A 57,671-nucleotide genomic window follows, 5' to 3' on the forward strand; every position below is an offset into this window, starting at 1 on the left:
ATGAATATATCCATGCGGCTGCCACGTTTCGAGTTCGATGACAAAATCCTCGAACAGGGCGCCGAGATTTCCCGGCGGTTGAACCAGCTTCGGATGGAGAAGTTCCCGCCGAATGCGACTAAGACCCTGCGCACGTTCTCTATGGCGGAAGTCGCTCACTACCTCGGTGTCTCGCAAAACAATCTGAAGCGCCTTCACCTTGAAGGCAAGGGACCCTTGCCCGACCAAAGTCCGTCCGGCCGGCGCTCCTATACGGCCACACAGATGTTGGAGCTTCGCCATTTCCTGGATCAGCATGGCAGGACGGAGGTCAAGAAGTATGTCCCTCACCGCAAACCTGGCGACAAGCTCCAGGTGGTTGCGGTCGTCAACTTCAAGGGTGGCAGCGGCAAGACGACCACCGCAGCCCACCTCGCCCAGCATCTGGCGCTGACCGGCCACCGCGTCCTCGCTATCGATCTGGATCCGCAGGCGTCGCTGTCGGCACTGCACGGCTTCCAGCCCGAGCTCGATCGCAATCTGTCGCTCTATGAAGCGATCCGGTATGACGAGGAGCGCAGATCGATTGCGGACGTGATCATACCGACGAATTTCCCCGGCCTCGATATCATCCCCGCCAATCTCGAGCTGCAGGAATACGAGTACGACACGCCGCTGGCCATGCAGGACAAGACGTCGAATGCCGGCCGCCAGTTCTTCACGCGCATGGCCAAGGCGCTGTCGGAGGTCGACGACCGTTATGATGTTGTCGTGGTCGATTGCCCGCCCCAGCTTGGCTACCTGACGTTAACGGCGATGTCGGCGGCAACGTCGGTTCTGATCACCGTCCATCCGCAGATGCTCGACCTGATGTCGATGAGCCAGTTTCTTCTCATGCTCGGCGGAATATTGAAGACCATCAAGGCCGCCGGCGCCGCGATCGAGCTTGATTGGTTTCGCTACCTGATCACGCGCTACGAACCGACCGACATCCCGCAGGCGCAGATGGTCGGGTTCATGCAGTCCATGCTTGCCGGCCAGATTCTCGAAAACCCGATGTTGAAGTCGACGGCGATTTCCGATGCGGGTCTGACCAAGCAGACACTCTACGAGGTGGAGAAGTCGGCTTTTACACGTTCGACATACGATCGCGCGCTGGAGTCGCTCGACGCGGTGAACGCCGAAATCGTCACCCTCATCCATCGTGCTTGGGGACGGTCATGACGGCTGACTTTACGGCAGTAAAAACCGGCAATTATGTCTGTAAAAGCAGATCGCTGACCGCGATCGGAGACGAATAATGGCGCGCAGGGACATCTTCGGCAGTGTTTTAGGCCCGGCCCCGTCAGTGGCTGATGCCCAAGATGTGTCGGGCTATGCCGTTCGGGGTGCGTCGCGCTCGATCATGCAGTCGTTCGAGGAGCTCTCCAAGAGTTCGGTCGTCGATCTCGATCCGGCGATGGTGGACGCCTCGTTCGTCGCCGACCGGCTAGACGAGGACGATGAGGCGTATCAGGAGTTGTTCCAGGCAATTCGGGAGAGGGGCCAGGATTCTCCGATCCTGGTCAGGCCGCATCCGGAGGACTCAGGGCGCTTCCAGACTGTCTTTGGTCATCGCCGCGTCAAGGTTGCGCGTCAGCTGGGCAGGCCAGTGCGCGCTGTCGTCAAGAAGATGGGCGATGAGGACCATGTCATCGCGCAAGGCCAGGAGAATGCCGCCAGGGCCAATCTGTCCTTCATTGAAAAGACGCTGTTTGCCGACCGCATTCTCAAACGCGGTCACACGGCCGACACGGTGAAGTCGGCCTTGGCGCTCGATGACACGACCTTCTCGAAGATGCGCTCGGTGACCAGCAATGTTCCCGAACAGGTCATCGTGGCGGTTGGCGCCGCCAAGGCCGTCGGCCGGGACAGATGGTGGCAGCTGGCCAAGCTCATGGAGCATCCGGGCAACGCGGGTAGGGCGGCCGACTATGTAAAAAGCGCGGAGTTCTCTCAGCCAGACAGCGATGCACGATTTGCGGGTCTCTTCGCCTTTCTGAGTGCTTCGGAAGGGCGCCCGCCGGCGGCGGCCACGACAAAGGAAAAGGCCTGGTCTCCGCAGGACAGGTCCGTGCGAGCCAAGATCACCGACACTGGAAAAGTGTTCACGCTTGCCTTGAAGGCCAGGGAAGCCTCGCCATTCGGTGCGTTCATAGCCGAGAGGCTGGACGAGCTTTTCGTAGCATTCCGGCAATCGGAAATGTCGAAGAAAACGGGAGACTGAAACCGCAAAAGAAAAAGGCCCCCGAACGTCGCCGTCGCGGAAGCCCTTCTCGGTCTGTAGCAAGCTGAGAATCGCACTTCCCCGAATCACTGTCAAGAGTCGTGGCGCCGTTTCGGCGAGCAGGTTTCTTTTGCCTTCTTGAAAGGTGAGGGAAATGGAGAGTGGGTTTGCGACGACGCCCTTTGGGCGGCGGCCGATGACGCTTGCCTTGGTGAAAGCCAACGCGGCGTCACGGCAAATACCGGAAGGGGAAGTCGTTGAAAAATGGCAGGTCTACCGGTGGCTCTGCGAGGGCAAGTCGATCGTGGGCGTCGGCGATCGCGCCCTAGCCGTGCTGAGCGGGCTGTTGACGTTCTATCCGGACGATCAGATCAGCGAGGAAAACGGCTTGATGGTCTTCCCGTCGAACGCGCAGCTGTCGCTGCGGGCGCATGGCATGGCCGATTCCACGCTGCGCCGGAACCTGGCGGAGCTGGTGAGCTGCGGTCTCATCATCCGCCGAGACAGCGCCAACGGCAAACGATTTGCCCGCAAAGGGCAGGGCGGGGCGGTCGTGGAGGCCTTCGGGTTCTCTCTGGCTCCGCTGCTGACCAGGGCCGCGGAGTTTCAGCAGGCAGCCGACCAGGTTCGGGCGGACAATCGGGCGCTAAAACTGATGCGGGAACGCATCACGCTGCACCGCCGCGACATCCACAAGCTGGTCGAGGCCGCCGTCGAGGAGGATGTGCCCGGGGATTGGGGAACCATCTGGAGGCGCTTCCGGGCGATTGTGGACGCAATTCCGCGACGGGCAGGGCTGGCGGAGCTGGAGAGAATCGTAAGCGAACTGGTCGATGTGCACAATGTGGTGGACAAGCTGCTGGAAAGCTTCACGAATACCAAGAATTCTAGCGGCAATGAGTCCCAAAACGAGCGGCAGCAATCTGATTCAAACACAGACTCCACTTTTGTATTTGAACCGGCTTTCGAGAAAAGCAGGGCCGAGGCCGAGCCAAGGCAGGGAACCGATGAGAAGCTGAAAAGCTATCCGATAGGGCTGGTGCTAAAAGCGTGCCCCGAAATTTCAGACTATGCGGTGCACGGGATCGGGAACTGGCGCGATTTGATGATTACCGCGGCCCAGGTGAGAGGCTACCTTGGTATTTCGCCCTCGGCATACGAGGAGGCTTGCCATGAAATGGGCCAGGAGGTCGCCGCCATTGTGATTGCCTGCATCTTGCAACGGGCCCAGCATATCAACTCGGCTGGCGGTTATCTGCGGGTTTTGACCGAAAAGGCGAGGGCAGGGCAGTTTTCCGTCGGACCGATGCTGATGGCGGCACTAAAGGCGAATGGCTTGACGGCGAGAATGGCCGGATGAGAAATGTGGGCGCCGTGTGCTTGACGACCATGTTGGGCGGTAGTTTAGACGCGCCGACGATGATGGATACGCACAGAGCGTCCATCACAGCGGCCGACGGTTTTCCTCCCCGGAGAGGGGAGGGGCCGGGCCTTCGTCTTCGGTCGACTCCTTACCCGCGTAGGTTTTCGGGCTGCAGGAATCAGCGATCCTTTGATCTGCGGATTACCTTCCAAGATTTCGAAAGGATTATCGTTCATTTTGTTCATGCGACAGGCGCAGCGCTTTTTGCCTATTTCCGTTGCCAAAAGCGCCGGCATGGCTGATCCTGCGGGCGATGATTCTGCGACCAAAGCCCTCCATATCTCACCACGCTACACTCTCCGGGGCCTGCTCAGCGGTGTCCGTCGGCGCGGTGCCGATCTGGCTTCGCCGAGCAATTCCGGAATCGCAAAGCCTTGCAGGGAAAGATGTTGAAGACGTCGCACTCGCCGCGGGTGCCGCCATCGGCGCGCTCGATGCGATGATCCGCCGGCAGGAGCGGTCGGCCGGCACCTGGCGGCAACGCTTGGCGCTTTCGGCGGCCGCGGCAACGTCGAGGCAGGCAGGCCGCGTCGAGGATGAAAGCGCCCTGCGCGACGCGGTGCTGCTCACGCGACCGGGCGACAATGTCGGGCCAGCTGGCAGGATGCTATTGGCCTGGCGTCGGCTGGCCGCAATGCCCGTGGAGAGACTGCTGACCGAGGCGAGCATCGGCGCAGTGCTGGATGACCTTGGTCTGGCGCATAATGACAAGGGCGTCAGCGACCTGACTGACGAACTTCGGCAGATCGTCGCCGGTGAGGGGACGGTGGGAATGACGACTGGCGCCATCGTGCTCGCCGAACACCACGGCTTCGGGCGCGCCCTTGGGGCCTGGCTTGCCGACGCCCTGCTGGCTCAACAGCTAGGGTGGACACATGCAGTGCCGCTCTTGGGCACCGAGGCGGCTTTGGGCATCAATCCGCGCCCGCCGCGCCGCGCGAGTACCGTTGTTTCGGCAACAAGTATCGAGGGGGGCTCCGATCGGACGAAAAGCCTGCTCGCCGCTCAGGCGCGCGCTGCGCTGCGCGCTATTGATCTTTCCGCTGAACTCGAGCGCCGCGCGGAGCGGCTGCTTGCTGTCGCGCCGAAACTCAGAGCCAAGGCGGCGGACGCTGTTGTCGACAAGCTCCTGTCCGACGATGCGATCGTTGCCTCGGAAAAGATCGCCGGCATGAGCGACCGTGGGCTGCGCCGCCTTTTCGACCGTTTGGTCGAACTCGGTGCCGCGCGTGAGCTATCCGGCCGTCCCACCTTCCGCATATACGGGCTGTGAGGACGATGGCGGAAGCGATGGGCAGGCGAGGAAAGGGGCAGCCAGACGGTCGATCAGGCGAACGCCTGTTTGATCGTGAGCTGGATCATCTGCCGCCGGAGGTGCGCTGGCGCGAATGGATGCATCGGGTCGAAGCAACCATCTTCGCCGCCAGCGAACCGGTGGCACGCGAGACCTTGGCGCGTGTCGTCGGCAAGAGCTGCAGCATCGACCTCCTCATCGACGACATTCGCGAGGACCTGCGCGGCCGGCCCTATGACCTGGTCGCGGTCGCCGGGGGCTGGAAACACCTGACTCGGCCGGCCTATGCCGACGCCATCCGTGCGGCGGTTGGTGGCAGTGAGAAGGCGGTCGACCTGACGCAGCCCGAAGTGCTGGTGTTGATGTGCATCGCTTATTTCCAGCCAATCACGCGCGGAGAACTGTCTTCGTTCTTTGGGAAAGAAGTTTCGCGCGACCTCATCGGCCATCTGCGCGGGGCCGGCCTGATCGCTTCCGGTCCGCGTAGCCCGACGCCGGGCGCGCCCTACACGTATGTCACCACAAAAGAATTCCTGCTGGAGTTCGGGCTCGACACGCTGCGTGACCTTCCGGACTTCGAGGCGCTTGAGGATGCCGGGCTGCTGTCGAAGGAGAAGTTGCTGGCTGGGGATATTCTGGTCGGATTGACGAGCGGGGAGGACGACGACGGAGGGGACGAACCAGTGGCTGGCGTTGGTGAGGACCAAATGTCTTGAGCGGGCCGCTGCTGGGTTGCGCCTTTACCGACAGGTGGTATCGCGATCAGGACGACTGATCGTTTGGCAGCCGATGATCGGGGTCATGAACGGCGATGCTGTCGCCTTCAACAAGATTGGCAGGAAAGATATTGATGCCCCGCCGGGACGACGCAGCAACGGAAATGCACGTTCTGTGGTCTGGCTACAACGTATGTGCGAGCCGGTGGGCCACCACGCGGTCCAAGAGTTCAGCGAAGCGGTTATTATCCTGGGCCATCTTCCAGAAATTCACGAAACGGCAGACGAGCTGAACATTGCCGATCGAATAGTGGCCGTAGCTGTCAATCCGGTCCGGAGAAACGAGCATATCGCTATCGTAATCGTCCTGTCCATGCAGATGCATCTCAAGGCCGGTGATGGCGCATTTCCCCTTCTGCTCCTCGTAGAGTTTGGCAAGATGAGCCTTCATCTCGGCCTCGGAACAATGGAGTTCCTTGTTCTTCAAGGTTTTGAAGACCCTCTGGCCGTTCGAATTCGCAACCGCGCCCGTAATCGAGAGCATGAGGTTTGCGAGAGTTAGCTCATGCAGCGACACGCTCGATCCGAGGGTCTTCCCTGCGCCGAGGCGTTCTTCCCACTTTGGGCGCGAATGCCACGGAGTGAGGTCACCTCCGTCGATGAGGGCCTGTACATAGGCCTTCATATCCGCATTGGCGACGCTGAACATCGCTGCCATTGAGGAGATATAGTCCTTCGCCACGGGATGGATCGTCTTCCATGACAACGGCTTCATTTTCTTGTCATGGCGGGACCACTTGGTGACAGGCTTCGCGAGCATGACACTGTCGGGATCGGAGTGATCAAAGACCGGATTGGCACTCGTCGTTTGAGCCCAATAGAGACTATCGCTGTTCCGGTCTCTGTGGAGCCAGAGATCGCCTTCGCTGCGCGTCAGGTCGTTACCTCGATTGAACCAGAGCGTCGCCCGACCTTTGACGTCGGCCTCTGAGTCGTCTTTGGCGGCGTCAGCTTTCGTAACTTCTAGATAACGGTCGTAGTCCCCTGCGCGCCACGGGTCGAAATAGGTCTTACCAAATTCGAGGGCTACAAGGTTCTCGCTGAGGCACCGAGACCAAAGGCTGTTTTCGTTCCCCGTCATGATGACATAGATTTTGCCTGCCAAATCGCTCCCCCAAATGTACCAGTCTTCATGCCTTTTACCGACGGCGTGCTGAGGCTCGGCCGACCAATCAATGCAGACATCTCATGCAAATGTATCTGTTGCTCTTCAAGTCCGCCCTCGTGGGGGTCTGGGGCAGAACTCGGCCAATCAGTGAGATCACGGCAGCTGGTATTGAGCCTTAGCATTCGCCAGAAAAAAACCGAGAGGAGGCGGCAGATCGTCGATAACGGCGGCAAGCCCTCAATGCGTCGACCGTCGCTAAGCGTTGACGGCATGCACAGTCGCTCCAATCAGGCCGCCAGTGGCTGGGCTGTCGGCCCGACACCGATCACCGCACCTGTGGTCATTAGCACGATCAGACCGCGCTCGGCTCCGGTCATGTCGAGATAGGCCCGAACCTGCGCGCGGTAGTGGTCGAGTGTCTGGGGATCGGGCGCCACATCGCTCTTCCAATCGACGACGACGGCTGGACGGCCTTCAGATGTCAGAGTTAGGGCATCCGCGATTCCGGTCGTTGCCGTTTCCATCCTATCGTCCGCATGCGCGGCGTAGACGGGAAACTCGGCCAGGAGAGCCGGCCGCAAGGCCGCGATTTGGGGCAGAGCAAGGGTCTGGACGACACAGCCCGCCAGTTCCTCGGCAGACAGTCCCGTCGCCGGGTCGGTGACCGGAAACCGGCCGAGGGCACGGATGAGTATGGTGGCTCGGTCTGCAAGGGCTGCCTTTGCCTCATTGGTTTCCCTGGTCAGCACCTCTTCCATGAGCTTGTGCAGGATCAGTCCGCGTTCGCGGCTTCCTTGAACCAGAACAGCGGCTTGCAGTTCGGCAGGCTGGTCATCAGCCGATCCGATCCAGATACTGGCCTCTTCTTCCTGCAGTACCGCTCCGGCGGTGTTCTCATCCCGGCTGGGCGCAAGCCAGATCAGCCGCGCCTGCCGCTCGGTAATGGCTTCGGCTTCCGTGGCGAAGATTGCGCGAGTTTGGGTATTGGCCGCTCCGTTGGCTGCCGTCGCGACGTCTGCGGGTAGATGCGAGAGGTCCAGGCCGGGGAGTTCGGCCAGCGAAAGATCGACGAGACCGATCCAGGCGGACTTCGACGGCGTTGTGTCGAGCCGGGGCAGGACGAGAAGTTCGCGGGCGCGCGTGGCGGCCACGTACCAGAGGCGGACGCGCTCCCGATCCAGCTCGTCTTTCTCAGCCTGGCGCGCGGCTTCGTAGCCGTCCGGCGCGACGCCCAGGACCGGGCAATAGAAGGTGTCCGTCTGACGGTTGATGACCGCACTGTCGGGCGCCATGACGCCCGTCATCGTGTTGACCGGGATGACGATTGGCCACTCGAGGCCTTTGGCCGCGTGCATGGTGAAGAGCGCGACGGCTTCTTCCTGCGCATCTGGCCGACCCTCCACTGCGCGCGCCTCGTCGGTCCAGGCTGCGGTCATCGCCTCAGCGAAAGAGCGAAGGCCGCGAACGGAGTAGCTCGTCGACAGGCTCAAATAGAGATCAACATTGGCGAGCGCGCGTTCGGCCTGGCCGCGATGACGCGCGAGAAGGAGCGGCCGAACTCGCATCATGTCCACGGCCTGCGAGAGCAACTCGTGCGGCGTCGTGCTGTTGCTGCGGCGGTAGAGCGTCTGCAGCTTTTCGATGGTCTCTCGTGCCAGCGGGTGAACGATGGCGGCTGGATCGACGCCGAGGTCGAGACGGGGAATTCGGTCGGGCTGTTCTTCGGAACGCGGCAGCGCCCAGACAATGTCCAGGAGTTCCTCTTCGGTGAGGCCGACTAGCGGGCCGCGCAGCAGCGCGCCAAGCGCCAGCGTGTCGCGCCGGTCGGCGAGAAGGCGGGTCAGCGCGATCAGGTCCTGGATTTCCTGGCGGCGGAAGAGACCCTTGCCGGCTTGTGTCGCCACCGGAATGCCGCGACGTTCGAGCGCCTCTTCATAGCGCCACAGCTCTGCGCCGGTCGGGGCCAGCAAAGCGATATCGCCGGGCTGGCAAGGACGTTCCGTCCCGCTGCGCCTGTCGACAATGGGATGGGTATCAATCAGGCGCGCGCACAGATCGGCGATGGCATCGGCCTCGGCATCGCGCTGCCGCTCGGCGCTGGCCTTGCCGTTTTCGTCCGCCACGGCCACGTCGAGGGCCGCCACGCACAGGTCGCCGCGATCGTCGTGAAAAGGGTCGAGAGCGGTAAAACCGGGCTGGCCATCGGCCGAGAGCACCGCCTCGAAGCGTTCGTTGACGAAGGTGAGGATCGAAGCGCAGGAGCGGAAATTGGTGGAGATCGACAGAAGGCTGTCGGAGTCCTGGGAGCGAAAGGCATCCCGAGCCTGCACATAGGCGCCGACGTCGGCGCCGCGGAAGCGATAGATTGCTTGCTTGGGGTCGCCGACCAAAAACAGCGCACCCGGCCGGATCCGGAACCGTGTCCAGTCGTCAACGTCGTCGACCGGATCGCCGCACAGCCGCCAGAAGATCTCGGTCTGCAGGGGATCGGTGTCCTGGAACTCATCGACGAGGACACGCGCGAAGCGCTGTCCCAGCGCGCACCGGACATCGTTATGGTCGCGCAGCAGGTCGCGCGCCGCGAAGATCAGGTCATCAAAGTCGAGCTGGGCGCTCGCCCTTTTGTAGTCGCGGTAGCGCTGCAGGATCGGACGCGCGTCGTCGATCAGTGCCTCCAGAACCTGGCCGGCGGCGGCTTGAAGAAGCAAACCCCAAGCCTCGCAGCAAGCGTTGTAGCAGACCTCCGCTGCATCGTTCAGCCGATCTCCATCGGCCTTGGAGAGGCCAGCCTGCTTCGCCGCGGCAGCCCATTTGCCCTTCTTGCGATAGGAGGCGAAAGCGCCTGCCTTGGTGCAAAGATCCGGGTGCGGACGCAAGGTCAGAAGCTGGACCAGGCCGGAGGGCGTCGAGGGATCGGGACCGGCAGCCAACGCGGTCGCCATCTCGGCCAGCCGCTGGACGATCGCGAGCGTTTCCGGCTCGGTCGCCGCTGCCCTGCGCACGAAGGCCGCGAAATCCGCCGTCGCCTGCCGAAAGGCTGCCAGATGACCGTAAAGCGGCAAGACGGGTGGCGCTGCGAGGGAGCGGCAGCGGCGCAGGTTCTCAGCGATCTTGTGGACGAGCACCACGGTTTCACCGGGGCTGTGCAGCACCATTTCGGCTAGGATGCCGTCCCGATCGCCGGACAGACGCTCGCGCAGCCAGCCATCGACGATCTCAAGGAAGGTGAGATCGGCCTGGTTGCGGTCCATGACGCCGGCGCCAGGATCGATGTCGGCTTCGGCCGGATAGGGCTTTATCAGACGCTGGCAGAAGCCGTGAATGGTCGAGCAGGTGATTTCGTCGATCACGGCGGTCGCGGCGGCGAGATTGTCGCGCTGCGCCTGCGACAAGGCACCGGGCAGCGCCACGCGCAGCTCGGTCGAGATGTTGCCGACCGCAAGATCGGCAACAATTTCGCGCACCCGCGAAAGCAGCTCACTGGCTGCTAGCTCTGTAAAGGTGACGGCGGCGATGGCGTGTGGGGGAATGCCCTCCGCGAGCATCATGGCGATGCGTCCGGCCATGACGGCAGTTTTGCCCGAGCCTGCGCCAGCTTCGACCAGGATCGAGCGATCATGGAGACTGATCGCGTCGCGTCGCGCGTCGTCATCCTCAAGGGCCCTAGACACGCTGCTCATTATTCCGCCTCCCAGATTTGAGTGACCTGACCGAGCCGTTCGGTCGCGGCCGGCATCTTGCGTTTGCAATAGGTGGCGCTGGCATTCGCCGGCAGGGCAAAGGCGAGATCGTCGTAGTCGCCGCCGGTGTCGGGGCCTGGCAGCGCGGCACCGCCGGCGAGGCTGCTCCTCGCCGCGCGCAGATAGTCAGTGATCTCAGTGAGGACCGCGTCCGGATCTTCGAGCTGGAGGTTGATTGGCTCACGCGGGTAGAGCAGCGAGGCGCTGATCGTGACATCATCGCCCCGCAGCGCCTTCACCGCGAAGGCATAGAGGCAGCGCTGAAGCTCGCGGCCGCCGTTCAGCCGGATGTCGCCTCGCGGAGGACGGCCGGTCTTGTAGTCGCGGACCAGCGCGCGCTTTCCGTCGCCTGCGATGTCCAGCCTGTCAATATAGCCGGCGATATTGAAACCCGTGTCGGGAATCGTGACCGGCACATTGGGGTCCCACGGCGTCTGCGCGTCCGACTTGGGCTCGGCCCCGCCGAACGGCACCTCGCTATAGGAGCGGGCACCCGGAAGAAGCACATCGGCATAGGCAAGAGCCCGCTCCGCCGTCAGCCGGGCATCACACAGGGTGCGCCCCCAGATGACGGCCGGAGGGACCGCACGTTCGCTTTCCCAATCGGCGGCGACAAGCGCCGCGGCCCGGTCAACCGTCGCCGTGATCGCCGCGGTGTCGGCGGACACCAATCCACCGGCGCTCTCCAGATCGAGTAAGGCGCGATCGAGAACCATGTGAATCAGATCGCCGACGCCGAGCGCGTCAAGCACGAGCGGTTCGATGGTGCTTTCTGGCACGCGCCAGCCGAAGGCATAGACCCAGGCAAAGCTCAGTGGGTTGCGCAGCAGACGCCGGAGTGAGCTAGCCGATTGGGTGCGGGCCAAGATTGCGAGAATGAGCGGATGATCGGGCCGGATGAGGCCGTCATGCGGCGTGATCTCGGTGTGCCGCCAGTCGCGCCAGCAGCCTTGCGCGCTGAGCGCCTGCCGGTCGGCGCTAAACTCCTGCGGCCTGGCCATGAGGCGGTCGGTTTCGCTAAACGCATGGATCGGAACGGCGTTGCGACGGAGATAGATTTCCGGACCGTGCGCAGAGAGGAGGGGGCTGCGTCCCAGCAGCCGTCCGTCGCTGTCGCGACGGGCGCGCGAGAGGACGACTTCGCCGGTCGTCGTTGCCAGGATCGTCTCGAAGTCTCGGCGATCGGCCAGGCTCACCGGGAGCGGGTCGAGCTCGGTACTGGGGATGATATGGTCCGGGATCAGCCGGTCCTCGGCAATTCCGCGCGGCCAGTGCGAAGAGTTGAGGCCGATCAGCCGCACAAAGCGCCGCGGCGAGGCTGCTAGCGCGCTCGCAGGCATCCAGCCAACGGACACGCACGCCTCCAGCCCGTCATCCTGCTTCAGGGTTTCGAGGGTGGTGTAGATCGAGGCCGCCGGCCCGGCGAGGAGGCCCTTGCGCCAGATGGCGAGCGCGCGGCCCTTAAGAAAGGCTTCACCGATCTCCGGTGCTGCGTCGGACCCCTTGGCGAGCAGGTCGATGGCCGCGCGCAAGGCCGGGGCGTGATCCGCGTCGTCCGGCCAGTCCTCGGGCTTCAATCGCGCCAGCAGGCGGTCCCAGGCGTTGGGCGTCGACATCGGTGCATCGGCCGGCAGGATCCGCAGCCAGCCTTCGGGAAGTGACGCAAAAGGCGTGGAATCCCGACACAGGGCGGCGAGACGACGGATCCGGGACTGCGACAGGCCGCGAACGACGATGTCGGCTAGCGCGGCGGCGACCTGGCCATCGCGGGTGGTGACGGTCTTGACGCCTTGGACGAAGTGCAGGTCGATGTTGGCGTCCGCGCGCAGGCCGAGGAAGTGATCGTCGTAGTCGGCGGGCGAGGCCGTGGCGATCGCGATATCGGACGGCGCCGCGCGCCCGGAGGCGAGAAGCGACCGCGCCCAGCGCATGGCCTCGATGGCTTCGTGATAGGCCGTAGCCGCGCTGACGGTGCTGACTTCCGGAGTCTGCGACGGCGCGCGCAGCACCGCGACACCCGTGCCCTCCAACCAGGCCGGCGCCGGCCTCGGCCCGGCCGTCCATCGCACGGGAATGTGCGCGGTGAGCGCTTTCAGGAGCGGCCGCCAGCAGGGCGAGAGTTCGGTGAGGCCAGCGATCTCCATCGGGCCGAGAACGGCGGGCGCATGGGTGATACGGCTGGTAGCGCCGGCGACGATGTCGATGGGCCGCATCATGGCGGCTGGTAGCTGCGCCAGGACCGCCGACTCCAATCGAGCGATGGCGTCGAGTCGCGGATGCTCGACCGCGCGCGCTGCAAGGTCGATACCAGCGCGCCAGGCCTTGTGCAGGGTGTCCGCGGCTGCGTCTATCATCCCGGGCAGCGACTTGATGCTCTCCAGCTCGCCCATCGGCGTTGCCGGCAGGACCGTCTGGATCGCCGCGCGAAGGCTTTCATCATCAATTGGGCGGATGAAACCTCCAGCGAGCCGCACCGCCGCCTGCTCGAACGACATGACCTGCAGGCCATGACGGCGGTCGCGCGCCGCCGCCAGGCGGCCTTCCCGCATGGCGAGGCGGCCGTGAACGACGAGGGTGGATCGGCCCGAGATGGCCATGGTGGTTCCCTCCTTTCGAGGTCAGTTCTCATTCGGGCGCCGGCTCAGAGCCGGCGCTGCCGCGCTGGCGAGCGCGTGAATTTTGCGTCGCGGTATTTTGTGGCGGGCTACTTTGTAGGAATTCTGTCAAACCCGTTCACAGAGGCTCTCTCTAGCAGGTAAACAGTAGAATACCGGGAGAGATGCTTCTGATGGAATGTAATCCACAAGTTTATCGTTTGAAACGACTGGATATACGACGCCAAAGGCGCCGCCAGAAGCCTGGTGTCGCTTTGGGCGGAACGGGTCGAGCAGAAGGTTCGACCGTGGGCGACTGCCCGTAGAAACGAGCTTTGGCAGCGCGATCACGGCGACGCTCGGACTCCACCTGCTCGTCGCTCCACGGGCCGGCTTCGACCACCTTGCCGCGGTCGATCACATAATGTGACCGGCACTTCAACGTCCAGTTGCCGATCGACGGATGAAGTGAGATGGTCTCACCGTCGAACGTCATCTTCCAGTCCGTCGGCGTGAAGGGCGCCACCACCTCCTCGCCGCAACCGCAGCAACAGCTGTGGGCCGATGTCGCATATTCCATCGAGACATAAAGAATGCCTGCCCCAAGGCGCTCCGGGATGTGCTCTACGAAACGATGCTCTAGCCGCTTGTGCCGTATCACCCGAGGTCTCCGTTGATCAACATGTTGCCGTCGGTGGTGTAGGTGCAGTGATGCTCGCCCTCGAGATCACGGTAGAAGCCGCGGATCTTTTTCCACTTCACCACCGCGAGGACCGCATTCAAGGCATTCAAGTCCGCGACCTGAATGTTGGAGGCGTAGATGTCTTTGGCGCCACCGCCGACGAAGGAGATGCGCTGGCGCGCATGATCCCGCTTCTCCGGCGTGCTAGCGGTCACTCGCAGGATACCGCCGAGCGACCCCTCGTCGAGTTCGAGGCCCATGCCGACATCGACGAACGCAGCGCCGATCGCCTCGAGCTTCTCGACGATCAACCGCTTCGCTTCGCCGGCATCGAGCGACAGGAAGGCGAAGGTGACGCCGCCAAGAAGGTGCAGGTTGTCGGCCCCGAGCTCGACATCGTGCGCCACGATGTTGCGGTGCATCCGGCTGTAGATGCGCTTCAGATAGTCGACCTTCTTCGGCGCCTCGCGCAGCTCCTCCAGGGTCGGCGCGCCCGGCGCCCGAAAGGCGTTGTGGGTCAGGAACTCGTCGCTGTCGAAGAGTCGAATCTCGCGGACCGGCGTCTTGGCGACGAAGTCCAGGATGTAACCGCCGGTGCCGCCGCCGCCGATGATGGCGACCCGCTCGTTGACGAGCCGCTCGGTCAGGATGCCGATACCGACACGGTCGGAGGCGGTCTCGACATAGTTGAAGATGCTGTCCTCCTCCTCTTCCGGCTCGCGGAAGGTGCGGGGGGTCATGCCGGGCTTCAGCACCGCGGCCGGGCCCGCGATGATGTTCGCGTAGCTCGTCATCTTGTGGTGGTAGTCCGTATAGCCGCCATCCGGCTTGCTCGAGAAGCTGTGCGTGGCGTTCAGACCATGGCCGAGGTCGAAGGCCCCGGCCTGATGCGAGATCCCCTGGATAGGCGTCCCATCGGCGCGGCACGGAAAGTCGCCATCCCAATGGACAACATGCGTGTCGGGCCTGCGCGTCGCATCGCCGGCTAGCGTGAGGCTCGAGATGAGGGTGCCGATGCGCACCTCGCGACGCGCATCGACATAGGGCACCTCCCGCATGACGAGATGCCCGCCCTGCCGCAGGACGAAGTAGCCTTCGTCCCGCAGCCGCTTGAGGTCGGGATTACGACTGAACAGTTCGCGTGACATTGAACACCGTGCCTTTCTTCTTGACGTCGACCGAGCCGCCAGCCCCGAGTTCACCCGCGTGCGGCGTCGACGCCGCGTGCCGGTAGGTCATCGAGAAGACGACGTTCGGCTCGTGCTGGCCCGGGAAAGCGAGCTGGACGATCTGCTCGAACGTGACCGTGCGGGCGTTCACCTTCCGCGGCCGCGAATTGACGATGATCTCGAACGTCACCCGCGCGGCGATGAACCGCTCGATGCCGGGCTCGGCCAGATCGATCAGCTCGCCATGCTCGATCAGGCGATCTTCGCCGCCGGGGACCTCGAGGAAAACGGCCTCTCCCTCGCCGGGCTTGGCGAGACCGTAGAGCACCGCGCCGCTGATGATCGGCTTACCCCAGCGCAGCTCGTCGTCCTTCAGCGTGAACTTGAAGTCGCGATCCGTCAGGAAGGCAACGAACCGCTCGGCGCCGTGCTCGCGCAGGTCGAAGGGCTCGTTCAGCCGCACGTCCTCGAAGTCGCCGGAGGGCAGAATCGCGAATAGGCTGTAGCCGTCCCGCGGGTCCAGGGTGCCGGCCTCGAGCAACTGACGGCCGAGCGGCACTGGATCGCTCACCTGACGGGACTGGAAGTTGAGATCGCCCTGCGCGAGGAGAAAGCGATACCCCCGCGCCGGACGCAGCGCCCGGCCTTCGCGCAGGGCGTCGCCGAGGTCGTCGTAATCAAGCAGTTCTTCGGTGTTCATGAGATTGGGTCCTTAGGTTCTGCCGAGGCGACGCCGCGGCTCTAAGGGTCCAATCGGGGCGGGATCCGCCGACCGGTAAGGTCAGGCGAACTTTTTTTGCAGGGGGCCGTCGGGGGTCTGCCCGCAGATGAAGAAGGCCGGGCAATTCGGGCAGGTGCGCGAGGAGACCTCGGCCGGAAACCGCCCAGCGCGGATGTCGCCAAGAAACTTGGCGAGCTTATCCTTGCGACCCTTCAGCTCCCGATCCGACAAGGCGAGCGCATGCGTCTCGCCGTCGGAGAGATGGACAAGCTCGGCGACGGCGCCAGGGAAGGCCTGCTGGACCGCCAGCATCAGCGCCGCCGCGCCGACATCCTTGCTCTCGGCCGACCGCCTGTGGCCCGTGCGGATGCGGCGCACGGCGCGAACGCCGTCGGGCCGCACCAGCACTTCGTCCGGCCGAACGATGATCTCTTCGCCGCCGAAATTGAGGCTGAGCGCAACCGGCGCCTCGGCGACCGCATCGGCGCGATTGGCTAGGAGGAAGCGCAGCATCGCCAGGGCAAGGTCACGGAATTCCGCGCGATAGCCATGATCGGCGAGCCCCAGGCCGGCAAGCGCCGCGTCGGTGCTGTCCTCCAGGTCGCGCTCGGTCATAGGGCTATCCGAAGTGATCACCCCCTCGACCACCACGCGCACCGCCTCGTGCAGGTGCATGAAGGCGGTCGCGGTCCGCCGCCCACCGACCTGCAAGACATGCGTGTAGAAGAAGCGGCGCGGGCAGGACTCATAGAGGGCGATTTGCGCGGCCCCGAACTGCAGCCGTCCATCGACGATCAACTCGATGCCCTGGGCTTCCGCCGCCGTGGGAAGCGGCCGCGCCGGCACGACCGAACGGCGCGTCAAGTTGGTCCCGAGACGATCGAGGAAGGGCGATAGCGGTCGATTGTGGCCGTTGCTCTTCTCGGTCGGCGCATAAAGGATCAGGCGGTCGCGGGCGCGAGACTGCGCCACGTAGAACAGGCACTCCTGCTCCTCGGCCTGATCCGCGCGAAACGCCTCCAGCGCACTGCCTTCGGCGTCCGCGATCATGCCGTCGGGCGCCGGACAGGGCGGCGCCGGCGGCGTGCGCGGGATGGTGTCGCTGTTGAGCCCCGGAATATGGACGCCGCCGAACTCCAGGCCCTTGGCGCCGTGGATCGTCATCAGCCGCACGGCGTCAAGATGCTGGGCGGCCGCCGGCAACTGGCGCAAGTCGCGATCGTCACCGAGGCGGACCAGCCGGCGCACCCGATCGAGCACGCGCGTGATCGGCAGGCCGCGGCCGGCCGGCTGGACCCGCAGGAAGTTGAGGAACTGCCAGATCGCAATGCCGCGCGTGCGATCGGCGAGGTCCGCCGACACGCCAAGGCGCGCGGCGATGCGGGTGCGATCGAGCAGCAGCGTTGCGAGCACGATCCAGGGCGAGGCCGTTTGGTCGAAGCCGCTGAGCGCGGCCGCGAGCTTGGCGAACGCCTGGCGACCGGCTTCGCTGACGCCAGGGATCGCATCCACCTGCTGAAGCCAACTGCCCGGGGCGTGGTCGGCCGCCCGCAGATGCTCGAAGATCGCCGCCACATCCGCGAAAGAAGTCTCAAAGTCGGGCCAGCAGGCGATGCGAACCAGGCCCATGGCGCGACGGTCGACAAGGATGGAGAGCAAGGCGAGGAGATCCTTGACCTCGGCCCGCTCGAACAGGCTTCCCAGAAACAGGACGGGCACCCCGAGCCGCTCGAGGTCCTGCCCGATCGTCGACAGCTTCTCATTGCCGGTGCACAGAACCGCCTGGTCACGATAGGCATATCCCTCGCCGCGAAGCGCCTCGATCACGTCGGCCAGCGCCACTTGCTGCTGTTCGGCGCGCTGCACCGTGCGCAGCTCGGGCTTCTGGCCATTGCCGTCGCGCTCCGCGTCGAGACCACTGTCCGCGTCGCCCGCGCGCATCGTGATCGCGAAGCCGGAAAAGCTGGCGACGATCTCCGGCACTGAGCGATAGTTGCGCTTCAAGCGGCCGCGCTGGCCGCCGGGAAAGTCCCCCTTCCCGAACCGGGTCATGTTGAAGGATGACGCGCCTCGAAACCGATAGATGGACTGCTTGGCGTCGCCGACCATCCAGAGATTGCGGCCGTCTGGCCGCAGCGCGCTCAGCAAGCGCACGCTACTGCGGTTCACGTCCTGATACTCATCGACCAGGACGTGGTCATATTGCGCCTGCAGCGTTGCACGGATGGCCGCCTCGGTCTCGAGCAGCTTGACCGGCAGGGCGACAAGATCGCCAAAGTCGACGCAATGCGCGTTGCGCTTGAGTTGTTCGTAGGCGGCGTAGACGCGGGCCACCTCGCCGGCGCGTTCGGCGGCCTCGCGCGTATTTGAGTCCCCGGCTTTCGCAAGCATTGCGTCGGCGAGCGTGGCGTAGGTTTCGGCGTCGACCACCTCGTCCTTCGCGCGCGAGACGGCGGCCAGCATGTCGGCGATGATCTGAGTCGGATCATAGAGATTGCGGTAATGCGCGAGCCTCAGCCGCGGGAACTCCTCCTCGAGGAGTTCGACGGCCTCAGTCCGATCCATCATCCGCGGGTCTTTCGGCAGCCCGAGCTCGGCATGGAAACGACGGATGATGTCGAGACCGAAGGCGTGGAACGTACCGATCCAAATCGCGGCCGCAGCCTCGGGCCGCTTCCGCGCAATGCGCTCCGCCATCTCGCGCGCGGCCTTGTTCGAGAAGGTCAGCAGCAAGATGCGCCGCGGATCGACACCCTCCTCCAGAAGGCCTTCGACGCGCGCGATCAGCGTCTGCGTCTTGCCGGTGCCGGGGCCCGCCTCGAGCAGATAGGCTTCGCCGCGATGCGCCGCGGCCGCGGCCTGCAAGGGATTGAGCGGCCGCTCCACATGCGTCGCTGCCGCGGCGGGCGGCACGATTGGGAGGAGCAGGGCGTCGAACAGCTGCTGCGCGACGACCTCGAATGGCGCGCCGAGCTTCGCGGCGATCGCCGAGGCAGAAAACCCTTGATCGACATGCAGCACTCGCGCGACGTTGCGCGGAAGCAAGAACTCGCGCGCGAACAGGTCCATCTGGACTTCGCGGCGCTGCCGGCGTCCATAATCGACGACCCGATCCATCCCGACCGGCGATGGCTCGGCCGCGCGCGCCGGATCGATCGTCGGCGCCGGCTCGCTGTCGGGATCGTCACCGAGCTCGACATGCCCAATCTCGTGCGCCACGAGGAACGCCTGCTCGAAGCGAGACCCCGCACTCTCATGAAGGATCAAATCATCGGCGGCGACGAAGGTCGCGCGGCCGCCGTTGAGGACTGCCGCGCCGATGGCCGTCGGTTCGACATCGATCCCGCGCCGCTTGGCCTCGGCGACCGCCAAATCATAAGGCGACCAGGGATCGGCGCCCAAGGCGACGAGGCGAGCATGAAGCTCGGCGGCAACCTGCCTGGCGAGCTCCACGCTGTCCATATTAATCCGCTTCTGCCAACAACCGGGTGCGCTTCTCTGCCGGAACGCCTGCGTCGATCAGCACCTGCTCGAAGGTGACCTGCCCGCCAATCGCCGGCTTGCCATCGGCCTTGTAGCTGCGCCCGGCAGCCAGCTGCGCGGGGCCCCAGGACAATTCCAACTGTGTGACCGAAGTGCTCACCGCCTCGGCCAACCTCCCGAAAAACCGTCGCGGGATACTGATGAGGGAGATCCGTCGCTCGCGCAGCGCGGTCACGACCTGCCGGGGCACGTCAAGACGCTGGGCGACGGCGCGCCAATCGGCGACCGTGAGCGCCGCGAAGGGGTCGGTCATCGGCGCCGGCATGGCCGCCGCGTGTTGCGACCAGGCAGCGTCGAGGAGGGCCTGATCGGCAGCGGCCAGCGGCGCGTCATCGTCGTAGACTTCGCGGCTAAGCTCGCGCGACAGGTCGACGAGCTCTCGGGCATATTCCGGATAAAGCCGCAAATAGCGCTCCAAGGTTGATCGGCCAGGCTCGCTCTCGACCGCGAACGCGTCGAGCACAGACTCGCGGGTTGGACGTTCTCCTGCGGGGCTCACCGCTCTTCTCCATCGGCCATGGCGGCCCGCAGGACGGCGAAGGCTTTGTCGCGATAAGTTCGGACGGTCTTTTCGGAGCGGCCCAGGGCCTGGGCGATGGTCATGACGTCCGGCTCCTTTGAGTCGATGGGGAAGCCCTGTCTCAGCATGTGAATGATCCTGCTTTGTTCTATCGGTAGAGCCGCAATCGCCGCATCTAGGCGCAACCGGTAAGCCGGATCGTCTAAATCCGACAAGGCGAACGGGTCGTGAGCCCCGGCAGCCGCCTCGACCTCCGGTGACAGCTCACCGCTTTCCTCGTCATATTCGAGGGGTCGGGAACGGTTCTCGTCGCGCCAGGCCTGCTCCTGAGCATCGCGCCGCAGGCTAGCCAGCGCGCCGTCGAAACGCACCTCGAAGTAGTCGACCTTGTCGACGTAGGCGGCGCGATCCGCCGACAGCAACTCGACGAACCGGCCAAACACCTTGTCGCGCACGACCCCGCGCGTCAACGATTCCGTCTTGCCATCAGGGCTTTCCGCCCTGGACAAACTACGCATTACCCGTTCAATCAGGATCCGATAGAGGCGCTCAAACCACATCTCGTTATTATCGCTACGGCTCGCGCGGATGAAATAGACGAGACATTCGCTGGGGACGTATGCTGGGTCGGAGCGCTTCCTGATTGCAGCCCTGGCGATCAACTCTTCACGCGACAGGGCCGCCAGTTTGGCGATCAGCGCTTCTACCCTCTGGTCGCGCTTGTAGAGTTCGCCGCTGAGGCGTCGCTTGCGCAGCGGTGTTACTGCCGCTTGGCGCGTGCGCTGCGCGTCTGCCTCTTGCCCTGCACCGGCAGCTCCCTCAAACTGGTTCATCGCGCCGCCTCGCTTTCCATATCGCGCCTCTTGTTCAGACGCGTCTCGAGCGAGCGGATGCTGTCGAGCACCGCCTCAAATTCCGGAGGATCGCCGAAGATCATACCCTTCATGGCTCTGTAATCGACGCGCAACTGTTCGATCATGGCGTCATGCGGTGCAAGCGCGAACGAGCCAGGCACGGCGCTCGCGAGATCGAAGTCCGGTCGATTGAAGAACATCCGGGCGTGCGCGACGCAGTCCGCGCCGAGCGCGCTGTTAGCGATGGCGGCGTCGCCCACCGGCGTCGCTCCGAGTTGGTGCAGATCATAGTAGTGTCGAGACACGCGCTGGCCGCCCCCACGCAGCTCTCCGCGCTTGTCGAACCAGCGTCGCAGCCCATGGATGATGACGATCTTATCCCAGAAGGTGCGTTCAGGATCGACCGTTCGCACGGCCGGCACGGTCAGGTCGAGCGCCGGCAGATCATCGTCGACATAGGGTTTGATCGGCACTTCGCTATTGGGGTCGAGCGCGGATTTCGCGCCAGACTCGATCTTGATCGCCGCTCGCACATAATCCGATCGCGGCGTTGCCGCCGGATACCAGATCAGCAGCGTCTGCCCATCGGGATCGGCATCGTCCGCGTCCACTCGTCCTGCCCCGGTATCAAGGCCGGCGGCCTTGAGCCTTTCTTGTAGGATCAGAGTCAACTCGACGCGCAGCGGGCCGTTGATGTAGGCTTGGCAGGCTTCCTTGATCGCATCGAGGCGCGCCTTGCGTTTCTTACCGCTTAGCGCATCGAGCTCCTCGATAGTCGCCGGTTCGCCAATGTCGTCCCGAAACACCGTGACGTCGATATCCTCGGAGAAGCGATTGATCAGGCCGAAGCCTTTGGACAAGGAGGTTCCGCCCTTGAAAAGAAGGCGGGGTCCCCCCTCTTTCAGTCCATTGAATAAGGCATCCAGCGTCCAGCAGACCCAGAAGTCCTTTTCGATATTCTGGGACGCCGTGCCGAGGCGCAGCGCCGTGGTATCGAAGGCGCTTAACATCGTGTCCGACCCTGCCGCGAGGACCTCGTTGAAAGCCGCATTCATGTCTTCGCAGTCCGGGTTGCGTCGCGCTTGGCGGTTCGTGTCTTGTCGGCAGAGTGCGGTTTCGGCTTCCGTCGGCCGATGGCTGCGGGATCATCGTCGCCGTCCTTCGTTCGTTGTCGCTGACGATCATGATCAACATCGGCACCAGCATGATCATCATCACCGACATGCCAACGACCAACGCCAGCGTCGTTTTCGACAAGCGGCTTGAGAAACACCCGCATCCAGGTTGGCAGCGCCGTCATACCCGCAACGATGTCACCTTTCAGCTGCGGGCCCGCAACTGGATCTTCGAAGAGCTTGGCGAGCTTGCGCTTGACGTGATCACTCTCTCCTTCACGGACTAGGAGATCGCGAAGCCAGTGAAGCGCCTGGACGACGCGCATCGCCGGTCGCCCGGCCCAGAACAACTTGCTGGCCGCGGTCGGACGGAAGGTGATCGTGACGTTACCGAGCTTAATCGCGCGACGGCGGGCGTCTGTGTGCACCACGATTTTTGCCGGGACCGCGTCGGTCAGACCCAGATCGTTTGCTGCGGTCATGCCATCGACGAGCATCCGGGTTTGGTCGCGTCGACCAACGGCGTCGATGACCGAGCGCGGATCGGGCGGGTTGGCTTTTTGGGTGAGCTTGTTGAAGCCAGGCTGATCGTAGAGTCCTCGATCGATTCGCCTGAGGGTTTGCGCCTTCGTCAACCGCTGCAACGCCTTATCGACGGCGTCCCGCGAGGCGAGATCCACGAAATCACTGGGCGTCCACACCTTGCGCGGCGCGTCGGCACGGATGCGGTCAAGCATGGCTGTCTTCAGATCGGGCGAGTCGCTGCTCATGTCCGAAAATTGTAGAGGTTTTTCGGACGATCAACAAGCAGTCCTGTCCGAAACATATATACAAATTTCGGACAGAGCCATCTGATCTCCGCTTAGGACCGTCTCGGTTGCCTCTATCGGTTCCTCGTGTTGAACCCGTCACTGGCCGACCTTCAGATCAACGTTGTATTCGCTAAGGAGCCCAAGGGCGATGAAATCATCCGAGCTGGCCGTAAGGTGTTGCCGGACATAGAGCGCTTCCAGGAGACCCTCAAAACATATCTTGCGCAGCAGGAAATACCACTGCCGGTGCTGCAGATCGACGTCGGGACACCTTATGATCAAGGCCGGCCAAAAGTGGACGCTGTTGCGACGAAGCCCGGCAATCGCGAACCGGACTTTCAAATCGATAGACTACTTGGCATCGAGTTCTATGAAACGGAAGTTGCTTCGCAAGTGCCCAACGCTAATGTTCGCTTTAAAGTACGCGCGGGGGCGCAGTGAGGTTTAGATACAGAAAGTCGTTGAGACTTATTCCCGGCGTTCGCCTGAACGTCTCCGGGAAGGGGCTCAGCAGTGCCTCCTTTGGCAAGCCCGGCCCCACATTGAACATGGGCCGTGGCGGCATTCAGAGCACGGTTGGTCTTCCCGGTTCGGGCATGTCCTATTCTTCCAAGCGCAGCGGCAAATCAGCTCTTTTTCTGGGTCTATTGATCGCAGCCCTCGTGGCCTTGATCTACCACGCTGCCAGGGGGAGCCGTGCGGCCCAGGTCTCCTTGCTCGTTATCGGCGTCGTCGGTGTGGGGGCGGCCTTGGTGGCCCAGAATTCCGACACAAAATTCGGCGCTGAGCCAAGCCCGACATTGGCACCCCGAACCGATCGCCAGGAACCAGCGCAGCCCCAAACGCTGCAGCCGGCAAGCAGGGATGTCCCGCCTTCGAATCCGCCGCCATATGTGGAAGCACCCAGTGGGCCGGTTCAGCAGAACGCTCCGGTTGCCGATAGTTGGCCCAGCTCCGCTGATGATCAAAAAACACCAACCGCGTCATCGGGGAACGATCTTGGCTCCTCGGTAGCTGTCGAGCCGCCGCTAGGCGAGCAATTCCCACGGCAGTCGTGACCAAGACCGCGAATATCCGTTCGGATCCTTCTATGGCCGGCGCCGTGATGAGTCAGGTGCAGGCGGGCACCGCTCTGACAGTGGTCGAAATCAATGGTCGCTGGGCACGGGTCAGCAAGGACGAAGTCACTTTGGGGTGGATCAATCGGTCGCTCCTGGCGGCGCAGCATTCCTACCAGTAGCACACCGGGCTTCTGCCGCCAGGCTTGCTGTAGGCGCTCCGACCGCCGCATAAACGCCCGTTGCGCATCAGATCGTATGGGCAGTCGCATCTGCCGACGACGGCGTCTCTGACAGGATCGCCCGAGGCATGCTCCGAAACCGAGCCGTCATCTAGTGCAGCGGCTGGCGCGACCGGTGTGGTCGAAGTCAGCTCGACCGGCTTTGCCTCGCTGAGGTAGTCGCCATGGATCCATCCGATCAGTGCGGAGACCGTCACGTTGTACCAGTCTCCTTGTTGACCATTGGTCTGGACCAGGTCGCCTAGCGGAAGCGTCGTGATGATGCGCGCCCCGGTGTCCGGCGCGACCCTGACGCGAACTTTTGTGGTGGTGTACAGCCAGCGAACCACCGTGATGGGGTTGGGCTTCTGAGCAGCTACGGCGTCGGGCCTTGCATAGGCAATCGAACTGTTACCCGGCTGTGCCTGAGGCGCCGCGGTGTTGGCTACTGCGGGGACCGCAGGCGGGGCGGGGGGTGGCGATCGGGCGTCGATGCTCGACATGGCCCACCCGATAGCGCAGAAAACCGCGATGCCCCAGCCGATCCGTTGTTGGCTGACCATTTCACCCTCCTGCACAATACAAAACAGAGCAGTCCACGAAAGTCGAATCGACTTTTGGGTGGCTAAATCTCAAGTCAATTGACAGCAGAAACCGAGCATCTGTAGATAGGGAAGGGGATTGAAAATTGGGGCGGGCAAGTGCATCGACGCGCTTTGCAATTCCGGTTTCAATAATTTTTGGACGCTGCCTGCCGAATGCCGGGAGACCCGGGCTTGCGGGAAGCGATATTTCGGCGAAAAGGCGAGTAAAATGTCCAACCAATTTGATCAGATACCGTTTGGAGCTGCAGAGTTCGCGGATAACCCCGAACCTCGCTGTCCGTGCCTCCTTCTGCTTGACACGTCCTATTCCATGAATGGAGCGCCGATCGATGCACTGAACCAGGGCCTTGTCACCTTCAAGGACGAGCTCGCGGCCGACAGCCTGGCGATGAAACGCGTCGAGGTCGCCATCGTCACCTTCGGACCGGTCAACATCGTCGCGCCGTTCCAGACCGCTGACCTGTTTACGCCTAGCACGCTGGCGCCCAGCGGCGACACCCCAATGGGGGCGGCGATCGAGCAGGGCCTCGAGATGTTGCGACGTCGCAAGGATGAATACCGCGCAAACGGCATCTCCTATTACCGGCCCTGGGTCTTTCTGATGACGGACGGCGCGCCTACGGACAGCATCGTTGCTGCCGAAAACGCGGTCAAATCCGGCGAGGCGGCAAAGGCATTTTCGTTCTTCGCCGTTGGCGTCGAAGGTGCGAACATGGACATCCTCGCCAAGCTCTCCACACGCCAGCCCCTGAAACTGAGCGGCCTCAAATTCCGCGAGCTGTTCTCATGGCTCTCCGCATCGCTGTCGGGCGTCTCGCAGTCGCAGGTCGGACAGACCGTGGCGCTCCAATCTCCCGCGGGTTGGGCTGAGGTGTGATGTCTTGGCGCATAGCGTCGGCTAGCGCCATCGGCACTTCGCATGTCACGGCCGGCAAGCCCTGTCAGGATAATTCGGTCCATGCCCTGATCGAGGGCAGGGAAGGTCCAATCCTTGCGGCCGCTGTCTGCGACGGCGCTGGCAGTGCGGCGCATTCGGAGGTTGGGTCTTGGCTGGCCGGGCAGAACCTGCTGGAGCTCATTTTCGTGCACTTCGCCGAGAACGGTGCGCTCGATCAGATCGACCGGCCAAAAGCTTTGGTCTGGGTGACAGAAATTGCCGAGCGCATCGCCGCCCATGCGCGCGCACTAGGGCACGAGGTACGCGATTACGCATGCACGCTGCTTGTTGCCATCCTCGGCCCCACAAGCACCGTGTTCTTCCAGGTCGGCGACGGCGCAATGGTTGTTTCGCACGGCAGTGAAGATGGATGGTCCTACGTGTTCTGGCCGCAGCACGGCGAGTTTGCAAACACGACCAACTTCGTCACGTCGTCAAATCTCGCGGATGCCCTCGAATTCGAGTTCGCGCCGCGGCGCATTGACGAGGTCGCGCTCTTCTCGGACGGTATCGAGAACCTTGTCTTGCACCAGGCTTCGCGCAGCGTTCATCAGCCCTTCTTCGATTCGATGTTTCCCGCTGTCAGACGATCGGCGGCTGCGGGCGAGGACTCCACGCTGTCGGATGGGCTGAAGGCTTATCTGCTTTCGCCGCAGATCTGCGAGAGGACCGATGACGACAAGTCGCTAATCCTGGCCACGAGATCGCCGGCTGAACCGATGGTGGCCGCAAAATGAATGCCAAGGTTCGCGAGGTGTTCACCCTGCGAGGGGAAGCCCTCAAACTTGGCGAGATCGTCGGCCAGGGCGGCGAGGGGGCCGTCTATGACCTGGCTGCCCACAAGAACCATGTCGCCAAAATCTACCACCGGCCGCTCGAGCAGCAGAGGATCGACAAGATCCGTGCGATGGGCAAGATCAAGACCGATTCACTCGAAAAGCTGACGGCCTGGCCGACGGGGCTGGTCTGCTCCAAGGACAGCAGGCCCATCGGGCTGATCATGCCGAAGATCAGCGGGCGAAAGAGCATCCATCAGCTCTACAGCCCCAAAAGCCGCAGAACCGACTTTCAGCGGGTTGATTGGCGATTTCTGACACGTGTGGCGGCAAACACCGCGAGGGCATTTGCGGCCGTTCACGACAACGCCTGCGTCATCGGCGATGTGAACCACGGCGGTGTGCTCGTGGCGCAGGACGCTACCGTGCGCCTGATCGACTGTGACAGCTTCCAGGTCTCCTATCTGGGCCAGCAATATCTTTGCGAGGTGGGTATCGAGACCTTCACACCGCCGGAGCTGCAGGGCAGGTCGTTTTCGGGCATCGTGAGGACGCCCAATCACGACAATTTCGGTTTGGCCGTGATGGTCTTCCTGTTGCTGTTCATGGGAAAACACCCCTTTGCCGGCCGTTACGCGGGGACCGGCGACATGCCGATTTCGAAGGCGATCGAGGAATACCGCTTTCCCTACGGGGCGAACGCCGCCGCGGTCGGAATGGCGAGGCCTCCGAGTTCCCCCGAACTCGCCATCGCCGGCCCACGACTTGCAAAGATGTTTGAGGATGCCTTCTCGCAAAGGGGAACGTCGGCTGGCAGGCCCGTGGCCCGGGACTGGGTGGGGGCTTTGGCGGAACTTGAGGCGAACCTCAAGCAGTGCTCCGCCAATTCCAGCCACTGGTCACTTGGCACATCGCCGTGCCCTTGGTGCAAAATGGAAGGCGCCACGGGCGTACCGCTGTTCTCAACCGTCGTTCCTGCCGGCGGGGCGACACTTTTCGATATCGCCGGATTCCAGCGGCAGGTTGACGCCGTCCCGCATCCCGGCCCGGTTCCGAACGTACCTGAGAAGAATGTGACACCAGATCCCAACGCCTTGAAGATCAAGGGGCACGCGCGCCGCACCAACTTCCGGGCCGGCATGGCGGCCGCAGTGATCGGCGTCGCCGGCTTGATGATGGCGCAGATCTGGGTGCTGGGCATCGCCTTGGGGGTCTTTCTGGGGCTGAGAGGTCTCCTGAACAGGGAAAGTGAGGAGGGGGAATACCGGCGCGTCGCGGCCGAGGCCGCCACCCAATGGAACAACGCGCAAGCCGCGTGGGTGCAGAGGGCCGGGCCGGATGCTTTCGATCGGCAAAAGACGGTGCTCGCCGGGCTCAGGCGCGAATGGGACAGTTTGCCGTCCAAACGGGTAGCCAGGATCTCGGAGCTCGAGCGCAACCGCCGGCAGGTGCAACTGCACCGGTTCCTGGACAACTTTGAAATCTCATCGGCAAAGATCGAAGGCATCGGACCGGGCAAGAAGCAGGTCCTGGAGTCGTACGGCGTCGAAACAGCCCTCGATGTCGAGAGGAACAAGCTTTACAGCGTGCCCGGATTCGGACCCAAAACCGCGCAGAAGTTGTTGAATTGGCGAAGGTCCGTCGAAGCCCGCTTTGTCTTCGATCCCTCACGAGCGATCGATCCACGCGATATCGCGCAGATTGACCAGGACATTCTCGGCGATCGCAAGCGGCTGCAGGGCGCCTTGGTGCTCGGTCTCGAGCAGCTCAAGCAGAGAAGATCCCAGATCCTTGCCGCCCGTGAGCACAGTCGGCCGGAAATGGAGCGATTGCGGCTGGCATTTGATCAGTCAGCGGCAAACGCTGCCGCGAGTTCAGGGTAGTCTAGGTAGCGTTTTGGGCCGGTCCCTCGAACGGACTCGCGAGTTCGAACCAAATATCCGTCATCCCATGTTCATGATTTGCGCCTCGAAAGTCGCATAAAAGGGCAGTGTGGAACGTCGAGGCTGGCGAACAAGGCGCAATTCCCATGTTCAGTTCGAGCAGATGTTCATCCCCCGCATGATCTCGATATGCGGGCTTATGTGCCCGTCTGTGCTGACGCGGCCCAAATTCCCATTACAAGTTCCCGCATCAGCAGTGCTTCAGCCCAACGGTCCGTCGAGTCATTGGCAGCACTCGTTGTGATTGCGTAAGGGCGCGGCCCAAGCTCACAAGTAAAGCTTAATTGGGCCTCAAAACCCGCGCGGCGGCGCCAACTTTCGAACCCATAGCGCCACCAGCCAGCGAATAAATTCACCCACATCTGATGATGGGGAAATGAGATCTCGATCTGGACCTGTTCGCGCGATGCAACGCGACCATGAAATGCCCAGGATGAATCTAAAATTCTTTCGATCAGCCGATGGTTTTCGTCGCTCACTGGCCAAGCAAACTCGCGACCTACAAGAAAATGCGACAAGTCCGCAAGCAGCGGCATGGTTGGCACGGCTTCCAGCAGATCGAGTGTGAAGAAGAGGTCCGTCGTGAGCCGATTGCGGTGCGTCTCAAAATAAACCGGGAGGCCAGCGCCGTCGCCGATCTTCATCCACCGCTCAATAAGTTCAATCCCGTCGGTCAGTCGACGCAGTCTTACGTCGGGTTGAACATTGAAATGTAGAGCACCAAGCTCCCCAGCAAAATCGATTTGCCGCCGCAAATCATCATCGCTCGCAGGGAGCCCGCACGCTTCGACGAGCAGGTCGGTTCCGCCGAGGGCCTGTTTGATCGCCTGAGTCTGCTCCCTACTGCTGACGAAAATGCTTACGCCATCAAAGGACGCTTCTGCAATCATACGGAGGTTTTCGTCTAGAGTTCGCTCGAACCCATCGGGTTCGCGTCGTTCCATTGCCCAGATGGATTGAAGTACCTTGAGTTGCTGCATCGCACTTTCCTCAGTAAACGACGACGCTGCGGATCGATTTGCCCTCATGCATGAGGTCGAAGCCCTTGTTGATGTCCTCGAGCTTCAGCTTGTGGGTGATCATCGGGTCGATCTGGATCTTGCCGTCCATGTACCAGTCGACGATCTTCGGCACGTCGGTGCGGCCGCGCGCGCCGCCAAAGGCGGTGCCCATCCAGGTGCGGCCGGTGACCAGCTGGAACGGCCGTGTCGAGATCTCCTGGCCGGCGCCGGCGACGCCGATGACGACCGACTTGCCCCAGCCGCGATGCGACGCTTCCAGCGCCTGCCGCATCACCTTGGTGCTGCCGGTGCAGTCGAAGGTGTAGTCGGCACCGCCGATCTGGTCGGCGCCACGCTTGGTCATGTTGACGAGGTGAGGCACGACATCGCCGTCGATCTCCTTGGGATTGACGAAATGCGTCATGCCGAATTTCTCGCCCCAGGCTTTCTTGTCGTTGTTCAGGTCGACGCCGATGATCATGTCGGCGCCGGCAAGCCGCAGGCCCTGGATGACGTTGAGGCCGATGCCGCCGAGGCCGAAGACGACGGCGGTAGCGCCTTGCTCGACCTTGGCCGTGTTGATGACCGCACCGATGCCGGTGGTGACGCCGCAGCCGATGTAGCAGATCTTGTCGAAGGGGGCGTCGGGATTGACCTTGGCGACCGCGATCTCGGGCAGCACGGTGAAATTGGAGAAGGTCGAGCAGCCCATATAGTGAAAAATCTTGTCCTTGCCGATCGAGAAGCGCGACGAGCCGTCCGGCATCAGACCCTGGCCCTGCGTGGCGCGGATCGCCGTGCACAGATTGGTTTTTCTGGACAGGCAGGACGGGCACTGGCGGCATTCCGGCGTATAGAGCGGGATGACATGGTCGCCCTTCTTGACCGAAGTGACGCCCTTGCCGACATCGACGACGACGCCGGCGCCTTCATGGCCGAGGATAGCCGGAAACAGACCCTCGGGATCAGCGCCGGACAGGGTGAACTCGTCGGTGTGGCAAATGCCGGTCGCCTTGATCTCGACCAGCACCTCGCCATCGCGGGGACCGTCGAGTTGCACGGTCATGATTTCGAGAGGCTTTCCAGCCTGAACAGCAACGGCGGCGCGTACGTCCATATACAAATTCCCCCTGGTATGGTGCTTGCGAAAGAAAATCAGCCATAGCCGTTGTGCGTTCTGCCCGCCTACAATGGGTAGATCGCTGGCATCAAATCGGGCAGAAGCGGTGCTAAGCTTGCTGCTTTGATGAGATCCGCTTCCAAGAAAACTTTATGTAGTTTCGTTTGATGTAACCGATTGCCTCGATGTCATTCTCTCGCATTGCCGTGAGCAGATCAGTTATCTCTAGCTGTAGCAATCGAACCGCATCTGGCCAGATGTCGCGGGACATTTCATACCAGGCTCGGGCCGCCCTAAAGTAAAGATTATGCCAAACGTCAAGGAACACTCTATTCAGCAAGAGATCGCTAATCGCGAAGTGGAGAATGTGGTTGATTTGCCAATGCTCACCGACATCGAATTTCTCTGCCAAATTGTCCGACCGGTTAAGCAAAGTCTCTAACACATCCACATCCGCTCTCGTCGCATCACGTGCTCCAATTCGCCCAAAAAGCTGTGCCATTTCAATCCTAAGGTCAAACACCTCACGCAACTGAACGGGGTCAAAAGGAGTCACGAAAGTACCAATGCCGTTTCTCACCTCCACGAGTCCTTCAATCGACAGGCGCTGGAAAGCTTCACGCACTGGTGTCCGACTGACGTGGAATTCAACGGCGATATCATTCTCGCGAAGCATTGCTCCTGGAGCGTACTCTAGAAGGCAAATACGATCTCTCAACAGGTCGTGGATCTCGATCGCACCTACCTTCTTTGATTCCTCTTCTCCGCTCATTCTCAGCAACTCCAATTGTCACTTGCTCCGCTTTTGAAAACATGTCGGTGTCAGATCAACTTGCTAGGTCATTGCTGTAGGGCGGCCGCCTTCTATGCTAACTCGCTAAAGATTTGATGGCGATTGCCGGATTTGCAAGCGCGTCGGGATCTGGGCGCATACGCCGCCCAATCATCGTCTCGGCGATGCGTATATCCTTACTGATGGTGGCAAGACTGCCAAATCCGCAGGCCGCCACTAACCGTCCGCCTGGCGCTAAGTAGAAGCAGATCTGCCCCTTGTCGCCAAGATCCCTGTTAACAGCGGCATCAGAATTACTATAAATTCCAGCAATCTGGAGCGTCTCGTCGTACTGGTCTGACCAGAACCACGGGACACTCTCATACGCCGAGCCCAATCCCAACATGTTGGCGGCCGCAATCGCGCCTTGTTGCCATGCATTCCGCCATACCTCTAGCCGCACTCGTTCGCCGTAAAGACGATGCGGGAAAGAACAACAGTCGCCGGCCGTAAAAATGTCAGGATCGGAGGTAGCAAGAGTGTCGCTCGCCGCAATCCCTTTTTCGATCGCTAGCCCGGCTGCCTGTGCAAGTTCTACGTTTGGGACCGCACCGACTCCGACCAGCACTAGATCGGCAGGGAATGAGCGACCGTCGGCCAATGATACCAGAGATTGCTCTTCGACGGCCTCGATACCAGCAACCGTAGCATCCAGTTCAATGCGTACGCCGGCGTCCAGGTGCTTTGCTTTAATCCGCTCAGCGATGCTGGCGGGAACCGCTCTCATGAGCAGTCGTGGGCCGGCCTCAAGCACCGTCACAGAGGCGCCCCTGGATACCGCACTTGCAGCAACTTCAAGCCCGATGAAACCGCCACCGATCACTACGACACCACATCCTGGCCTGAGGGTCTGTCGAATAGCTACAGCGTCGGCGTAGGTACGAAGTGTAACCATGCGACATTCTGGGTCGACTGGAACACCTAGCGTTCGCGGGCGGGCGCCGGTTGCCAAGAGCAAACGCTCGTAAGCTAAGAGCTCGCCTCCTTGAAGCGACACGGTATTTGTCGCCCGATCGATCGATAGAACGTTGACCCCTGCAAGGTAGTCGATTGCCAATTCTCTCAACCGCTGGGCAGTGATAAGGAACTTCGGTCCGCTATCTTCGCCCTCGGTCAAAAGGCCTTTTGATAGTGGCGGCCGTTCATAAGGTAGCGTAGCTTCACTGCCGATCAGAATGACGCGCCCGGGCCACCCGCCCTGCCTTAAGGCAACAGCCGCAGCCGTTCCGGCCTCGCCCGCACCGACAATTATCATGGCACGTTCTTGTTTCATGCTGGCAGTCCAACAACGTTACCGCGCCAGATGGCCAATCGTTGCTCAACAATCTTCGGTCCCACAACTTGCTCTTCATTATTTTTTTCGTTCGACGAATTAACCGAATACCTTATTTCGCTCGCAAAGCGTGCCGTTGCGGCCAGGTATCCATGCGACATCTTACTTCTCCCGATAGGTCCATTCAGATCTTGATGAACACAACATTGGAGTCCACCTTGATCTCGTACCGTCGGAGATCGACGCAAGCGGGCAAAGCTCGGGCCTCGCCAGTTCGGTAGTCGAACGTCCCAAAATGCTTGGGACATTCGATGATGTTACCGTCGACTATGCCGTCTGCGAGATGAACCTTTTCATGGCTACAATGCCCGTCAATCGCGAAGAAGTTACCCTCTAGCGACCGGATGATCGCAAACGAGCGCTCTCCTTGGGAGAACCGCATTGCTTCCTCGGGCGCTATCGCATCCGAGGTGCACACCTCGACCCATTCTCCTATTTTAGTCATGTTCTTTCCTCTCGAATCTAGCTGGCAATGCAAACACGGCTACCGATGATGTAGAACCGCCGTGCCAACTAAGCTGCACAGCGCTAATCGGGCATCCAAACTTGGAGAAGTGCAGACTGGCAGAACCTATACCTTGGACCCGCCACGGCTGAAGTTCTTGGCTTTCGTTCGTTTGTACATCGCCTCGTCGGCCTCCTGCGAGCCATCGTGCGCCGTACCGAACCACTCATCGAAGGGAATTAACGTGTCGCCGTAGTTTACCTCAAAATACCTGTGATGCAGGTAGTGGTAGTACCCATCTGAATCGAGATGTTTACCGCCTTCGGAAACGATCTTGTCGAAGCCCAGATGGCCTAACGCCGGGATTAGCGCCTGGATCATGAGGCAGAACATCACGTTCATCGGATGAGAGGGCACGAGGAAAAAGAACAGCACTCCCGAGAAATACAGGATGTGCTCAAACGTATGCATCGACAAGCCCGACCATGGCCCTGGATTAACGTTATTGTGATGCACCTTGTGGATGACGTGGTAGAGAGGCCCAACGTGGATCAAACGGTGGACCATGTAAAACTGCAGCTTCAACCAAGCCGGAGTTATAAAGAGTAGACCGACAAAGTAGATTGAGTGCTGCGTTATATCCACTTGCATGGTGTAACCATTCGAATACATCCACCACGCGAGCACCTCGTACGCCGTCCAGACAGGCACACCACTACACATGGTCCAAAAGACATTTTCGGCGGTCTGGCTCCGGAACAGAAATACGGAATTGTCGGTGTCGGGCCACTTCGAATTGTATTTGAAGTTTGTGTCCTGGCGACGCTGAATGTAGAGCAGCATGTGCAGTCCACCATATACAAGAAGGGCCAGCGCGGCGTTGCGCAGGAGAATGGCCGCCACCCAGCCAATGCTGAGCTCTCTCATCGTATCCGTTGTGGGCGTTAGATAAACCCACGCGACAACGGAGATGCCGATCAGGAGCGCGTTCCAGGGCCACAGATATCCAGGAAACCCGAACATCCATACGAGAAACTTTCTCGGTTGGGCCGGCCATACAAACAAGGGCTCGCGCGCGGGTCGCTTATGAGGTGACCACTGCCCGCGCTTGTCACGACTTCCATACAGCTTGTCGTCCATACGGTTCTCCGTTGGCGAAACTCTGCGCCACTTAATTCGAAGATAATGATGTATACAGCAGTACGACGCGTTCTGCGTTATGTCAAAGGTTTTTTCCCGTATTGACAGGTTTTCCGTGTGGTTTGCCCCGTCCTAGTCGTCAGCTGTGTATAGCTTGGGCGCGAGGCCTAGTACTGAGGGCAGGGGTTCCCAGTGGCCGCTGCGCAGCCCGCGTAATCCCTGAGCGCAGGATGGCGCGTGTAGCGCCTAACGGTAGCGCCTTGGGCCGCGGTACCGGACAAACCAAATTGGACTGGTGCTGCAAGGCGGTTACGCCGGCGCAACTTGAGTATCCGCGGACCGGGATGGAGAGGATCCGGAATCCTCGTCCCCGAGCGATCTGACTATCAGCTTAGATGTGAGGTTCTCAAATCTCTGGTAGGTTGCCTAGGCCAGCCCAACCTACGAAAATCCTCGTCGGGGAACTGGCTTTCGTTGGAAAATTACCTCGGCTCCGCAAGGCCTGCTTCGTTCGGCAGGAATGCACTGCAGAGACCGCGGGAGACCGGCTCCATTCTTGTGTCTCCGCTGTCGATCACGTGACTAGGTCAACAAGTTCAGCCTTCGGAAGACGATATCGAGAGCCTCTAACCAAGGCAAAGGGGCTTGCCTTGCGGCAAGATGGTCCAACCCTAACTTTGTAAAGGTGCCTTCCGTTGCGATCCCGTCAGATACGATGTCAAGTGACACCTCCTCCCGCGCCAGCGCGTAGCCAGCCGCTCCCGCGATATTTCCAGCAACAACTAGCCTCGCTTGAGCCGACGTGAGTCCACGCTCCAAGAACCAAGATTCGAGCGTTGCTATGAAGCTATAGATCCACCCGGCGAGGCAGGCCCCCACCATGGCAAGTTCGAATTGATCTTCGGTTTCGAAGGTCACAATCCTACCTGCCGTGCCCAGTACCACTGCCACGTCGTCCAAGGCGGGATATATGGGTACGAGGCCTCTATCAATCGTATCAATGTAACTCGATGGCATGATGCGGACCACCGATATGTCTTTGCCTATCGCCGCCTGCAGTTCGGCAATTGTGGCGCCTGCGACAGCTGAAATTAATACCTGCTCTGGGCGCAGAGTCAGATTGGGCAAAGTATTGGCAAGCTGCTCGGGCCGCACCGCCAGAAGGATCCAGTCGGCCTCGGCGAACATTCTCGCGTCATCCTCGGCTACCATGCAGCCGTGGGTGGCGGCAAGCCGCTCAGCCTTGACTCGGCTATAGGGCGAGAGAAGAATTCGACCGCCAAACCCACCCCTTCGCAGGGCTGCTATTAAGTAGGCGGAGAAGTCGCCGGTTCCAATAAAGCCAATTGTCGGCAGGTTCATATGGCGCCACCAATATCGAATGCCATCTCAGTTTTCAAAATACAAATCGGTCTGCGTCAGCTGCTTCCATCGCGTCTAGCCTGGACAGCACCATCGCCAAATGCGACTTATGAACCGTGGCGACCAGACGGACATCCCGAAGCTCGAGGGTTCGCCGTATCATGCGGAGCTCGTCAAGAAGGTCTTCTACCTGCTGACGGAAATCCATCTTTTCGAGAAGCAAGAACCAGAATCTCGCCGATTGAAAGAACAGGATATCGTTGAAATCCCTTAGCGGGCCATTGCTGCTCAAGCTATGCAAAATCCTATGTAAGCGGATGATAATCTCGGCAAACTGGCGTTTATCTTTGGTATCCAAGAGTTGGCGACACGCTAGCTCCAAGTCTTGAATTTCGCGGAGGTTATCGTCAGTTACTGGAAGTGGTGAAGACTCGGCCATGGCATCCATCAATCGCATCCGAACGATGTATATATCGCGCATAGAGCTCAGATCGATCGACGTGACTTCAGTACCATTGCCGTGCTGGCTTACGATCAGACCGTCGTACTCCAGGCGTTGCAAGACAGTTCGTAGCGGTGTTCGACTGACACCAAATTCTGATGCAAGTTCCCTCTCATTGAGGCGGCTACCTGGCTGGTAATCAAGGAGACATATCCGGCGCCGTAACTCGAGGTATATATCCTGTTTGCTCATTTTGCCGGTGATCTGCCTGTCGCCTTCCAAACCCCCCTCTTGATCCTCAGGAGGTGTCAAGGTGATTTCGTTAGTAGGCAAGAGGGGGCTGTGGCGTGTCATCGCTAGCTTTCTCGAGGCTGCAGCAAGGTATGTACGACATCCGTCACGTTCCAACACGCAAGGTCGAGTTCATTTGACGTAAGTATGCTATCACGCTCTGCGAGGTTATACGTCCGGTCGCCGGGTTCTCGTCGCTTGGCCGATTTTGTATCAACATGGAAAAGTTCGAACTGTCGGATTCCACATCTACGTTGTGGGTGTTAAACGTTAGACTTGGATCTGCCCAAATCTCCATCTGCGTGCGGTCCGGTCCGAGAGCCGCCAGGCTCAGAGCCGCAGCGACATTCACGTTGGCTGGGAATTCCTTCGCCACGTCGCTTACGGTGCCTCTTAGAACGCAAACGGCTTCCTCAAGACTTTCCAAGTTCAACCCGTTGCGGATGACATAAGGTGCGGTTGCAAGGCTCCTTGGTGGTTTGCAGGTGCGGATCTTCACCTTTCGGATCTCACCAACTGCCGCGGCTTTGATGGCGTCGAGCCCAAGGATCGCCCCGGATGGGACCACAATTCGCCCTCCCATGCGGCGCGCCAACTCCACTAAATCTTCTCGACCGAGTAGCTGGCTCGCAGACATAGCAATGAGAGTCTTGCCGGCGCTCAAGACAGGCAGCGCGATAGCGTCGAACATCTGGGGCGGGAGACACTCCAAAACTGTATCACACTCTTTAGCCAAATCTTCAAACGAGAGGCAGGAAACACGACTGTTTAAAGTCGCATTGAACTCTGCGGCCCGATTTTGGCTCCGGGCCGAGATAGCCACCAGTTCGCACCCAACTATTTGCCCCCGATCCAATGCGTGTGCCACTGACGAGCCTATGGCGCCAATCCCAGCTATTCCAATTCTGATAGGAGTCCCGACCATCAATCCGCCGCTTTGACTGCGCTCAAAAATTGTTGCGTTCGTTTGCTTTTGGGGTTGGAAAACAGTTCAGCAGGACTGCCTTGTTCTTCAATCTTTCCACCATAGAAAAAGCAGACGCGATCGGAAATATCACGAGCAAAACCCATTTGATGCGTGACCATAAGCATGGTCAGCCTGTGCTTGAACACCAAATCCTTAATCACATTCGTGACTTCGCCGATTACCTCGGGATCAAGGGCAGAGGTGACTTCGTCAAACAACATAACCTTCGGCCGCATCGCAAGGGCGCGGGCAATCGCTACGCGCTGTTGTTGACCACCCGAAAGCCGGGAGGGATGTTGATCCTTCTTGTCGATCATGCCAACCATCACGAGAAGCTCTTCGGCACGCTCTTGAGCCTCGCGGCGCGAGAGACCCAAGACCAAGACCGGCCCCTCCATACAGTTCTGTATCGCCGTCATGTGGGGAAACAAGTTGAAATGCTGGAAGCACATTCCTATCGAGGAGCGTGCTTTTCGTAGGTATCTTGCATCAGCCGGCACCAGCACGCCGTTCTGCGGCATGTGGGTGAGGGGTTTGCCATCGACATAGATGACGCCACCGTTAATGGTCTCAAGGGTCATCAGCATGCGCAGGACTGTCGTTTTGCCGGACCCCGATGGGCCGATGATGGTGACCATTTCACTTGCAGCGATGTCCAAGTTCAGGTTGTCCAGAACGATAAGGTCGCCATAGCTTTTACGGACCTTCATGAACCGTACCATCGGTATGTTTGGACCGGCGAGCTCGAGGGGATATGACGAGAGATCTTCCATCATTGCATTCCTAACTTACGGCGAACAGTCGCTTCAAACCAACGAATGGCGCGCGCGGAGGTCAGTGAGATAACTAAGAAAATAACGCCCACCATCGTGTAAGGCTCAAGGTACCGATAGTTTTGTCCGCCTACAGCGTTTGCTGCCTGCATCAATTCGGCAACACCAATTACAGATAGAATCGGAGTATCTTTAAAAATGGCGACCAGATAGTTTCCCATCCCAGCAATTGCTGGTGGGAGAGCCTGCGGCAAAACAATACGCCGATAGGTCTGCATCGTCGTTAGATTGATGGCGGTGCATGCTTCCCATTGCCCCTTCGGGACGGACTCAATGCCACCCCGATAAACTTCAGAGAGATAGGCAGCATAGTGCAGGCCGATAGCGATCATGCCTGCCACCCAAGGGCTCAGGTAGAGCCCGTATTCCGGCCCAACATAATACACAAAGAAGATCTGCAGTACGAGGGGGGTTGAGCGGATGAACTCGACAATTTCCCGAGTAATATACGTCAGAATACGTAACGGTGTTCGCTGAGCAAGTGCGAACAAGAGACCAATGACAGCGGCAATGGCGTATCCCATGCCAGCAGCCAAAAGGGTATTGCCCGTAGCCCAAAGCATCTTGGGTAGGATTTCGGCTGTGAATGCGAAGTCCCACTTCATCACTCAAGCCCTTCCTATCCGCCGAGCCATGATGCGCTCGGTCCAGCGCATACAAGGCGTGATGAGAAAGCGAGAGAAGACGTAGTAGATGGCCAGCGCTGTTCCAAAAGTCCAGGTAGATAAATAAGTTGTATTGTTCAGCTGGCGCGCTTCAAACATGAGGTCAGGAACTGCTATCAACGCCACCAGGGCGGTACTTTTGAGCAGCTCGATCACCAGGTTTCCCCAAGCCGGCAGCATGGTGACAAAGGCCTGTGGGAGGATAATCCTTCGCATGCGTTGGGCTGGCGACATCGACAACGCGTAAGATGCCTCCCACTGGCCACGGGGCACTGACTGTATGGCACCTCGAACCAGCTCAGCGCCGTAGGCCCCAAGGTTTAGACCAACTGCAAGAAATCCGGTGAGAAAATTGTCCAGCGTGATGCCAAACAGGGGCAACACGTAAAACAACCAAAAAAGCTGAACCAGCAGTGAGGTGCCGCGAAAAAACTCGACGTAGCCTACTGCGGCTCTCCTTAGCGCCGGGTTTGACGATAGCAGCATCAGGCCGAAGAGGTTGGCCACCACCACGGCCAGACCCAAGGAGCAAAGGAATTGGACGGCGGTTACGAGCGCACCGTCTACAAATCGGCTACCATAATCCGCAAGGAAGGAGGCGTATGTCATAGGAGCTCGCTTCGGCAATGCTGACGAGCTGCCTCATGCGGCTCGTCAGCCAACTCATTGTTACCGATTGGCGCAGATCCAGTCGGTTTTTGCATCGCCCGGAAGCTGAGCTTTCGTGTATTGAAACTTCCCGACGGCCTCAAGCATTTCCGGCGAACCGAGGTACTTTGCCTGGGCCTCGTTGTACGCCTTCAGAAAGTCCTTGTCCTCTGGCTTGAATGCAATCGCTACCCAATTATTCGTCCAATCAGGTAGAGCGGCCGGGTCAGTCACTTCGATTTCGTCAGGTGCGCTAGCGGCCAGATTTTTGGCATCGAAATAGTTACTAGCCCCAGCGTCCGCTCGCCCCGCGCGAACGGCAGCCAGCAGTTCAGTGGGGCCTGGCACCTGCATAATCTTGCTTTCAGGGACTCCTTCCTTAAGCGCCTCGTCAACATTGACGTAGCCGGAGACAGTCACCATCGTCGCGTCCTTCTCCTTGATGTCCTTATAGTTCTGAATGCCTTTCGGGTTGCCTTTTTTGACAATAAACGCGTTGCCGAATTTCCCCATTGGTTCGGCAAAAGCGACGTTCTTGCAACGCTTGCCGGTGATGTACATTCCGCCGGTGATAATGTCGAAGCGCCCTGCCTGAAGCCCCGGTATCAAGCCACCCCAATCGGTCACGACTGGCTCGATATTAGTGTATCCCATCGACTTTAGGACGCCGACCGCCAGTGCGTTCGCGAATCCCAGCGGTTCGTTCTTGTCGCCCGGGTAAGCCCAAGGGATTTCGTGAGCAAAGCCAATGCGTATTGGTTTTCCAGCTTTTGCGCTGTCCGTCAGCCCGTCAGCGTGAGCGACGCCGATAAATAGAGCAGCAGTCGCGGCGATTGCAGCCAAGATAGCTTTCATTTTCATCCGTTCCCTCTGTTTTTGGGTTTATGCAGAATTGCCCTGAGAGGTATACCATTGCACCAGATGGGCCGCAAGGGGATATTCCTGTCCCGTCGAATTTTCCTGCAAAACTGGACAAATGGCGCCGTCTCTGGAAAATTGCTCTTGTCATTTTTCGCGAGTGACGGTACGAGAGGTATACCTATTTCCGATTTGAAAACTGGATACAGCACCCCGAGGGCGTCCATGACCTACCTTTCACCCTTTCCAAAAGATGAGCTTGATCGTCGCATACTGAATGCGCGTAAGGCTCTCAAAGAGAACAACCTTGATGGCATCTTGATTGCCGTTCCTGAGAACATTTATTACCTGACCGGGCTTGATCACTGGGGATTCTTCGCGGCGCATGTGCTCGTTCTGAATCAAAGCGGAGAGATGGGCCTCTGCTGCCGCGCAATGGAGCGGATAACGGTAGAGAACCAGGTCCGAAATGCGAGATTCTACGGGCACAAGGATCACGAAGAGCTTTCAGACTACGTCCATCAGGCCATGAAAGACCTGGGTCTGTCGGGTGGCCGCGTCGGGATCGAAAAGCGTAGCCTTTTCCTTACTGCGCGACACGCTGAGCGCATTCAGGATGATCGTTTCGGCACAACCTGGGTAGATGCTTCCGGAATTCTCGACGACCTGCGCCTGGTGAAATCTCCGCTCGAAATGGAATACACTCGCAAGGCGGCGCATGCAGTTGACCTAGGCACGCTGGCCGCAGTTGACGCGGTGCGCGACGGCGCAACCGACTACGAAGTTTCCGCGGCTTACCACAGCAAGATGATATTGGAGGGAAGCGAGTATCCCGGTTTCGGCCCGTTCATTCGTCCGACCAGTCGCCTAGGTGAAGAACATACCACCTGGCGTGGCGAGGTGTTCCGAAACGGCGATGCAGTTTTCCTTGAAACCTGCGCTTCATATCGCAAGTACCAATCTCCGATGGGCCGGCTTGTCTACGTCGGTAATGCGCCCAAGGGTGTCGAGGAGTCTGCCGAGCTTGCAATTCGCGGCATGAAGGCAATTTGCGAAGCCCTTCGTCCGGGCGCAGATGCGGGTGACGCTTATGAGGCTTGGCATGAAGTGGCGGCGAGCGCCGGCCTTGTTGATTACCATCGCCATCATTGCGGTTACCTTGTAGGGATCGGTTTCCCTCCGAGCTGGACGGGCGGCTCCATGGTGACGAGCCTTTTCCCGAAGTCGACCCGTAAGATAGAGGTCGGGATGGTCGTCCATGCACATTCCTGGTTCACCAACACGAAAGTCGCGGACTATTTCATTTCCAACACCGTGATGGTGACCGAGAACGGCGGGGAGATCCTCACAAACAAAACACCCGAAACTCTGATCGTCCGCTGATTATCATGGGCCGTCGCTGGCGGCCCTGGTTGAGCAGAACGCTCTTCGCGATCGTTGTCCGAGGATTCTCATGCAGAAACTCACAAAAGCTACGCTAACCGGCATTTGCACACAGATGGCATCGCATTGTTGGTCAGACGACGAAATAAACGAGCTGGTCGATCCCCGGCTGGGTATCATTACCGGGTTTCAAGATCTGTTGAATGAGCTTGAACAGCTGAGGAAAATTGACCTGGGGACCACGCCACCGGCTATGAGCGTCCAAGGCGCAGATAGGCATGAATAACGATATAGCATTTCAAAGCGTCAAGAGCCTGAGCTCGATGCTGCAGCGCGGGGAGATAACCCCAGTCGAGCTTGTGGATACATTCGCCGAGAGGATCGAACGACACAATCCACAATCAAAGGCGTTCATCACGACGACGATTGATACTGCGCGAGAACAGGCGTCACGGCTCTCGCGTGGTGATTTGACCGGCTCCTCGTTCGCCGGAATTCCCTACGCCTCCAAGGACCTGTTCGACGTGCAGGGTGTTCGAACGTCGGCCGGGTCGCGGGTCTTCCACGATAGAATTGCCAAAAAGGATGCTTTTGCAATCGCCAAGCTGCGGGCAGCCCAGGCGCTTAGTCTTGGCAAGACGAACCTGCATGAATTCGCATACGGCGCAACGGGCGAAAACGAGGTTTATGGGACGGCTGTCAACGCTTACGATCCGACGCGTCTTGCGGGTGGCTCGTCGAGTGGCTCAGCGGCCGCGGTGGCTTTTGGTCTCGTGCCGGCGGCACTTGGAACGGACACCGGTGGGTCCGTCCGAGCGCCCGCTGCGTTGAACGGGCTTGTCGGCTTTAAGCCTACGATCGGGCGTGTCCCCACTTCGGGAGTGGTGCCGTATTGCTGGACGCTGGATCACGTCGGGTTGATGACGCGCACGATTGCCGACTGCGCTGATCTGCTGAGCATCGTGTCAGGTTATGATCCAGGCGATCCCACGTCAGTCAATCGGCCCGTTGAAAATTACCCTGAAGCGCTCGATCAGGACATCTCAGGATTGCTCGTCGGTATTCCGAGCAACTTCTACTACGAGCGTGCGGACGACGAAATCCTGGAAGCTCTTGAACGTGTGAAAGAGTATCTCGTCGCAAACGGCGCAAAGCTGGTGCCGGTGACATTCCCGGATATGGAACATAGCCGTACAGTATCCCTCACCGTGCAGATGCCGGAAGCGCTCAGTGCACATTCGGCTTATTTGCAGGAGCGCGGCAATCTCTATTCCGCGGATTTCCGGGCTGGTTTGGCGTTGGGGCAGTGCATTCTGGCGGAGCACTATGTCAAAGCGAAGCGGTTCATCGAGATCTACCGACAGCAGACGAATAGGCTATTCGACCAAGTTGATCTGATTCTTACCCCGGCCACTCCCGAAATCGCCCAGAAAGTGGGCACGGTCAAGGTGACACGAAACGGGGTCAACGAAGCGATCGGCAACGCGATCACTCGGTTCACGACATTTTTCAATATGACCGGGCACCCGGCGCTGACAATGCCATGCGCGATGCATACGCAGGGTCTCCCGATCGCACTGCAGTTGGTGGGCCGGTATTTTGACGAGATGACTGTCTTGCGTGCCGCACACGCAATTGAGCGAAGCGACCAGTTCTCAATTCCGCTGCCGAAAGTAGACGTCTGAGATGGCACATAACGTCCCGAAGATATGGCTTCTCACGACATTCTGCCGAACCTGGAAAGGCTGCGCGGATGCGTATCGCATCGCGTGTGATTGGACCCCGCTTTGACCAAACGACGGTTATTGGCATCGCTCCTGCAAGCGAGCAAAGCGTCCATTTCTCGGCCGCGCTCCTAGAGGGAGAAATATGGTGTTTGCGCTTCTAAAGTACGGCTTTTCAAGACGTTATCCCGAACGCGACGAGATACCGCGCACTCCGGATCTGCAATCCCACTACGACGTCGTCATCATCGGCGGAGGTGGTCACGGAGCCTCATTGGCTTACCACCTGGCGAAGCACCACGGGATCACCAACGTTGCGATTCTGGAAAAGGGCTATCTTGGAGGCGGCAACACCGCGCGCAACACCACGGTGATCCGCTCGAACTACACGGATCAGCGCTCGATCCGGTTCTATGCCAAGGCCCTGAGACTTTATGAATCCCTGGCCAATGAGCTCGATTACAACATGATGTATTCCCGGCGGGGACAGCTCACGTTGTCCCACTCGGACGGCGTTTCGCGTTCGCTTCGCCTGCGCGCTGACGCCGGCGTCTTTTGTGGTGAGGCTAACGAGATCGTTGATCGCCAACAGATCAGAAGCTTGGTGCCTTCGCTCAATCTCGATATCAAGGGTATGCCGATCCTTTGCGGTCTTTGGCACCCAAGCGCGGCCATCGCGCGTCACGACGCAGTCGTGTGGGGATATGCCATCCGCGCGTGTGAGCGTGGGGTCGAGCTTCATCAAAGGACGGAAGTCCTGGGGATGGAACTCTCCGGGAATAGAGTCACACGCCTGCGCACAAATCGCGGGGATGTTTCAGCCGGGACCGTGGTGCAGTGCGTCGCCGGTTACTCCTCGGTCGTAGCAAAGATGGCCGGTTTGAAGCTGCCGATCCGCAGCTATCCACTTCAGGCAATGGTGACGCACCCTGTCAAACCCTTCCTAGATCCGATGGTGTCGTCAACCGCTCTGCATTGCTACGTTTCGCAATCGGCGAGAGGCGAACTCGTCATCGGTGGCGGCTCGGACCCATACGAGCTTTACAACACACGCTCGACCTTGGAGCTCAAGGAAAGTCTTGCTGCTTCGGCGTTGGAGATGTTCCCGTTCATTGGCGAACTCAAGATCTTGCGCCAGTGGGCCGGGATCACAGATATGACGCCGGACTACAGTCCGATCATGGGTCAGTGTCCGCTCTCGAACTATTGGCTGGACGCAGGCTGGGGCACCTGGGGCTTCAAGGCGACCCCGGCCAGCGGGTTCTTCTTGGCGAAGGCCATTTCGGAAAACCGCATTCCTGACGAGATCAGGCCATTTCAGTTGAGCCGGTTCCACAGCTTCGATCTGGTCAACGAGATGGGCGCTACCGCTGCAAGTCATTGAGGACCCGATCGTGAAGTTGATGACATGCCCTCTGAACGGGCCACGCAACATAACCGAGTTCCAGTGCCATGGAGAGGTGCATCGGCAACCTGAGCCGTCCGGCACGAGCGACCACGAGTGGGCCGAGTACGTCTGGATGTCCAACAATACGGCGGGCGTCGTGCGTGAGTGGTGGTGTCACACACCAACAAACTTCTGGTTCCTTGCGGAACGGAACACAGTGACCGATGAGATTGTGGCCACATTTCCTGTACCGGCAGATGGACCTTTAGGAGAAGCGTCATGAATAGCGCGACGCTACGCAAGGGGCTGCTAATCGACGCATCGAGAAAACTCAAGTTCACGTTCGATGGGCGAGAGTATGAAGGCGTAGCCGGGGATACAATCGCGTCGGCGCTTGCGGCTAACGGCGAATGGATATTGTCACGGTCATTCAAGTATCACCGACCACGCGGTATCCTGACCATGGCCGCTCAAGACGCGAACACCCTTGTTCAGATCGGAAACGAGGTAAGCGTCTTTGCCGATCGTCATCCTATATCGGACGGTCTGGCGGTACGGGCCCAAAATGTTGGCAATTCGGCACGCAGGGATAGCGGGTTCGTCATGAACAGGCTTTCGCGCTTCATGCCAGTCGGATTTTACTATCGAACCTTCTATAAGCCCAAAGGAATATGGGAGAAGGTGTGGGAGCCCATCATTAGGGCCAAAGCTGGGCTGGGTAAGCTCGACGTCACGAAACCCACCGAAGGGTATTACGACAAGGCCTATGGGTGGTACGACGTGGTCGTCGTCGGTGCAGGGCCCGCCGGTATGGCGGCGGCGATTGCCGCGGCTGATGCGGGAGCATCAGTCTTGCTTGTGGACGAGAACCCACGGATAGGCGGAGCGCTGAATTATGCGCGACTGGCAACCCAAAGGGACCTTGTCAGCGAGGTCAAGGGCCACAGCAAAATCGAGATCTGGACCGACGCGATCTGCAATGCATGGTATGCTGATAACTGGCTGCCGGTAATTCGCGGTAACCGACTATACAAGCTGCGGGCTAAACAGGTCATTTTCGCGACCGGGCTCATAGAGCAGCCGTCACAGTTTCGAAACAATGATTTGCCCGGCATCATGCAGGGCTCGGCGGCTCAACGGCTCATTCGGCTGTTCGGTGTCAAGCCTGGTAATCGTGCAGTCATACTCGCTGCCAACGATGACGCCTATGGCGTGGCGCTTGACCTTCTTGAAGCCGGCGTCGACCTGGCGGCAATTTGCGATCTCCGTAAGGCCGGCCACCCCGGACCGTTGCGTTCGGAGATAACGCAACGAAATGTCTCAATTCTGGATGGATGGTGCCTCCATGAGGCACAACCGGAAAAGGGGCATTCGCACGTCCGTGGGGTAGAGCTTGCCGAAATCGATGCGGAGGGCACTGCAGGCAGGAGGCGCCGAAGGATCGATTGTGACCTGGTCTGCATGTCCGTCGGCTATGTTCCCGCCTATCAGTTGCCACTGCAGGCGGGCGGCAAGCTCGCTTACGATGACGTGGCCGCGCAGTTCACCATCGACGGGCAGGGCAAAGGCGTTCTGCTTGCCGGATCGGTCGACGGATTTTTCGATCTTGACGGTTGCATAGCTCATGGCGCGGGTCAGGGCTCGGCTGCCGCGATCAATTGCGGCTATCAAAGCAAACGTCGGCCCGCGCTTCCAGTTCGGGATCGAGGTTCCCCAAATCATCCTTGCCCGATCTTCCCGCATCCGAAGGGAATGGACTTTGTCGACTTTGACGAAGACCTTCAGGTGAAGGACATCAAGAACGCCATTGCGGACGGGTACCGCGAGCTTGAACTCGTTAAGCGGTTTTCGACCGTCGGCATGGGGCCAAGTCAAGGCCGGCATGCTGCTCTGGCAACGGCAATGCTCGTATCGAAATACACAAATCGGACAATAAGTGAGGTGGGCGTCACCACCGCCCGGCCGCCGGTTACAACGGAAAAAATCGCGACTTTGGCTGGTCGAAAGTTCACGCCATTTCGCCAAACACCGATGCATGAGCAGCATACCGCTCAAGGAGCAGCGTGGCTGCTTGCGGGAAACTGGCTGCGCCCCGCCTACTATGGTCATGAACGCGATGCCAAGAGGCTCATTGCCGAAGAGGTTGTGAACGCGAGAAACAACGTAGGCATGATCGATGTCTCGACTTTGGGCGGGTTAGATGTGCGGGGGCCTGATGCGGCCGAATTTGTAAATCGCATGTACACGTTTGCCTATGTGAAGCTGCCCGTTGGCAAGACGCGTTACCTGCTTATGACAAATGAGGCGGGCACGGTCATTGATGACGGTGTCGCGTGTCGGCGCGGCGAAAACTATTTCTATGTCACCGCGACCACCACGGGCGTGGATCGAATATACCGCAACATGCTGTGGTGGAACGCCCAGTGGCGCCTCGACGTGGATATCGCGAATGTTACGGCCGCTTATGCGGGGGTTAACCTGGCAGGACCTAATGCCCGCAAGGTACTTGCAGAACTTACCGATGACATTGCCTTATCGGCGCAAGACTTTCCATACCTGGCTTACCGTGAAGGAACAGTAGCAGGGATCCCCGCACGGGTGTTCCGAGTGGGTTTCATCGGCGAGCTTGGTTACGAAATACATGTACCCTCGCGGTTCGCATCAGAACTCTGGCGTGCCATTGGCGATGCAGGAAAAGAATTCGGTATTCGCCCGTTTGGCCTTGAAGCTCAGCGGCTCATGCGGCTCGAAAAGGGGCATGTGATTATCGGTCAAGACACTGACGGCATGACCACGCCTGAAGAGCTCGATATGAGCTGGGCAGTCGCTAACTCGAAGCCCTTTTTCATTGGAAAGCGCAGTCTGGAAATCCGCAACAAGACGTTGTCGAGCCGAAAGCTGGTCGGGTTTGTGCTCGACCGGATGCCGATGGTTGGGCTCCAGGAGTCCAATCTGGTTGTGAAGAATGGATCCATAGCAGGGTTCATCACCTCAATCGCTTTTTCGCCGAGTTTGGGACGAGTCATCGGTCTGGCCTATGCCGACCGCTCGGACGCCGATCTTGGAAGCCGAATTGTGCTGCGTGCAAGTGACGGAAGCGAGCACCATGCGCAAGTTGCTTCCCCTCACTTCTACGATCCCGAAAATCTGCGGCAGGAGATGTAAGGTGGGCGCCATTGCCAGAAGTCCGTTCGCTCACCGCTTGACCGGCGCGAGCCAGACTCCGCAGAACGAGAATGTCGTCATCCGTGACCTGTCGACGCTGCCGCGGATCGGCTTCAAGGGCAACGGGACGACGAAATGGCTGAGTTCGAAGGTCAGCGCCGTCCCGGACGCTCCCAACAAAGCCATCACCCTGTCCGATGGCTCTCTCATCGCGCGGCTCGGTAAGGAAGAGTACCTCGTCCTGCCCGGTCGAGACGCGGTTGGTAGCGTGTGCAGCGAACTGGAGGCAAGCTGGAATGCCGACGACGCCAGCGGTGAGCGCCGCATAGGGTACCCGCTTCCCCGCGCCGACAGCCATAGTTGGCTCTATCTAGAGGGCAGTTCTATTGCGCAAATGATGGCGAAGATTTGCGGTGTGGATTTGCGCGGCGATCGTTTCCTCCAAGGCGAGGTCGTACAGACGATCGTAGCGCGGATCAGCGCGGTTTTAATCCGCGAAATTACGGACGGATCCTACGGCTTGCATATGCTGACTGATTTCGCTTCAGCCGACTATCTATGGGATGTCCTCCAGGATGCTTCCGCTGAATTTGGTGGCGGCTTTGCCGGAAATGGGAGGATCTAAAATAGCAACCTATCACTTCAATTCAGACAATGGCGCGCCGGTCTGCGAACAGGTGATGAACGCGCTCGTGAACTGCAACCGAGGCGTCGAGGTGGCCTACGGAGCAGATCAATTCACCGCAACCTTGGCGGAGGCCTATTCGAACTTTTTTGAGCGTGAAACCTTCATTTTTCCGGTGCCTACGGGCACTGCGGGCAATGGGCTCGCGCTCGGCGCCATCACGCCACCATATGGCACGATCTTCTGTCACGAGCGCGCGCATATCGTGACGACCGAAGCTGGGGCGCCCGAATTCTATAGCGGTGGTGGCCGCATGACTTTGCTGCCAGGTGAGCACCATAAGATATCGCCTGCTGCATTGGAGTGCGGCCTACAAAGTCACGGTATCGGCAACGTGCATCATATGGCGGTCTCTGCACTCAGCATCACCCAAGCCACGGAAGCCGGTGTGGTTTATGAAATGGACGAATTACGCGCACTGAGTGCAATTGCCCATAATGCCGGCATGAAAGTCCATCTTGATGGGGCGCGCTTAGCGAACGCCATGGTTCATCTGGGCGCAACGCCCGCCGAAATGACCTGGAAGGCTGGAGTGGACGTTCTCACCTTCGGCACCATCAAGAACGGAACCATGAATGCGGAAGCGGTGATCACCTTCGATCCTGAAATCGCAAAGATACTGAGCTTCATGCACAAACGCGCCGGGCACTTGTGCTCAAAGATGCGCTACATGTCAGTGCAACTCTTGAGCTACCTGGAGGATGAGCTCTGGCGCCGAAATGCTCTGCAGGCGAACGGGAACGCCGCACGGATAGCTGATGCTTTAAGACTGTGTGCGGGTGTTGAGCTGGTTCATCCAGTGCACATTAATGAGGTGTTCGCGATTCTGCCGCCGAGCCTTCTGCAAGCACTCCGGGACAAGGATATCCACCTAAGGCCGTGGAACTTTCAGCGCAAAGGTCAAGGCTTCCGCATGGTGATGTCCTACTGCGACAGCACAGAGCAAATTCAGCGATTTGAACAGGCCTGCCGCGAGCGCGGACCTTCCAAGGCTTAGAGCCCACCGGGTTCACCCGCTGATTGCGTGATGTGATCAGCGAGCGGCAACGAGATTTCATTAGCTCCTGGTTGGAAAGCAGCGCGATGCTCGAATATAAAATGATCGTTCATGCCGCCCGGGTTCTCGAGGGCGTAACACGCCTTACGCCTTTGCTCGAATCCGAACTTCTCAACCGCCGTCTTGGCTTCCGCTTGCTCGTAAAAGCCGAGTGCTTGCAGCGGACCGGGTCGTTCAAGATTCGTGGGGCCTACGTCAAGATCGCGTCGTTGAGCAAAAAGCAGCGCGCGGCGGGTGTCGTGGCCTTTTCATCCGGCAATCATGCTCAAGGGGTTGCTGCCGCGGCTGTGGAAATGAATGTCCCATCGACCATAATCATGCCGCAGGATGCGCCAGCCGTGAAACTGCGCAACACCGCCCAGTACGGGGCCAAGGTGATCACATATGATCGGGCAACCGGCGACAGGGCCAAGATCGCACGAGATGTGGCCGAGCAAACGGGAGCGACTTTGATTGCTCCCTATGATGATTATGTTTTGATGTCGGGGCAGGGAACAGTTGCACGGGAAATCGTCGATCAACTGGCGAAACTGAAAACGTCCGCGGACGCTTTGGTGTGCCCCGTTGGTGGCGGTGGGCTGATCGCTGGTATTGCCACCGCCATGGCAGAGTTGTCCCCGGCGACCACTGTCTGCGCAGCTGAGCCGGAACATTTCGACGATACCAGGCGATCGTTGATAGCAGGCGAGCGTGTTGGAAATGAACCCGGGTACAACTCGATCTGCGACTCGATCGTAACACAAATTCCAGGTGAGAAGACCTTTCCGATCAATCAGAAACTTGTCTCCCTCGGCTACGAAGCGTCGGAAGCTGATGTCATTTTCGCGATGCGATTATTGGCGGATGAGATGAAGATCGTTGCCGAACCCGGTGGAGCAGCTGCGGTAGCCGCGGTCCTGCGGCACCGCGAAATGTGGAGCGGCAAGACCGTCGTTGCAGTGGTATCGGGAGGGAACGTGGACCTGAGCGCCTGGCGCGAATTTCTGAGTTGACCTCCTGCCGCCGCCGGAGCGCAACGTTTGTCATTGTTATGGATAGGGCCGGCCTCCGAAAACCTTCAAGCCTAAAGCTACTTTTGCCGCCACCTTTCCGCTTCACGAAGTAGCGGATCTTGTCCGATAACCCTAAAAGGCAACCAATGACCACTTTTATCCTGACAGCAACGTGTCAATCAACGCGAGGAATAGTAGCCGCCATATCCGGTTTTCTCTGCGAAATGGGCTGCAATATTGTCGATAGTTCGCAATTCGACGATCTCAGCACTGGTCGCTTCTTCATGCGCGTCTCCTTCATATCAGAGGACGGGAAAGGGGCCGAAGCGCTTGCCGAGGGGCTGAGACCGATCGCCGAAAAATTTCACATGGAAGCAGAGCTTCACATCCAGACGCAAAGGATGAAAGTGCTGTTGATGGTCTCGGCGTTCGGGCACTGCCTCAACGACCTTCTGTACCGTTGGCGGATCGGGGCACTCCCGATCGATATCGTCGGCGTCGTCTCGAACCACTTCGATTACCAGAAGGTGGTGGTCAATCATGATATTCCCTTCCACTATATAAAGGTGACGAAGGAGAACAAACCCCGGGCGGAAGCGCAGCTCATAGATCTTGTCGAGCAGACGGGTACCGAGCTCATCGTTCTCGCCCGCTATATGCAGGTTCTTTCAGACGCTATGTGCCGCAAGATGTCGGGCAAGATCATTAACATCCATCACTCCTTCCTGCCGAGCTTCAAGGGAGCTAATCCCTACAAGCAGGCGTATGAGCGCGGCGTGAAGCTGATCGGTGCCACTGCGCATTATGTGACGCCGGATCTAGATGAAGGGCCAATCATTGAGCAGGACACGGTGCGCATCACGCATGCTCAAAGCGTTGAAGACTACGTCTCAATGGGCCGTGACGTTGAAAGTCAGGTCCTGGCACGAGCGATCCACGCCCATATCCATCACCGCGTCTTCTTGAACGGCAACCGCACCGTCGTCTTCCCAGCGAGCCCTGGAAGCTACGCATCGGAACGCATGGGTTAAATTTGGCCCCGCCTGAGGGTGCACACTTTTCGTGGCAGGGACCGTCCACAACCTATTTGCCTGCGATTCATCCCAGCACAGTCGAGATGAGCAGGCGTCAAAAGGTCTTGCTTCCGAGACCTTATTGCATCGCAATGGTGCGCCTGGATCGGGACGGAAAACATTTGTGATTCCTGGCGCATTGTTCGAGCGAACAAATTCGCTCCTTAGATATAGAACTGTTGCTTACATCAAAGCGATCTCATGGGAGGTAACGAAGTGGGAGCGGGCGGTCTTATCCCAAAGAGTGAATTCATCGGACTTGAGAACGTGACCCACCTGGCCGCGGGTGGTGAAACGCCGGTTCTGATCAGCAATGCTGCGGCGGTGACACGATTTATGGTCGACAAGGGTGTCGGCATGCCGGGGCGCGATCGAATGTTTGCGACCGCGACCAGGGCAAGGGAGCGCCTGGCCAGGCTGCTCAGCGCTAGATCGCAGGAGATTGCGCTCCTATGGAACGCAACTGCGGGCCTCCACGCGGTTGCTGTTGGAATAGACTGGCGTCCGGGCGACAACGTCGTCGTCGGTGCAAGTGAATTCGCATCTCTTCTTCACATTTGGCAGGCTGCTGGGATCGAACTGAGGAGAGTGGGGTCCGGTCCTTGCGCCACGTTAGATGAGGTTGCCGATGCGGTGGATTCACATACGCGAGCGATCGTAGTCAGTCACGTTAGCTACCTTACCGGTGCCCGAAGCGATCTTGCTGCTCTAAGAGAGATTGCCGACAGGTATGGAGCGCGGCTCGTTGTCGATGCATCGCATTCGCTCGGCGTCGTTCCTGTAGACGGCTCCCTTTGCGACGTCGTTGTTTCCTGTTGCTATAAGTGGCTGCTGGGAACGCATGGGGTCGGAGTGTTCTTCGTAAACTCCAAACGATGGCACCAACTCGAACCAAAGGCAGTCGGTTGGAACTCGGTTATCCATGAGGCGGACTGGCGCCGACGGACGAGCTTTCACTTGAAGCCTACAATACAGAAATTCGAAGGAGGCAACCCCAGCTTTATGAGCATCTACTATCTCGAGAACGCTCTGGCAACGCTGGAGGAAATCGGAATCTCCAGGATTGAATCGCATGTTCTTGAGCTTGGCCGAGCACTGCTTGACGGGCTTAGTCGTTTGGGCGTTGATCAGCTCACACCTGCGCGACCAGCGGACAGGGCCGGCAATATATCGATTGCAACGCCCCATTCCGAACAATTGGAAGCGCGGTTGCGCGAGCGCGGAGTTTTGACCTGGGCCGGCGATGGGCGACTGCGGATCTCAGTCCACGCCTACAACGACATGGCAGACGTGGATCGTGTGCTGGAGGAGATAAAAGAGCTTGGACTGTTTTCCTAAGTGTCTATCGGCTGGAAGTCGGCAAGGCGCATGAAAAGGCAGTAGGGAATTTCGCTTGGAAGCAGGCCATCTGGTTCTGCATGCTGCCTTCAACGCCAGAAGCGACTCGTCTTGACAAAGGCGGCGTGCGCTTCCGCGGCGTCTTCAAGAAGCTTGGACTTGTCTTCGGCGCTGAAGAGATCCTTCGCACCAGCCACGTCCGAAAGCTCCAGCGCTGCCAGCATATCAGGGGCAGTGGCGAGATCGTTGAGGCTGCCGAGATGATCCTGCAGGTCCTCCATCGCTGTAATGAACCGTCGATGGCGTTTGGCTTCCGCCTTGCTCTTGTAAAGCGGCTCGAAGAACTCCGCCGCATAGCGCAGTTTCTTTGCGACGATGCGCACTTCATGGCGGGTCTCGTCATCAGCATCGATGAGATTGTCGCCGCCCTTCGCCACCCTTTTCCAAAGTCTATCAAACACACCCGAGGCGAAATCCCGTGACGATTGCTCGTGCAACGTTTCGTCCGTTTGCGCGGCTCGCCAGCTCCTGATGGAAAGCCACTCGGCGGCATCGATCATCAGCGCGCGGGCGCGCACCGAGGAAAGCGATGCTTCGACCGCCGCATAGGCCTCGTCGCGCGCGTCTTGAAGGCGGATTGAAAGAGCCTCGCTCGAAGCGCGATCGATCATCACGTCGATATTGCGCGCATCGCCAAATTCCGAAGCCAGCCATGTCAATTCCTCGCGCAGATGGTCGAAACGGCTGTCGTCGAACAGGGACTTGCAGATCGAGCATAGGGAGCGCAGCCGTCGCAGCGACACGCGAGCCTGGTGCAGGGCCTCGGCATCGCGGGACCAGCCCAGCACCATTTCATTGAGGCGAAACTGTCTGAGACAGGCCGCGGCGATGCGCGCGAAAGCCGTTGCCGCGCTCGTCTCGGACGAGAGCGGGGCCGAAGCCGCTTTCACAGCACCGGGCGCCGGGCCAAGCAGGCGATAGCCCCGTTCCGCTTTGCTCAGCACTCCGAGATGCGTCGGCGTGATCAGGTCGACTTTCCGGGCGAGCGCAAACAGCGCTCTCGGCGAGCCCGCCTTCCTTTCCAACTCGATCCGCCTGATCGCCACTCTGCAACGTATTGCGGATAGGCTGAGAAACTCACGCGTTGCCGCAATGCATTGGAGAAGGCCGCGTGCCGTCGAGATCCTTCGAGAAGGCCATTCAGATACTGCTACAGTATCTTGCTGCCGCGACCTTGGTGCATTGGCAGAAGATCCCGGAAGCGGTGCGCAGCGCGATTGTCGAGACGGCGACAAGCGGTGCATTCCCCGACTTGCCGCGCACCACCTGATTGCATCAGCAAATCGCGCGGCTTGTCCACTACAGCGGAGAGAACCGGGACTGATGCCACCGACCTAAAGGCCAACAAGCGCCGAAAACCATGAGGCCAACGTCACTGCAATGCGGTGGGGCAGACAAAGCCGTCCGACCAGATGGAAGAAGACCGGCGCGAGGTGCCGGTCTTGTCTGATGTGGCCCGTAGACGAGGGGCTGACCTTAGTCTCCGATCGCCTAGAGCAATCAGGCGGCCTTGCGTTCCTTCAACGCCTTCTCAAAGGCATCCTTGATCGGCTTGGATACGTCGTCGCCAGCTCTCACCATCAATGCCTGGAGGGCCTTGGCCTGCTCGGAGGCCTTCTCGATCTGTTTGCGCACGAAATCGGCCTGCAGTTCGAAGAACTCGGACGGCGACTTCACGGCAACCAGGGCCTCGAGGTGCGTGAAGCTGGCTTCGGCATTGGCTTGCAGGGCGGCAATCGTCTTCAGAAGCACGTCGTTGCTGGCGGTCTTGGCTATTTCAATGGTCGACTCGAAAGCCTTTTGAGTCGTTTCGGCGTCCGAACTCAATTTGGAAAAGACTTCCTTCGACTGCTCAACGCTCTGATAGGCGACAGCGCGAACCTGCTCGACAGCCTTGGACGGGTCGAAGGCAGGGAATTCGACGTTCTCGATCGTTTCAGTCTTGCCGGGGATCTTGGACACTGTTCCATCCTTTTGCCAGGGGCGACCGCAAAGCAAGCCGCCTCCTTCCTATACGAAATTGCCGCAACGGATTTATGAAGCTGCCATGGATTTGCGCGAGCCGGCAGCGCTGCGGAAGCTTTCGCGCTCGGCCTGTAGGAAATGCTTGGTGATGGCGCGGGAACGGATGATACGCCGCACCAGGGACCGGCTGGGAACTCGAAGCTCCCGCGGCTTGTCGACTACGTCACCCCGGGCGATGCCACGTTAACTTGAGCTATGTTATTCTCGGATTCGCGACAAACCCCCTATCGGGGCAAATTCAAACAATCACCGGCTGTTTTCCGACATGGCTGTCTTCAGTCCTTCAAGCAAGTGTCGGGCAGCCGGGCCCAGCTCGGCGTCGCTGCGATGCACTGCGTCGATCGGCAGGACCGAAGCCAAATGCAAAGCCGAGGTCAAATAGACCCGTCGGACCCAATCCGGGCGAGCTTTGCAGGCTCCAGGTGCACCAAGATGGTCAAGTCTGATGGCCTACCGGCTGTCGTTGAAGTGTCACTTTTGCTGACCTACATACACGGTGCGTCGGATGTTTCCTCCCATTCGTCCGACGCGTTCCCCTCTGAAGGTTCAAACCTTCACACCTGGCCGGACCTTTGGTTCGGCCTTTTTCTTGCGCGCGAGAAACGGGTAAACTGAGGTGATGATGCCAGGCGGGGATTGGGCGATCTCGCGGTCAGAATTTCGCCATCCTGCCTTTGCTCATTTTAACAAATGACCAGGCGTCAGACGTTGTCGAAGACCATGGGCAACCCGCGTGTCGATGCCATCTCGACGACCAGTTCTTCGATTGCATGATCGGAAAGCCGGGCCTGCATTGTCGTACGAATCCGTTTGACCAGTTCGTGCACCGGCAAAGGCAAGAGAACCTCGGCATCATCGATAAGCCGACTGACTTCGATCACAACGTCAGCATCGATGTCGCTCGGCAAATCTCGCATATCCCGTCTCCGTTAAAGGTAAATATTCCCGTGTTCTGCTTGGTGTCGAGTCAAGCAAATGAACGTCGGCTTGCTTCCCGCCCTGCTGCCGGCTGCACAAAGCCCCGCTCACGGCTACGATGGCGTGGAGCTCCCCGGTCACCTTGGAAGCCGTCGAGGCTATCAATTTGGTCCTCAGTCGCCGCGTAGGATTTTCGCTTCTAACGCCGCTACAACGAAGGCCCGTCTCGCTACAGGCGGCTGAGCTTCACCACGCAGAACCTGAAGACATGCATCCATAGCCAGTTTTCGCTTCGCCGTCTGATGAGGAAAACTCCGCAGCAGGATCGTCGCTGCGTCGTTGACATCGAATATGATGCGCTCACGGTCATGCCGGCCAACTTGCACCACCACGGGCCGGACGAACCTGCTCGACATGCATTGCACTCTCAATTCCGACCGTGACAGTGTCTTCGCGTATCATGACGTTGGGTCAATTTATAGATTTCTGGCTAGGGCCAGAACAGAACTAGCAGTTGCCCAATCTCAAGACGAGTTGCCTGTCCAATTGCGGCAGGCGGCTATGTGAATTCGGATGGGGTCCCGGTCTTGTTGCGCAAGAAAGCACCGGGGAATTCTGTCGCGGCCGGAAGGTGAACGGCGCTTGGTCGCAGGCTCGGGCTTTCCCTGAAGCCAGCGCCTTCCCGGGCAACAGCCTTGAGCGGCGGCTGCCGCAATGGCGACGCTGATAGGGCGCGCTGGTGCGGAGAGGAAGAGGGCGGGCGGGTTGCGGTGGCGGGTAAAGGTTCGGGAGAGAGTCTCCCGGCACCCGCCAAGGAGCAACACCCATGACCCAGATGGAAATTCTTGCGCCCAAGCGCAACGAGCGTGCCGGTTACAAGGTCGACGTCAGCCGCGGCCAGCGTATTGGCCGCGTGTCGTCAGAATGGTTTAACCGGCCGGCGGATGAGCGATACCTGTCGCTCAATGAGCTTGGAAATGCGGTGAAGAGCCGGTCCGAGCGCAGCAAGACCCGCATCGTCGAAAGTGAGCTGATCCGCGTCGAGGCCAGCCGTGACGATCCGGAGCGTCTGAGGCTAATGCTGCCCGATGCGCCCGCCCCTGTTGCCCCCACGCATTGGAGTTTTGGCCAGCTCGCCAGCCTGGTCGGCGCGCCAGCCACCTATCTGCGGCAGCTTCCAGCCCCGCTCGCGGCGATCAACCTTCAGCACGGTCTCCTAAACCACCGCGCTGAACAGGTGAAGACGCTGGAAATCGAGAACGGGCGCCTCGAGCTGCGGGCGGTGACAGGCCCGGACTACGGCAGAATTTTTGACTCAGAACTCGTTGACGCCGTGCAGAAGATCGCCGGCAACGGTACCGGCGACACCCGCTGGAAGGTGCCGGGCTTAGGTCATTTTGCAACTGTATTCTTGAGCGCTGACACCTCCTGCGCAGGGAGGGCCTGATCATGGCGGCTCAAGATCGGGCGGACGTGTACACCCGCGTCACCGCGGAGATCATCGCGGCAATCGAGCAAGGTGCAGGCGAGTGGCACGCGCCTTGGTTCCACAACGGGACGAGCGCTGCGCGCCCAACCAATATATCGTCTGGCAAACGCTACCGCGGCATAAATACGGTGGCGCTTTGGGTGGCAGCCATGGCCGTCGGTCACGGTGATGGTCTGTGGGGCACCTACCGACAATGGCAGGAAGCCGGCGCTCAGGTGCGCAAGGGAGAACGCTCGACCACTGTGGTGCTGTGGAAGCAGATCGCTTCCTCCGAGCCGACCAACGACGATGACAGTGATGAC

At 59.8% G+C, this 57,671-nt stretch carries 50 protein-coding genes and 3 pseudogenes (1 of these 53 running past the window's edge); 23 read left to right on the top strand and 30 right to left on the bottom strand.

Going from position 1 to position 57,671, the window contains the following annotated elements; translation table 11 throughout:
• From repA to HGP13_RS35875, 5 genes are all read left to right on the top strand, one after another.
• Positions 1-1,203, top strand: coding sequence for a plasmid partitioning protein RepA (repA, locus tag HGP13_RS35855; protein WP_172234993.1), 1,203 nt, complete (start codon positions 1-3; stop codon positions 1,201-1,203).
• Positions 1,204-1,279: 76 nt separating this feature from the next.
• A complete protein-coding gene (gene repB / locus HGP13_RS35860) occupies positions 1,280-2,245 on the top strand; it encodes a plasmid partitioning protein RepB (RefSeq protein WP_172234994.1) in 966 nt (321 codons plus the stop codon).
• 154 nt (positions 2,246-2,399) lie between these two features.
• The gene (repC, locus tag HGP13_RS35865) at positions 2,400-3,605 is read left to right on the top strand and encodes a plasmid replication protein RepC (protein WP_172234995.1); all 1,206 of its coding nucleotides are present in this window, start codon (positions 2,400-2,402) and stop codon (positions 3,603-3,605) included.
• Positions 3,606-3,921: 316 nt separating this feature from the next.
• Positions 3,922-4,941: a DUF1403 family protein gene (locus HGP13_RS35870; protein WP_172235227.1), complete on the top strand. Its 1,020-nt coding sequence runs from the start codon at positions 3,922-3,924 to the stop codon at positions 4,939-4,941.
• A gap of 5 nt (positions 4,942-4,946) precedes the next feature.
• Positions 4,947-5,678, top strand: coding sequence for an SMC-Scp complex subunit ScpB (locus HGP13_RS35875; protein ID WP_172234996.1), 732 nt, complete (start codon positions 4,947-4,949; stop codon positions 5,676-5,678).
• Positions 5,679-5,862: 184 nt separating this feature from the next.
• Here HGP13_RS35875 and HGP13_RS35880 read toward each other — a convergent pair whose 3' ends face one another.
• The 11 genes from HGP13_RS35880 to HGP13_RS35930 all read right to left on the bottom strand — a co-directional run bounded on the left by HGP13_RS35880 (position 5,863) and on the right by HGP13_RS35930 (position 22,521).
• Entirely contained in the window at positions 5,863-6,843 is a 981-nt protein-coding gene (locus HGP13_RS35880; protein ID WP_172234997.1) for a hypothetical protein, read from the bottom strand.
• 290 nt (positions 6,844-7,133) lie between these two features.
• Positions 7,134-10,526, bottom strand: coding sequence for a UvrD-helicase domain-containing protein (locus HGP13_RS35885; protein ID WP_172234998.1), 3,393 nt, complete (start codon positions 10,524-10,526; stop codon positions 7,134-7,136).
• Positions 10,526-13,183, bottom strand: a complete 2,658-nt coding sequence (locus tag HGP13_RS35890) for a PD-(D/E)XK nuclease family protein (protein WP_172234999.1) — start codon at positions 13,181-13,183, stop codon at positions 10,526-10,528. Before HGP13_RS35890 ends, HGP13_RS35885 begins: the two co-directional genes overlap by 1 nt.
• A 211-nt stretch (positions 13,184-13,394) precedes the next feature.
• Complete coding sequence (locus HGP13_RS35895; protein WP_172235000.1) at positions 13,395-13,841, bottom strand: DUF6527 family protein; 447 nt, start codon at positions 13,839-13,841, stop codon at positions 13,395-13,397.
• Positions 13,838-15,010, bottom strand: a complete 1,173-nt coding sequence (locus HGP13_RS35900; RefSeq protein WP_172235001.1) for a ThiF family adenylyltransferase — start codon at positions 15,008-15,010, stop codon at positions 13,838-13,840. The genes HGP13_RS35895 and HGP13_RS35900 overlap by 4 nt, the downstream gene beginning before the upstream one ends.
• The gene (locus HGP13_RS35905) at positions 14,985-15,731 is read right to left on the bottom strand and encodes a multiubiquitin domain-containing protein (RefSeq protein WP_172235002.1); all 747 of its coding nucleotides are present in this window, start codon (positions 15,729-15,731) and stop codon (positions 14,985-14,987) included. The genes HGP13_RS35900 and HGP13_RS35905 overlap by 26 nt, the downstream gene beginning before the upstream one ends.
• Positions 15,732-15,812: 81 nt before the next feature.
• The gene (locus tag HGP13_RS35910; protein ID WP_172235003.1) at positions 15,813-19,214 is read right to left on the bottom strand and encodes a UvrD-helicase domain-containing protein; all 3,402 of its coding nucleotides are present in this window, start codon (positions 19,212-19,214) and stop codon (positions 15,813-15,815) included.
• Position 19,215: 1 nt separating this feature from the next.
• Entirely contained in the window at positions 19,216-19,794 is a 579-nt protein-coding gene (locus tag HGP13_RS35915) for a hypothetical protein (RefSeq protein ID WP_172235004.1), read from the bottom strand.
• The gene (locus HGP13_RS35920; protein WP_172235005.1) at positions 19,791-20,648 is read right to left on the bottom strand and encodes a DNA-binding response regulator; all 858 of its coding nucleotides are present in this window, start codon (positions 20,646-20,648) and stop codon (positions 19,791-19,793) included. Before HGP13_RS35920 ends, HGP13_RS35915 begins: the two co-directional genes overlap by 4 nt.
• On the bottom strand, positions 20,645-21,724 hold the full coding sequence (locus HGP13_RS35925) for a nucleotidyl transferase AbiEii/AbiGii toxin family protein (RefSeq protein ID WP_172235006.1): 1,080 nt from the start codon (positions 21,722-21,724) through the stop codon (positions 20,645-20,647). The genes HGP13_RS35920 and HGP13_RS35925 overlap by 4 nt, the downstream gene beginning before the upstream one ends.
• Positions 21,721-22,521 carry a DUF6088 family protein gene (locus HGP13_RS35930; protein WP_246707516.1) on the bottom strand — a complete coding sequence of 267 codons (801 nt, stop codon included), beginning with the start codon at positions 22,519-22,521 and terminating at the stop codon, positions 21,721-21,723. Before HGP13_RS35930 ends, HGP13_RS35925 begins: the two co-directional genes overlap by 4 nt.
• A gap of 162 nt (positions 22,522-22,683) precedes the next feature.
• Here HGP13_RS35930 and HGP13_RS35935 point away from each other — a divergent pair, with 162 nt between their 5' ends.
• The gene (locus HGP13_RS35935) at positions 22,684-23,037 is read left to right on the top strand and encodes a hypothetical protein (protein ID WP_172235008.1); all 354 of its coding nucleotides are present in this window, start codon (positions 22,684-22,686) and stop codon (positions 23,035-23,037) included.
• Between the two features lie 613 nt (positions 23,038-23,650).
• Positions 23,651-23,836 carry an SH3 domain-containing protein gene (locus tag HGP13_RS35945; protein WP_281411013.1) on the top strand — a complete coding sequence of 62 codons (186 nt, stop codon included), beginning with the start codon at positions 23,651-23,653 and terminating at the stop codon, positions 23,834-23,836.
• Here HGP13_RS35945 and HGP13_RS38885 read toward each other — a convergent pair.
• Positions 23,827-23,931 (bottom strand): annotated as a pseudogene (locus HGP13_RS38885) (SH3 domain-containing protein); the annotation flags it as partial. The gene HGP13_RS35945 and the pseudogene HGP13_RS38885 sit on opposite strands and share 10 nt — an antisense overlap.
• A gap of 126 nt (positions 23,932-24,057) precedes the next feature.
• A pseudogene (locus HGP13_RS38890) lies at positions 24,058-24,438 on the bottom strand (SH3 domain-containing protein); the annotation flags it as partial.
• Positions 24,439-24,688: 250 nt separating this feature from the next.
• Between HGP13_RS38890 and HGP13_RS35955 the strand changes: the two are divergent.
• Genes HGP13_RS35955 through HGP13_RS35965 form a run of 3 tightly spaced genes read left to right on the top strand, consistent with a single transcriptional unit; the run spans position 24,689 to position 28,076 of the window.
• Entirely contained in the window at positions 24,689-25,357 is a 669-nt protein-coding gene (locus HGP13_RS35955) for a VWA domain-containing protein (protein ID WP_172235228.1), read from the top strand.
• Positions 25,357-26,154: a PP2C family serine/threonine-protein phosphatase gene (locus HGP13_RS35960; protein ID WP_172235012.1), complete on the top strand. Its 798-nt coding sequence runs from the start codon at positions 25,357-25,359 to the stop codon at positions 26,152-26,154. The genes HGP13_RS35955 and HGP13_RS35960 overlap by 1 nt, the downstream gene beginning before the upstream one ends.
• Positions 26,151-28,076 carry a hypothetical protein gene (locus tag HGP13_RS35965; protein WP_172235013.1) on the top strand — a complete coding sequence of 642 codons (1,926 nt, stop codon included), beginning with the start codon at positions 26,151-26,153 and terminating at the stop codon, positions 28,074-28,076. Before HGP13_RS35960 ends, HGP13_RS35965 begins: the two co-directional genes overlap by 4 nt.
• Positions 28,077-28,273: 197 nt before the next feature.
• On the opposite strand, the gene HGP13_RS35970 is transcribed toward HGP13_RS35965, so the two are convergent.
• The 13 genes from HGP13_RS35970 to ehuB form a co-directional block, all read right to left on the bottom strand.
• Positions 28,274-29,116, bottom strand: coding sequence for a sugar phosphate isomerase/epimerase (locus HGP13_RS35970; protein WP_172235014.1), 843 nt, complete (start codon positions 29,114-29,116; stop codon positions 28,274-28,276).
• 10 nt (positions 29,117-29,126) lie between these two features.
• Positions 29,127-30,254: an S-(hydroxymethyl)glutathione dehydrogenase/class III alcohol dehydrogenase gene (locus tag HGP13_RS35975; RefSeq protein WP_172235015.1), complete on the bottom strand. Its 1,128-nt coding sequence runs from the start codon at positions 30,252-30,254 to the stop codon at positions 29,127-29,129.
• 112 nt (positions 30,255-30,366) lie between these two features.
• A complete protein-coding gene (locus tag HGP13_RS35980) occupies positions 30,367-31,029 on the bottom strand; it encodes a GntR family transcriptional regulator (protein WP_172235016.1) in 663 nt (220 codons plus the stop codon).
• Positions 31,030-31,126: 97 nt separating this feature from the next.
• Positions 31,127-32,362 carry an FAD-dependent oxidoreductase gene (locus tag HGP13_RS35985; RefSeq protein ID WP_172235017.1) on the bottom strand — a complete coding sequence of 412 codons (1,236 nt, stop codon included), beginning with the start codon at positions 32,360-32,362 and terminating at the stop codon, positions 31,127-31,129.
• Positions 32,363-32,546: 184 nt separating this feature from the next.
• Positions 32,547-32,867, bottom strand: a complete 321-nt coding sequence (locus HGP13_RS35995; protein WP_172235019.1) for a Rieske 2Fe-2S domain-containing protein — start codon at positions 32,865-32,867, stop codon at positions 32,547-32,549.
• A 126-nt stretch (positions 32,868-32,993) separates the two neighbouring features.
• A complete protein-coding gene (locus tag HGP13_RS36000; RefSeq protein ID WP_172235020.1) occupies positions 32,994-34,007 on the bottom strand; it encodes a sterol desaturase family protein in 1,014 nt (337 codons plus the stop codon).
• 582 nt (positions 34,008-34,589) lie between these two features.
• On the bottom strand, positions 34,590-35,369 hold the full coding sequence (locus HGP13_RS36005; protein ID WP_172235021.1) for an NAD(P)-binding domain-containing protein: 780 nt from the start codon (positions 35,367-35,369) through the stop codon (positions 34,590-34,592).
• Positions 35,370-35,403: 34 nt separating this feature from the next.
• Positions 35,404-36,165: a GntR family transcriptional regulator gene (locus HGP13_RS36010; RefSeq protein ID WP_172235022.1), complete on the bottom strand. Its 762-nt coding sequence runs from the start codon at positions 36,163-36,165 to the stop codon at positions 35,404-35,406.
• A 43-nt stretch (positions 36,166-36,208) separates the two neighbouring features.
• Positions 36,209-37,027 (bottom strand): aspartate dehydrogenase, encoded by an 819-nt coding sequence (locus HGP13_RS36015; RefSeq protein WP_172235023.1) that lies wholly within the window; start codon positions 37,025-37,027, stop codon positions 36,209-36,211.
• Complete coding sequence (gene ehuA / locus HGP13_RS36020; RefSeq protein WP_281411014.1) at positions 37,027-37,842, bottom strand: ectoine/hydroxyectoine ABC transporter ATP-binding protein EhuA; 816 nt, start codon at positions 37,840-37,842, stop codon at positions 37,027-37,029. The genes HGP13_RS36015 and ehuA overlap by 1 nt, the downstream gene beginning before the upstream one ends.
• On the bottom strand, positions 37,842-38,507 hold the full coding sequence (gene ehuD / locus HGP13_RS36025; RefSeq protein ID WP_172235024.1) for an ectoine/hydroxyectoine ABC transporter permease subunit EhuD: 666 nt from the start codon (positions 38,505-38,507) through the stop codon (positions 37,842-37,844). Before ehuD ends, ehuA begins: the two co-directional genes overlap by 1 nt.
• A gap of 3 nt (positions 38,508-38,510) precedes the next feature.
• Positions 38,511-39,176 (bottom strand): ectoine/hydroxyectoine ABC transporter permease subunit EhuC, encoded by a 666-nt coding sequence (ehuC, locus tag HGP13_RS36030; RefSeq protein ID WP_172235025.1) that lies wholly within the window; start codon positions 39,174-39,176, stop codon positions 38,511-38,513.
• Positions 39,177-39,236: 60 nt separating this feature from the next.
• On the bottom strand, positions 39,237-40,070 hold the full coding sequence (ehuB, locus tag HGP13_RS36035; protein ID WP_172235026.1) for an ectoine/hydroxyectoine ABC transporter substrate-binding protein EhuB: 834 nt from the start codon (positions 40,068-40,070) through the stop codon (positions 39,237-39,239).
• Positions 40,071-40,298: 228 nt separating this feature from the next.
• Between ehuB and HGP13_RS36040 the strand changes: the two genes are divergently transcribed.
• From HGP13_RS36040 to HGP13_RS36085, 10 genes are all read left to right on the top strand, one after another.
• A complete protein-coding gene (locus tag HGP13_RS36040) occupies positions 40,299-41,456 on the top strand; it encodes a Xaa-Pro peptidase family protein (RefSeq protein WP_172235027.1) in 1,158 nt (385 codons plus the stop codon).
• A gap of 278 nt (positions 41,457-41,734) precedes the next feature.
• Positions 41,735-43,141, top strand: a complete 1,407-nt coding sequence (locus HGP13_RS36045) for an amidase (RefSeq protein WP_172235028.1) — start codon at positions 41,735-41,737, stop codon at positions 43,139-43,141.
• A 184-nt stretch (positions 43,142-43,325) separates the two neighbouring features.
• The gene (locus tag HGP13_RS36050; RefSeq protein ID WP_172235029.1) at positions 43,326-44,564 is read left to right on the top strand and encodes an FAD-dependent oxidoreductase; all 1,239 of its coding nucleotides are present in this window, start codon (positions 43,326-43,328) and stop codon (positions 44,562-44,564) included.
• A gap of 10 nt (positions 44,565-44,574) precedes the next feature.
• Complete coding sequence (locus HGP13_RS36055) at positions 44,575-44,850, top strand: sarcosine oxidase subunit delta (protein WP_172235030.1); 276 nt, start codon at positions 44,575-44,577, stop codon at positions 44,848-44,850.
• The gene (locus HGP13_RS36060; RefSeq protein WP_172235031.1) at positions 44,847-47,732 is read left to right on the top strand and encodes a 2Fe-2S iron-sulfur cluster-binding protein; all 2,886 of its coding nucleotides are present in this window, start codon (positions 44,847-44,849) and stop codon (positions 47,730-47,732) included. The genes HGP13_RS36055 and HGP13_RS36060 overlap by 4 nt, the downstream gene beginning before the upstream one ends.
• A gap of 1 nt (position 47,733) precedes the next feature.
• Entirely contained in the window at positions 47,734-48,357 is a 624-nt protein-coding gene (locus tag HGP13_RS36065; RefSeq protein ID WP_172235032.1) for a sarcosine oxidase subunit gamma family protein, read from the top strand.
• Positions 48,308-49,414 (top strand): beta-eliminating lyase-related protein, encoded by a 1,107-nt coding sequence (locus HGP13_RS36070; protein ID WP_172235033.1) that lies wholly within the window; start codon positions 48,308-48,310, stop codon positions 49,412-49,414. Before HGP13_RS36065 ends, HGP13_RS36070 begins: the two co-directional genes overlap by 50 nt.
• Before the next feature lie 32 nt (positions 49,415-49,446).
• Complete coding sequence (locus HGP13_RS36075; RefSeq protein ID WP_246707540.1) at positions 49,447-50,466, top strand: threonine/serine dehydratase; 1,020 nt, start codon at positions 49,447-49,449, stop codon at positions 50,464-50,466.
• Positions 50,467-50,612: 146 nt separating this feature from the next.
• A complete protein-coding gene (gene purU, locus HGP13_RS36080) occupies positions 50,613-51,497 on the top strand; it encodes a formyltetrahydrofolate deformylase (RefSeq protein WP_172235034.1) in 885 nt (294 codons plus the stop codon).
• A gap of 243 nt (positions 51,498-51,740) precedes the next feature.
• Entirely contained in the window at positions 51,741-52,877 is a 1,137-nt protein-coding gene (locus HGP13_RS36085; protein ID WP_172235035.1) for an aminotransferase class V-fold PLP-dependent enzyme, read from the top strand.
• 89 nt (positions 52,878-52,966) lie between these two features.
• Here the strand turns inward: HGP13_RS36085 and HGP13_RS36090 are convergent, their stop codons facing one another.
• Complete coding sequence (locus tag HGP13_RS36090; RefSeq protein ID WP_246707517.1) at positions 52,967-53,962, bottom strand: CHAD domain-containing protein; 996 nt, start codon at positions 53,960-53,962, stop codon at positions 52,967-52,969.
• An 86-nt stretch (positions 53,963-54,048) separates the two neighbouring features.
• On the opposite strand from HGP13_RS36090, the gene HGP13_RS38425 reads away from it, so the two are divergent.
• Complete coding sequence (locus HGP13_RS38425) at positions 54,049-54,207, top strand: hypothetical protein (protein ID WP_172234992.1); 159 nt, start codon at positions 54,049-54,051, stop codon at positions 54,205-54,207.
• A 230-nt stretch (positions 54,208-54,437) separates the two neighbouring features.
• Here HGP13_RS38425 and HGP13_RS36100 read toward each other — a convergent pair whose 3' ends face one another.
• From HGP13_RS36100 to HGP13_RS36110, 3 genes are all read right to left on the bottom strand, one after another.
• A complete protein-coding gene (locus tag HGP13_RS36100) occupies positions 54,438-54,899 on the bottom strand; it encodes a phasin (protein ID WP_172235036.1) in 462 nt (153 codons plus the stop codon).
• A gap of 764 nt (positions 54,900-55,663) precedes the next feature.
• Entirely contained in the window at positions 55,664-55,879 is a 216-nt protein-coding gene (locus tag HGP13_RS36105) for a hypothetical protein (RefSeq protein WP_172235037.1), read from the bottom strand.
• A gap of 174 nt (positions 55,880-56,053) precedes the next feature.
• Positions 56,054-56,296, bottom strand: a complete 243-nt coding sequence (locus tag HGP13_RS36110) for a DUF982 domain-containing protein (RefSeq protein ID WP_172235038.1) — start codon at positions 56,294-56,296, stop codon at positions 56,054-56,056.
• A gap of 410 nt (positions 56,297-56,706) precedes the next feature.
• On the opposite strand from HGP13_RS36110, the pseudogene HGP13_RS36115 reads away from it, so the two are divergent.
• Positions 56,707-57,285, top strand: a pseudogene (locus HGP13_RS36115) (hypothetical protein); the annotation flags it as partial.
• 44 nt (positions 57,286-57,329) lie between these two features.
• Positions 57,330-57,671, top strand: partial view of a zincin-like metallopeptidase domain-containing protein gene (locus HGP13_RS36120; protein WP_172235039.1) — the start only. The gene runs 552 nt beyond the window's last position; only the first 342 of its 894 coding nucleotides appear in the window; its start codon is at positions 57,330-57,332; the stop codon falls past the right edge of the window.

Origin of the sequence: Mesorhizobium sp. NZP2077 (assembly GCF_013170805.1) — a bacterium.
In the GTDB taxonomy this organism is placed as follows: domain Bacteria; phylum Pseudomonadota; class Alphaproteobacteria; order Rhizobiales; family Rhizobiaceae; genus Mesorhizobium.

What these genes read in the sequence shown, in the direction of transcription:
- repA (WP_172234993.1), top strand. Translation starts at nt 1, where the DNA reads ATGAATATATCCATGCGGCTGCCACGTTTCGAGTTCGATGACAAAATC.
- repB (WP_172234994.1), top strand. Translation starts at nt 1,280, where the DNA reads ATGGCGCGCAGGGACATCTTCGGCAGTGTTTTAGGCCCGGCCCCGTCA.
- repC (WP_172234995.1), top strand. Translation starts at nt 2,400, where the DNA reads ATGGAGAGTGGGTTTGCGACGACGCCCTTTGGGCGGCGGCCGATGACG.
- HGP13_RS35870 (WP_172235227.1), top strand. Translation starts at nt 3,922, where the DNA reads ATGATTCTGCGACCAAAGCCCTCCATATCTCACCACGCTACACTCTCC.
- HGP13_RS35875 (WP_172234996.1), top strand. Translation starts at nt 4,947, where the DNA reads ATGGCGGAAGCGATGGGCAGGCGAGGAAAGGGGCAGCCAGACGGTCGA.
- HGP13_RS35885 (WP_172234998.1), bottom strand. Translation starts at nt 10,526, where the DNA reads ATGAGCAGCGTGTCTAGGGCCCTTGAGGATGACGACGCGCGACGCGAC.
- HGP13_RS35890 (WP_172234999.1), bottom strand. Translation starts at nt 13,183, where the DNA reads ATGGCCATCTCGGGCCGATCCACCCTCGTCGTTCACGGCCGCCTCGCC.
- HGP13_RS35900 (WP_172235001.1), bottom strand. Translation starts at nt 15,010, where the DNA reads ATGTCACGCGAACTGTTCAGTCGTAATCCCGACCTCAAGCGGCTGCGG.
- HGP13_RS35905 (WP_172235002.1), bottom strand. Translation starts at nt 15,731, where the DNA reads ATGAACACCGAAGAACTGCTTGATTACGACGACCTCGGCGACGCCCTG.
- HGP13_RS35910 (WP_172235003.1), bottom strand. Translation starts at nt 19,214, where the DNA reads ATGGACAGCGTGGAGCTCGCCAGGCAGGTTGCCGCCGAGCTTCATGCT.
- HGP13_RS35920 (WP_172235005.1), bottom strand. Translation starts at nt 20,648, where the DNA reads ATGAACCAGTTTGAGGGAGCTGCCGGTGCAGGGCAAGAGGCAGACGCG.
- HGP13_RS35925 (WP_172235006.1), bottom strand. Translation starts at nt 21,724, where the DNA reads ATGAATGCGGCTTTCAACGAGGTCCTCGCGGCAGGGTCGGACACGATG.
- HGP13_RS35930 (WP_246707516.1), bottom strand. Translation starts at nt 22,521, where the DNA reads ATGCTTGACCGCATCCGTGCCGACGCGCCGCGCAAGGTGTGGACGCCC.
- HGP13_RS35955 (WP_172235228.1), top strand. Translation starts at nt 24,689, where the DNA reads ATGTCCAACCAATTTGATCAGATACCGTTTGGAGCTGCAGAGTTCGCG.
- HGP13_RS35960 (WP_172235012.1), top strand. Translation starts at nt 25,357, where the DNA reads ATGTCTTGGCGCATAGCGTCGGCTAGCGCCATCGGCACTTCGCATGTC.
- HGP13_RS35965 (WP_172235013.1), top strand. Translation starts at nt 26,151, where the DNA reads ATGAATGCCAAGGTTCGCGAGGTGTTCACCCTGCGAGGGGAAGCCCTC.
- HGP13_RS35970 (WP_172235014.1), bottom strand. Translation starts at nt 29,116, where the DNA reads ATGCAGCAACTCAAGGTACTTCAATCCATCTGGGCAATGGAACGACGC.
- HGP13_RS35975 (WP_172235015.1), bottom strand. Translation starts at nt 30,254, where the DNA reads ATGGACGTACGCGCCGCCGTTGCTGTTCAGGCTGGAAAGCCTCTCGAA.
- HGP13_RS35980 (WP_172235016.1), bottom strand. Translation starts at nt 31,029, where the DNA reads ATGAGCGGAGAAGAGGAATCAAAGAAGGTAGGTGCGATCGAGATCCAC.
- HGP13_RS35985 (WP_172235017.1), bottom strand. Translation starts at nt 32,362, where the DNA reads ATGAAACAAGAACGTGCCATGATAATTGTCGGTGCGGGCGAGGCCGGA.
- HGP13_RS35995 (WP_172235019.1), bottom strand. Translation starts at nt 32,867, where the DNA reads ATGACTAAAATAGGAGAATGGGTCGAGGTGTGCACCTCGGATGCGATA.
- HGP13_RS36000 (WP_172235020.1), bottom strand. Translation starts at nt 34,007, where the DNA reads ATGGACGACAAGCTGTATGGAAGTCGTGACAAGCGCGGGCAGTGGTCA.
- HGP13_RS36005 (WP_172235021.1), bottom strand. Translation starts at nt 35,369, where the DNA reads ATGAACCTGCCGACAATTGGCTTTATTGGAACCGGCGACTTCTCCGCC.
- HGP13_RS36010 (WP_172235022.1), bottom strand. Translation starts at nt 36,165, where the DNA reads ATGACACGCCACAGCCCCCTCTTGCCTACTAACGAAATCACCTTGACA.
- HGP13_RS36015 (WP_172235023.1), bottom strand. Translation starts at nt 37,027, where the DNA reads ATGGTCGGGACTCCTATCAGAATTGGAATAGCTGGGATTGGCGCCATA.
- ehuA (WP_281411014.1), bottom strand. Translation starts at nt 37,842, where the DNA reads ATGGAAGATCTCTCGTCATATCCCCTCGAGCTCGCCGGTCCAAACATA.
- ehuD (WP_172235024.1), bottom strand. Translation starts at nt 38,507, where the DNA reads ATGAAGTGGGACTTCGCATTCACAGCCGAAATCCTACCCAAGATGCTT.
- ehuC (WP_172235025.1), bottom strand. Translation starts at nt 39,176, where the DNA reads ATGACATACGCCTCCTTCCTTGCGGATTATGGTAGCCGATTTGTAGAC.
- ehuB (WP_172235026.1), bottom strand. Translation starts at nt 40,070, where the DNA reads ATGAAAGCTATCTTGGCTGCAATCGCCGCGACTGCTGCTCTATTTATC.
- HGP13_RS36040 (WP_172235027.1), top strand. Translation starts at nt 40,299, where the DNA reads ATGACCTACCTTTCACCCTTTCCAAAAGATGAGCTTGATCGTCGCATA.
- HGP13_RS36045 (WP_172235028.1), top strand. Translation starts at nt 41,735, where the DNA reads ATGAATAACGATATAGCATTTCAAAGCGTCAAGAGCCTGAGCTCGATG.
- HGP13_RS36050 (WP_172235029.1), top strand. Translation starts at nt 43,326, where the DNA reads ATGGTGTTTGCGCTTCTAAAGTACGGCTTTTCAAGACGTTATCCCGAA.
- HGP13_RS36060 (WP_172235031.1), top strand. Translation starts at nt 44,847, where the DNA reads ATGAATAGCGCGACGCTACGCAAGGGGCTGCTAATCGACGCATCGAGA.
- HGP13_RS36070 (WP_172235033.1), top strand. Translation starts at nt 48,308, where the DNA reads ATGCTTCCGCTGAATTTGGTGGCGGCTTTGCCGGAAATGGGAGGATCT.
- purU (WP_172235034.1), top strand. Translation starts at nt 50,613, where the DNA reads ATGACCACTTTTATCCTGACAGCAACGTGTCAATCAACGCGAGGAATA.
- HGP13_RS36085 (WP_172235035.1), top strand. Translation starts at nt 51,741, where the DNA reads ATGGGAGGTAACGAAGTGGGAGCGGGCGGTCTTATCCCAAAGAGTGAA.
- HGP13_RS36105 (WP_172235037.1), bottom strand. Translation starts at nt 55,879, where the DNA reads ATGCGAGATTTGCCGAGCGACATCGATGCTGACGTTGTGATCGAAGTC.
- HGP13_RS36110 (WP_172235038.1), bottom strand. Translation starts at nt 56,296, where the DNA reads ATGTCGAGCAGGTTCGTCCGGCCCGTGGTGGTGCAAGTTGGCCGGCAT.